Origin of the sequence: Streptomyces sp. ISL-96 (genome assembly GCF_018614035.1) — a bacterium.
In the GTDB taxonomy this organism is placed as follows: Bacteria; Actinomycetota; Actinomycetes; order Streptomycetales; family Streptomycetaceae; genus Streptomyces.
This window is the reverse complement of the sequence record NZ_JAGGPA010000077.1, coordinates 1-57,210: the sequence shown is the minus strand read 5'-3', so window position 1 is coordinate 57,210 and position 57,210 is coordinate 1. Positions and strand designations below refer to the sequence as shown.

Here is a 57,210-nt window from a genome sequence, read left to right as displayed (position 1 = left end):
CGGCCGTTTCGTGGCGGTCGTTCTGCTTGGTGCCCGAGCCGTGTGCGTTGATGTGGTCGATGTCTTCCGGATTGAGCCTGGCCCGCTCCAGGGCGACCTTGATGGCTTCGGCCATCTCGCGGCCATCAGGCTTGAGCCCGGTCATGTGAAAGGCGTTGGAGCGGCTGGCGAAGCCGACTACCTCGGCGTAGGCGGTGGCGCCCCGGCGGCGGGCCGATTCGGCCTCTTCGATCACCATGACAGCGGAGCCCTCGCCGAGTACGAAGCCGTCGCGGCGGCCGTCGAAGGGCCGGGAGGCGGTGCCGGGGACGTGGTCGGTGTTCGGTGTCGTGGCCTTGATGGCGTCGAAGCAGGCGGAGGTAATGGGCGACAGCGGGGCGTCAGTGGCGCCCGCGATGACGATATCGGCGGTGCCCTCCTCGATGAGCTGGACCCCGTGGGCGACCGCGTCGAGGCCGGAGGTGCAGCCGGTGGAGATCAGCGCGACGGGGCCCTCCGCCCTGGCCTGCCAGGCGACTTCGGCCGCCAGCGTGCTGGGGACCATGTAGCCGTACAGGTGCGGGACACCGTAGGTGTGGTCAACGAGCCAGTTCTTGCCGCCGTCCGACAGGACCGCGTACTCGTCCTCCAGACCGGTGGTGCACCCGACGGCACTGCCGATGCTCACACCGATCCGGCCGGGGTCACCGGATGCGATGTCTATGCCGCTGTCCTCGATCGCCTCCCGAGCCGCGATGACCGCGAACTGGGCGGCCCTGTCCATCCGGCGTACTTCCTGGGCGCTGAGGCCCGCGGCCATCGGGGCGAAGTCGCACTCGGCGGCGACCCGCGAGCGGAAGTTCGATGCGTCGAACAGGGTGATCTCTCGGGTGGCTGTGCGGCCGTTTGAGAGCAGGTCCCAGTAGGCGTCCCGGCCGATGCCGCCGGGTGCGACGGCGCCGACCCCGGTGATCACGGCGCGACGGCTCATCGGGTTCCTCCGACGTCCGGGTTGGCGCCGCCGTCGACGAGCGGAGCCTCGGTGTCGACGTGCCCGAGCTCCGGGCGTGGCGCCAGCGGGGAAAGGTGGAAGACCACCCGCGCCGGCTCCTGGCCGGAGTTGACCAGCCGGTGGCGGACGCCGATCGGGACGAGCAGGGAGTCACCCGGACCGATGCGCGCCTTCTCTCCGTCGAGGGAGATCTCCAGATCGCCGGCGACGACGTGGAGGAACTCCTCGGAGTAGGGGTGCAGGTGCTCGGTGACGTATTCGCCCGGTTCTAGGGTGAGGGTCCCGCCGAAGCCGGAGGTGCAGCCGGTGGTACGCGGGCTGAGTGTGATCCGGATGTCGCCGCCGCGCTTGCGGTTGGGGACCACTTCTTCCAGGTTGACCTTGGTGGGGGTCGCTGCAGTGGTCATCGGGTACCGCCCAGGTTCGCAGCGGACGGCCGGGTGATGACCGGGCCGCTGTCGGGGGTCCATGAGTAGAACGGGACGGCCATCGCGTCGCGCGGCTCACGCCAGTTCGGGTCGTAGGGGGAGATGAATTCCTGCAGCCGGGTGTTGATGTCGTTGTACAGCGGATGGCTGCGTGCCTTGTAGAGGTTCGGGCCGATGTCCTGCTCGGCCTCGACAAGGTGGAAGTACAGGTCGTGGAAGGCGAACAGGGTTCGCCGGGAGACGCCCACCATGTGCGGCAGGTCGGTGCTGTCCGAGTCCGCGAAGACCTGGCCGACGCCTTCGGCGTCGGCGAGGTTCATCCTCGCCACGATCAGTGTGCGGTGCACGTTGCCCTCCTGGCTCCTTCGGTCATTGCTCCACCCTCGTGGGTGGTTCTCGAAGCTCTCTTGAAGCGGTCTGGACCGGCGGCTTGTGACGTCACAACTGGAGGTCGATCCGGTACTCGGTCAGCCAGGTCTCGAGCTGCAGCACCATCTCCATGCTGGCTCGCTCGACCCAGGCGAAGGCGCCCTGCGGCGAGTCGGCGGACAGTGCCCTGGAGGTGGCCGAGGCGTCGAGCAGATCCGCGACAGCGGCTTTGCGGTCGCTGGCGAGCTCGGCGAACCGGCGGCGTACGAAGTCTCCGTAGGACGCTTCCTGGGTAGTGGGGTACGCGCTCTTCTTCCGGTGCAGCACGGCCTCGGGGAGCAGGTCGGCGACTGCGGAACGCAGCAGGCTCTTCTCTACTCCGTCCACACGCTTCATGGCGGCCGGCACGTTGTAGACGTACTCGACGAGCGCCCGGTCGCAGAACGGCGGCCGCAGCTGCACACCGTGGGCCATACTCATTCGGTCGGCGCGGTCGAGGTGAGTTGGCGCCCAGCGGGTGAGAGCGAGGTAAGTGACCTCGCGGGCCCGGCGCTCGGCAGGTGTGTCGCCGTCGATGTGCGGAACCTCGGTGAGGGCGTCGTGGTAGTGCTGGTCGGCGTAGCCGAGGAAGTCGAGATCCTTGCGCAGCTGCCGGTCGACCATGGAGGTGCCCAGCCCGCCTGCGGCGGCGTCGTGGCCACGCTCGAAGGAGACCCAGGGGAAGGTCTGCGAGTTGCTGTGCTTCGGGTCGTACGCCCAGAAGTAGCCGTTGAAGACCTCGTCGGCGGTCTCGCCGGAGAGCACGGCGGCAAAGCCCGCCTCGCGAAGCCGGGCGAAGAACTGGATGAGGGAGACGTCCATGTCGCCGAGCGGGGACGGGGCGTCCTGGCCGCGCAGCGCGGCGGCGTGCACCTCAGGGTCTGTGAGAGCGGCGGTGTCGAGGAGGATTTCGGTGTGCTGCGAGCCGATGTGCTGCGAGGCGAGCGCCGCGAACGGTGCGTCGGGCGTGGAGCGCATCGTAGGGTGCGGCTCGAAGTTCTCGGTGTAGCCGGTGAAGTTCACCGAGAAGCTGCGCAGCGGACCGGCACCGCCGGCGGTCAGTGTCCGATGGGCGAGGGCGGTCAGGGCGCTGGAGTCGATGCCGCCGGAGAGCATGGCGCCCACGGGCACATCGGCGCGCAGGTGGGAGGTGACGGCGTCGGCCAGCAGGCCCCGGACGGTGGTGATGGTGTCCTCGAGGCTGTCGGTGTGCTGCCGGGCGGGCAGCGACCAGTAGCGCTGTTCTTGGCTTCCGGTACGGCGCACGACCAGGACGTGGCCGGGAATGATCTCACGCATGCCGCGGAAGACGGCCGTGCCGGGCTTGCGGCTGTGCGCGAACAGCTCCCGCAGTCCGTCTGCATCGACGACCGGGGCGACGTCCGGGTGGGCCAGGAGTGCCTTGGGCTCGGAGCCGAAGAGCACGCCGGTGGCGGTGGGGTAGTAGCTGAGCGGCTTGACGCCGAGGCGGTCACGGGCCAGCAGCAGCTCTTGGCTGCGTACGTCCCACAGCGCGATCGCGAAGAGGCCCTCGAGTCGGGTGAGGAAGTCGGTGCCCCATTCCAGGTAGGCGTGCAGGGCCGTCTCGCCGTCCCCACCGCTGGTGAATCGGTGGCCCTTGGCGGCCAGTTCGTTGCGCAGCTCCACATGGTTGGTGATCGCCCCGTCGAGGGTGAGCACCGCGACGGTGGTGCCGCCGTCGGTGGTGAACGCAACAGGCTGCCTGCCGGTGTCTGTCACGTCGAGGAGAGCCAGGCGCCGGTGCGCGAGCGCGGCGTGTCCCTCGATCCAGGTGCCCTGACCGTCCGGGCCGCGGTGGGCGAGGGCGGCCGCCATGGCCTCGACGGTGTCGACTTGCGGGGACAGGTCCCGTTCGAAGTCGACCCAGCCGGCGATTGCGCTCATCGGGAGGTCCTCTCATTCATGGCGAGTTCGGTGATGCCGCCGGTGTCGGCCGTGACGGCGACGAGGGCGAGCGGGATGCCGGTGACGGCGGCGCGGAAGTCGTCCAGAGTGGGAGCCGGCCCGTCCTCGTCGACGACGATGCCGAGGCGGCGCTGGGCGGCCTCGGGGCCGTATCGCTCGTAGAGCTCCTGGTATCCGCGGGCGGTTAGCTCGGTGTCGGTGACCAGTTCGAAGCGGGCCCGGGTGCGCTGGCCGCGCCAGGTGAACTCACCGTCGGCACCCGCGGCGAAGTTGTGGCGCCAGGAGCTGCCGCTGGCGATGTACAGAGCGCCGCCGATGCGGTGGACGCCCGCGGGCACGGTGAAGGCGCGGCCACTGCGCCGGCCCGTGAAGTGCAGCAGGGCGAGATGCGCTGCGACCGGGCCTGGGTCAGGCCGTGCGAGGATCGCGATCATACGGGCGTTGGCGGCGGCCTGGTCCTCGGCGTCGGGCAAAGCCCGGGCGATGCGCAGGCTCGTCGTGGGGGTGCGCTCGGCCGGGGCGGTCATGACAGCACCACGGCTGCGGCGGTCAGGGTGCAGCCGGCGATGGCGAAGCAGGTACGCAGCAGGTGCCAGTCGCGCCACTTGATCCGCGGGTCGTCCCAGTCAGGGCCGAGGTCCTCGGGTTGCGTCTTCTTGACCCGGTTGTTGATGGGCACGTTCCGGGTCTGAGAGACGACGGCGACGCCGGTCATGGCGAGCGCGGCAGCGATGAACAGCAGCCGCAGTCCGGTCTCCCCGGCGCGCACGGCGAAGGCCGCGTCGACGACGATGGAACCGCTCACGATGAACGGCATAATCCGGTCGTACCGCTTGCCGAGCAACTTGTGGGTGTCGACGTAGCGGTCGGGCGTCATCGCGATCAGGGCGGGCATGACGCTGACCGCCACGGCGAACAGCACTCCCGCCACCAGGCCGGTGCCTAGCAGCACCAGCACACTCAGGGTTTCCACCACGTCCCTAGTCCTCCCGTCCAGCAGGGATCAACAGCGCTACGAAGGTTTCAGCCGTGCCTCGCGTGCGGCTCGATGCGGTCTGGACGAACGGACGTCCAAGGGCCGCGGGCATGGCGCGTTCGCAGCCCAAGCGGCTCTCTAGCCGACCGGTGTTCGCTGGCCGGGAGTGTCCGGAACCGCATCGAGACAAGGGAGCACATCCGGTGGCGGAGCAAACCGACGTACTGATCGTGGGCGGCAGCATGGTGGGCCTGGCCCAGGCGCTGTTTCTCGCCCAGCAGGGCATCCGGCCGATCCTCGTCGAGCGGCACGCGCACATCTCGGCGCATCCGCGGGCGCAGGCGGCCAGCCCCCGCACGATGGAGCTGATACGTGCGCTGGGCCTGGAGCAGAAGGTGCGCGCGCAGGAGAACCCGCATGCGCAGTACGGCGACATCCTGCAGGTGGAGTCGCTCACGGGTGCCGAACTGGGCCGCTTCGACGGGCCGTTCCGCCACGACCCGAACGAGGTCAGCACGACCGGGTGGACCCTGATCGGCCAGGACCGGTTCGAGCCGGTGCTACGGACGAAGGCCGAGGAGCTGGGAGCGGACATACGCTTCGCCACCGAGATGGCCGAGTACGAGCAGGACGATGACGGTATTACCGCAGTGCTGAGGGACCTGCGGCATGGCACCGAGACCACTGTCCGCGCCAAGTACCTGGTCGCGGCGGACGGGTTCCGCAGCCAGATTCGCGAGGATCTGGGCATCGGCACGCACGGTCAGGGTGTCTTCGGCCGCCAGATGAACGTCATCTTCCATGCCGCGCTCGACGAGTACGTCGCGGACCGCCAGTTCTTCCTTTGTTTCGTCAGCAACGACAAGGTCAAGGGCGTGCTCGGCCGGCTCGACAACGCGGACCGCTGGGTGCTGGCGCCCAGCCTGCCTCCTGAGGAGACCCACGCCGAGTACTCCGAGGAGGACTGCATCGAGATGGTGCGGGCCGCGGTCGGCGTGCCGGATCTGGACGTGGCGGTGGAGTCGAGCACCAGTTGGGAGGTCGCCGCGCGGATCGCGGACCGGTTCCGCTCCGGGCGGGTGCTGCTGGCCGGTGATGCGGCCCACGTGATGCCGCCCACCGGCGGTTTCGGCGGCAACATGGGTGTGCAGGACGCGCACAACCTGGCATGGAAACTGGCGCTGGTGCTGCGCGGGCAAGCCGGCCCCGAGCTGCTGGGCACCTACGAGGAGGAGCGCGTCCCGGTCGCGGAGTTCACCGTCGAGCAGGGCGTGATCCGCTATCTGCAGCGCAGCGGTCTGGATCAGGAGGTCGCGGCCCGGCACCGGCCGGAGACCACTGTGCTGTTCGGCCACGTCTACCGTTCGGGCGCGGTGTTGCAGGAGCCGGGGACAAACGACGGCGCGCCGGTGGAGGACCCGACCCAGCCCTCTGGACGGCCGGGAACTCGGGCGCCGCACGTAGAGCTGCGCACCGACGGCTCGGAGACGCCGCTGCACGATCTGCTGACGGGTGGCTGGTGGTTGCTGGCCGGCCCGGACAGCGGGCTGTGGGAGCGGGCGGCCGACGGCGTGTCCAGGCTCACCGGCATCGACATCGCCTTCCATCGGGTGGGCGGCGAGGAGCCTGCCGCGGTGGTCGAGGAGTTCCTGAAGAAGTACGGGATCACCGCCTCCGGTGCCGCGCTGGTGCGTCCGGACGGGTTCCTGGCCTGGCGTGCGGCCGAGCAGCCAGTGGACCCGGCGGTCGAACTGTCGGCGGTTGTTCACCGGTTGCTGTCGCGGGCGGTCTGAGACCGACGAAAAGCGGCTCGGCGCGCCTCCCGAAGCCGGGAGGCGCGCCGAGCCGTTTACCGTCGGTGCCGTCAGTCCAGGAAGAGGATCCGGCGCAGCAGGTCGGACACGATCTGCGCGACGTCCCCGTCAGGGCCGCCGTTGGAGCGCCAGGCGACGAAGCCGTCGGGGCGGACGAGGACAGCGCCGCCGTCGGAGATGCCGTACCGCTGTTTGAAGGTGTCCTCGGTGTCGGCGTACTCGCCGCCCTCACCGATGCCGCGGACGTTCAGGAGCAGGCCGAGATCACGGCCGACCGCTGAGGCTGCGGCCCACGGGGCGGCGGGGCCGGCGGTGAGCAGTGTGAAGCCGACGGGGAACAGGTCGACGGTGGAGAACGGGCCGTGCTCACCGGCGACGACGACGTGCGGGGCGCGCGAGCCGGGGCGGCCGCTGGGTTTGTCCGGGTCCTCGGTGACGGTCCACAGATTCGGGTCTTCACCGACGAACGCGCCTTCCGGGTAGGCGTAGCCGAAGGTCATCGTGGTCTCGTCGACCAGGTCCTTGGCGACCTCCTGGTACTGCTTGCCCTCGCGTACGGCGAAGCGCAGCATGGCTTGGCGCACCGTCTCGTCGGCGACCGGACGGCGCTCGGAGTCGTATGTGGCCAGCAGCTCCTGCCCGGCCTTGCCGCTCAGCACCAGGGCCAGCTTCCAGGCCAGGTTGTAGGCGTCTTGGATACCGGTGCTGGCTCCGAAGGCACCGGTGGGCGGCATCACGTGCGCCGCGTCGCCGGCGATGAGGAAGCGGCCGGTGGTGAAGGTGTCGGCGACGCGGGCCGAGATGTCCCACGCGGGCATGTTGACCGACTCGATCGTCAGTGGGAGGTCGGGGACGCCGACAGCGGCGCGGACCAGCTCGACACAGCGCTCTGGTGTGAAGTCCCTGGTACTTTGCCCCTTCTCCGGGAAGAAGGAGACGTTGATGACCCACTTGCGGTCGTTGTCGATCGGGATGATCGTGCCGCGCACCTCGGGATTGTTGACGTAGGCGGCGATGATCTTGCGACCGCGTAGCGCCTCCTCGAGGTTGGCATCGAAGAAGAAGCTGACGAGGTTGGTCAGGGTGCCGCGGCCGTGGGTGCCGACGCCGAGCAGTTCGCGCAGGGGGCTGCGGCTGCCGTCGGCGGCGACGACGTACTCGGCGCGCAGCTCGGAGGTCTCGCCGGTGCCGAGGTGTGTCAGGGTGGCGGTCACGCCGTCCGTATCCTCGGTGGCGGTGTCGAGGCGGGTGTGAAAGCGCAGGTCGACGCCGACCTCCTCGGCCCGCTTGCGCAAGATGGGCTCGAGCTGGTTCTGGTCAATCAGGGTCCACTGGGCGGGGCTGATCCGGCTGATGTCATCGATGGAGGCGTTGGGCATCCGGACCCGCTCGTCGCCGGCGAGGGTCTCGACGTGCACCAGGTCGGTGTTGCCTGAGATCGGCGAACGTCCGGCCGTCACGCGCTCCTCCATGCCGATCGCGCGGTAGAGCTCCATCGTGCGCGGGTTAATGGCACGGGCTTTGGGGTGGGTGGAGGTGGCGGGGTGGCGCTCCACCAGCGTGGCCTTCACGCCGTGGTGGGCGAGGAACACGGCGGCGGACAGGCCTGCGAGGCCGCCTCCGACGATGAGAACGGGCGCCTTCTCCTGGCTCATGGTGATTCCTTGGGTGGTCGGGGCGGACGGCTCCTTCTGGGCGGTCATCGGGTCGCGGTGACCAGCGTGTGCGTGCCGAGCAGCGGCTCCGCGGTGCTGCCGGTGAATCCGGCTTCGCTCAGCCAGGTATGGACGTCCTCGATGCGGTATTCGGAGCCGTCGGGGCTGACCAGGCGCATGTGGAGGCTGGACAGCAGGCGCTCGGTGTTGCGGCGCTCGTCGTCGATCATCCGGTCGTAGACGAGGATTTGGCCGCCGGGATTGACGGACGCGTAAACGCGGCGCAGCAGTTCCTGGCGCCGGTCGGTGTCGAAGCCGTGCAGGATGTGCCCGAGCACGATGACGTCGGCCTTCGGGATGCTGTCCGTGAAGAAGTCTCCGCCGGTGAACTCGATGCGGTCGGCAAGGCCCAGGCGGGTGGTGTGTTCGGTGAACAGCGGACGGGTCCGCTCCAGGTCGAACACGCCGGCCTTCAGGTGCGGGTGCTCCTTCACCAGGACGGACGCGAGGTTGCCGCGCGCGCCGCCGAGGTCGACGAAGGAGGAGTGGCGGCTCCAGTCGATGCGGCCGGCAAGCTCGGTGCCCATCCGGTCGCTGTAGGCGTCGAGTCCGGCGAAAAAGCGTTTCATCTTCTCCGGGTCGTTGTGCTTGTCCCCGACGAAGCCGCCCTTGTCGGGGTCGAGGTGCTGCGGGGTGCCGGTGGTCAGGGCTTCGGTGAGCCGGCCCCATGTGCTGTACAGGGTCTCGTTGGTCAGTTCGACGAAGCCGCCGAGGTACGTGGCGGTGCCGGGTACGAGGTATGCCTGGGCGAGCGGCGTGTTGCTGTACTGGTCCCCGGAGCGCTCGAGCAGGCCGAGGCCCGCCAGCGCGTCCAGGAAGTCGGCGGCCATGCGCCGGTGCAGCCCGGTCGTGGCGACGACATGGTCCGCACCGGCCGGTCCCTCGGCGAGGGCACCGAACACGCCGAGGGTCACCCCGCTGTGCAGCACCTTGGCCGCGCAGTCCGCGATGGTCAGCTTGATCAGCGGACCGGGGTCGACCGTCGCGGCCGTCGTACGGTCATCGGTCGTTGTCACGCGAGCCTCCTAGCAAGCCGTGGGGGACCGCTGCGGTCCTGATGCGACAATGACCGGTTCCCGTGGAGTCCCGCTCGAAGCGGCCTGCAGTGGTGGTGCGTGCTTCCTGCGTAGAACCGAAATGCCGCCCTCCCCGCGATTCGCGGGGAGGGCGGCACTGGGCCTGAATCACATGCGGGGGGGTGATGTGATCAGGCTGCTTCGGGGGGGCCGTCGGCCGAGGTCGGAGCTGGGTTCTTGGTGGCGGAGCCACCCTGCGGGCCGTCGTCGCCACCGTGGTGGCGGGAGCGGAGCGTGAGGTTCTTCATGAAAAGCGTGAGGACGAGGCCGACCGCGAGGACCGGCACCGCGGCGAGGAACACCGGGGTGACGGAGGCGGCGTAGGACTGCTCGATGGCGCTGCGCACCGGTGCGGCGAGCGAGTCAAGAACCGTGTCCGAGGAAAGGGAGTTGTGGTCGATGCCGTCGAGGGCTCCGGCCGGGACGCGGGAGGCGATCTCGTCGGTGAGACGGCTGTAGAAGATCGCGGCGAAGAGCGAGATGCCGATCGAGGTGCCGAAGGAGCGTCCGAAGGTCACGGTGGCGGAGACGGCCCCCATGTCCTGGGCGGGGGCGGTGTTCTGCGCGGCCTGTGTGAAGACCTGGGCGGAGAGGCCGGAGGCGAAGCCGAAGACCACCATGTAGAGGACGGCCAGGGCGCGCGGGGTGTCGGCGTCCATGGTGGACAGGAGGAGTGCGCCGACGATGCCGAGGGCCATGCTCAATATGGGGAAGATCTTGTACTTGCCGGTCTTTCCGATGATCTTGCTGGAGCCCATGGAGGAGAGCACCAGGCCGAGCATCATCGGGAGCAGGACGAAGCCGGAGGTGGTGGGGCTGGCACCGGTGACGACCTGCACGTACAGGGCCAGGAAGTTGACGGCGCCGACGAAGACGATGCCGCTGACTATGGTGCCGAGCAGCGAGATCGTGAAGGTGGAGTCCTTGAACAGGCGCAGCGGCACGATCGGCTCGGCAGCGACTGACTCAGCCTTGACGAACAGTGTGACGAGCAGCAGCGTGCCGAGGCCGAGGCCGATGATCTGGGGGGAGGTCCAGGAGTACTCAACGCCGCCCCATGCCGTGAGGAGGGTCAGGGCGATGATGGCGCCGGAGAGGGTGACGATGCCGGCATAGTCGAGCTTGGACGCGCGGGTTTTGCGCGGTAGGTGCAGGTACTTGACGAGCAGTACGACGATGGCGGCGCCGACGGGCAGGTTGATCAGGAAGACCCAGTGCCAGCTGAGGAGGTCGGTGAGCACGCCGCCGACGGCGGGGCCGGCAAGGGAGGCCCCGGCGAAGACCATGCCGAACATGCCGTAGTACTTGGAGCCTTCGCGCGGGGTGAAGAGCTCACCGATGATGGCGAGGACGGAGACGAAGAGGCCTCCGGCGCCCAGACCTTGCACGATGCGGAACACGATGAGCTGCTCCATGGAGCCGGCCGCGCCCGCGAGGGCGGAGCCGAGGAGAAACAGGGCCATCGCGGACAGGTAGATGACCTTGCGGCCGAAGAGGTCGCCGAGTTTTCCATAGATGGGCGTGGTCACGCTGCTGGCGATGACGTACGCGGTGGTCACCCACGCGAAGAGGTCGATGCCGCCGAGGTCGCCCGCGATGCGGGGCAGGGCAGTGGCGACGATCTGCATGTCGAGGATGGCCAAGAAGGCGGAGAGCATGCAGGCGACCATGACTGGGGTGGTCCTGGTGCCGGAGGGGTGCAGCCCTCCGTGCGCCTGAGCGGTGGGAGCGGACAAGGTGGTGCCGCCTTTCGAATCGTTGTGTGCTCCCCGTCGCACCGGCCGCTGAACGCGGTCGGCGTCACCTGGCTCTCGGGCCCGAAAAGGGCTTAGGGGAAGGTCCGGATCTTTTGGAGTGGTGGGCGGCTAGCCCGTCTCGGGGGCGGACGGGCCAGCCGCCTGCTCGTTGCGCCTCAGGGAACGAGGACGATCTTGCCGAGCTGAGCGCGCGCTTCCATCAGCTCGTGTGCCTTGACGGCATCCTCGAGCGGGATGCGCTCGTGCACGACCGGCTTGATCCGGCCGGAGCTGATGAGTTCGAGCAGGTGGCGCTGGCCTTCGGCCACGGCGTCCTGCTTGTTGTAGAGCATCGCGTAGAGGCTGAAGCCCGCGACATTCTTCATACGGGCCAGGGCCAGGGTGGGGATCGGCGGGATGTCGCCAGAGGCCGAGCCGTAGAAAACGAGCGTGCCGAACTGGGCGGTGATGTTGAGGGACTTCAGCAGGACGTCGCCGCCGACAGTCTCGAGGACCACGTCGGCGCCGCGGCCGTCGGTGGCAGCGAGAACCTGGTCGACCCAGTCCTCGTCGGTGTAGTTGACGGTGACGTCGGCACCCAGCTCGCGTGCGAAGTCCAGCTTGGCCTGGGTGCTGGCGGTGGCAATGACCTTGCCAGCGCCAAGGGCCTTGGCAATCTGGACGGCGAGGTGGCCGACGCCGCCGGAGGCAGCGTCGATCACGATCGTCTGGCCGGGCTGGAGGCGGCCGGCCTCCTTGATCGCGTGGTAAGCGGTCTGGGCCGGGCTGGGCAGCAGGGTGGCCGCAGCGGCGTCCAGGTCATTCGGGATTTTGATGAGCCAGTCGGTGCCGGCGACGACGTAGTCGGCGTAGGCACTGTGGTCGATGTCGCCGACGACGCGGTCGCCGACGGCGAAGTCGCTGACGCCCTCGCCGACGGCTTCGATTGTGCCGGCGACGTCGCCGCCAGGGGCGCCGGGGAGGCCGGCGTGGCCGCCGATCGGGATGCCCTGACGGCGCTGGACCTCGGCGAAGGTGACGCCGATGGCCTCGGCGCGGATCAGGACCTGACCCGGACCGGGCTGCGGCTTCTCCACCTCTTCGAGGCGCAACACAGATGGCGCGCCGTGCTCGTAGTGGCGGATGATTCGCATGTCTTCTCCAAACGGGGGTTCCGTCGAGCCGTCGCGCGGTGCTGCGGCCCTTTCCGGGAATACATATGCATGTTGACATGCATTTGACTGCCAGTCCACATGGACTGAGGAAGTGCGCGATTTCTTTGCCATTTACTTAAAGACCGCTCGGGTGGGGTCGGTGACCCCCGCCCAGGTCTCTAGGGCGGTGCGCAGACCTTCGGCGATCTCGGACGCCGAGGCGCTCCTGTCGGCGGCCCAGGCGATGTAGCCGTCGGGGCGCACGAGCACACCAGCCAGCTCCGGCTCCTCCTCGCACTCCGCGACGACGTGTCGTACGCGGCCGGCCCAGTTCAGCGGCGCCGCCCACTTCTCGTACTCCTCGGCCACCTCCGGCCGACCGGCAAGGTCGAGGAGGACGAAGTTGCCCCGGCGCAGGAACTTCGGGAGGGTCTCGGCGCCCTCTTCGCTCTTCAGCGTCAGGTCACGGGCGAAGTCGCCGAGCAGCCGGTGCTCGGGGCCTTCGAGGTCATAACGGACCCGGACGCCACTGAGCATCTCGGCGATGTGGCGGTTGGCCTCGTCCTTCTTCATCAGGTCCTGGAAGAGCTCACGCAGCTGAGTGACGTAGGGGTCGGGGTTCATCAGCGCGATCTGGGCGCGGGTGTTGGCCAGCACGCTGCGGGCCGGCTCCTGGCGCTCCTTGTCGTACGTGTCGAGCAGGCCTTCGGAACCCCAGCCGTTGATCGTGGCGGCGAGCTTCCAGCCGAGGTTGAGGGCGTCCTGCAGGCCGAGGTTGACGCCCTGGCCGCCGACGGGGAAGTGAGTGTGGGCGGCGTCGCCGGCCAAGAGGATGCGCCCCTCGCGGTAGCGCTCGGCCTGACAGGCAGAGTCGGTGAACCAGGACAGCCAGCGCGGCTCGCTCGCGCCGAGGTCATCACCCCAGATCTCGCGCAGGCTTTCGGTGAACTCCTGGAGCGTCAGCTCGGAGCCCGCCTCCTTGCCCTTCTCGAAGTCGAAGGTGGCTACGCGGTGGTACTTCTCGTCGAGGGGGACGCAGAAGATCAGGCCGCGCTCGGTGCGCTCCATGCCCATCGGCGCGTTCTCACGGTCGGCGAGGACGACATCGGCCAGGCGGGCGGTGACACGGCCGCCGGTGCCGGGGAAGCCGATGCCCGCGGACTTCCGGACCATGCTGCGGCCGCCGTCGGCCCCGACGACGTACTGGGCGCGCAGCGTGTACGAACCGTCGGGGCCGGTTACGTCAACCTCTGCGCCGCCCTCGTCCTGACGGACGGCAGTCACTTCGTGGCCGCGGCGGATCTGGCAGCCGAACTCCTCGGCTCGCTCCTCCAGCAGGCGCTCGGTCCGGGTCTGCTCGGAGAGCAGTGCGTAGTTGTGGGCGCTGTCGAGGAGCGAGAAATCGACCCAGACGTCGAGGCCGGCGAAGTGGCCGTTGTTCCAGCTACGGGCGCCGTCGATGAAGCGCTCGGCCAGGCCCCGGCGGTCGAGCGACTCCAGCGAACGGGCGTGCAGGCCGAAGGCCTTGGAGTGGGGCGTCCGCTCGGTGAGACGCTCCAGCACGACAGCCTTGGCGCGGGAGATTCGGAGTTCGCTCGCGAGCAGCAAGCCCACTGGGCCGCCGCCGACGATGACCACGTCGAAGTCGAAGTCCTGTGTGTCCGGCATTTGCGTGTCCTTCCAGTGAAGCGAGGGAAAATATATGCTTGCTTACATGCAATCGATTGATAGCATACACATGCTCGCAGAACTCAATCGTCACGCCTAGGATGTTTGCTATGGAGACTTCGACCACCAGGCAGAAGACCGCGCAGCTTCCGTCCACGCGCGGCCCACTGGCCGCCGCCGACCCTCTCGATGCAGTGGGTCCGGCCTTCTCGCGGCTTCGGCGTGCCTCTGCGCTGAACGTGGAGAGCCCGGTCTCCCGAAAGGACATGACGCGGACGCTGGTGCTCAACATCGTGGAAGAGGGAGCGGAGCACGACGGCCAGGAGATCACCGTCGGAGTCGTCGGCGAGCGGCTGGCCGTGGACCCCTCCGTGGCCAGCCGCATGGTCACCGACTGCATCTCAGCCGGATACCTGATTCGCGCCGCCTCCCAGCAGGATGGACGGCGGACGATCCTTCGCATGACGGACGAGGGACTGACGATGCTGGCGGCCTTTCGCCGCCACCAGCGGGCGGCCTTCGAGTTCATCACCCAGGACTGGCCCGATGACGAACGCCTGCAGTTCGCCCGCCTGCTGATCAAGTACGTCGACTCGGTGGCTCAGGTGCGCGGCACGTCCGCCGACGGCTGACCGCTCATCACTTACCGGGCCAGAATCCGGCGCAACGCCGCCTCGAGCGCCGCTCCCTGCTCCTCAGAAGAAACGGCGTCCGCGGCGCGCCAGGCGACGATCCCGTCCGGGCGAACCAGGACGGCACCCGTGGCGCCCACGCCGTAGGCGTCGGCCCACGCACCCACCGGGTCGGTCAGGCCCCCGCTCCGCGCTGTCGTTGCGATGCTGTGGAAGTCGACGGCCACACCGAGCGCGGAGCCGGCCGCCGAGGCCGCCCGGTCCCAGGAGGCGCCGTCCTCCCCGGCCAGCAGGACGAACCCGGAGCCGAACAGGTCCAGCGTTGCCACCGGGGTACCGGCCCGCTCCAGCGCCACGTAGGGGGCGCGGGTGCCCGGCTCGCCGCGCAGGGTGCGCGGGTCCGAGGCCAGCGGAAGCCGCTCGCCGGCCTCGGGGATGAAGGCACCCGAGCGGTAAACCTGGCCCATGGTCACGGTCATCGCATCGGCCGTTGCGGCCTGCTGCTCCTCGGTCGCAGTGCCCGAGCGCGCGGCCAGCTGGAGGGAACCCTGCTGCGCGGTGTACGTACCGATCGGCCAGCGTTCCTCCTGGTAGGTGTCGAGCAGGGCGCTGCCCGCGACTCCCTTGACCACCAGGGCCAGCTTCCAGGCCAGGTTGAAGGCGTCTGCGATACCGGTGTTCGCCCCGTACCCGCCGGTGGGCGGGATCTGGTGGGCGGCGTCGCCCGCGACCAGCACCCGTCCCTGGACGAAGTTGTCGGTAACGAGCTCGGCCATGTCCCATGGGAAGCGCGAGCGGATCGTCACCTCGACCGCGTCCGAGCCGATCGCGGCAGAGACCAGCTCGGCGCAGCGGGCGTCGGTGAAATCGTCGAGGGTCTCGCCCTTGTGCGGGTCGTAGCCGACGATGAGGGTGCCCTCGGTGAGAGTGTCATCGTGCACGAGGATGCCGGTGACCGTGTCGTTCTTGACGTGGACGACGCTGTACCGGCGGTCCCCGAGGACCGCCCCGAAGTCGGCGCCGAAGGCGATGCTGACATGCTGCGACAACACGCCCCGACCTTGGCGCTTGACGCCGAGGGACTCCCGTACCGTGCTGCGCGGTCCGTCGGCGGCCACCAGGTAGTCGGCGTGCAGGGTGCTCTCGGTGCCCTCGCCGTCCTTGACAACGGCGGTGACCCCGTCGTCGCCCTGTGTGAAGGAGACCAGCTCGGTGCTGAACCGCAGATCGGCTCCGAGCTTCTCGGCCCGGGCGCGCAGGATCGGCTCCAGCCTGTCCTGCGGCAACAGCAGCAGTTTGGAGGGGGTCAGGTCCGCGAGCTCATCGCCGCCCTCCAGTTCCTCTTTGCTGAAGAGGATCTCGCCGGCCAGCGAGACCACACCGGCGCGGGTCTTGTGCTTCTCGAACCCGGACGCGGCCTTCTTGGCGGCCTCCTCGACACCGACCGTGCGCAGCATTTCGGCGGTACGCGGGTAATAGCCGACCGCTCGGGGATGGATGGAGGTGCTGGGGTGGCGCTCGACCAAGGTGCAGGGCACGTTGTGATGGGCGAGAAATACGGCGGTGGACAGGCCGACGAGGCTGCCACCGACGATCAATACGCGTGTGTCGCTGTTACTCACAAAGGACCCCTCTCGCGGTTACCGGTCTGTGCGGATCGTGGCAGCGGCCGGTGGACCTGAGCTTGAGCTCCGCTGGGGGGCTTATCAGGCCTTGACGGAATACGTCGACCAGGAGCTGTCCGGGGCGAATCCGAGGCGGCGGTTGAGGGCGACCACGGCGTCGTTGCGCACGTCGTTCCAGGCCTGCACCAGGGCCAGGTGCTCGTTCTCGCGCGCGGCCCGGGCCAGCAATTGGGCCTTGAGCCAGGTGCCCAGACCGCGGCGTCGGCGGTCGGCAAGCACGAGGGTCTCCCCGGCGTCGGCCATCGGGCTGTCGCGGACGAAGAGGGTGGCGTACCCGGCGACCTGGCCCGTGCCAGCATCGATGGCGGCGGTCACGTACTGCCGGTGTCCCGCCCGCTCGGCCTCGGCCTCGCGCGCCCGCACGTCGTCGGCGGTGGGGGTACGTACCTCGGCCTGGCCGTTGACGGGCGCGTCCAGCGTGCCCCACGCACGGGCGTACGCATCGACGAGCTCGTCCGGGCAGCGGTCGATCCAGTGCACGAGGCGGTGGTCGGGCACCGCACGGGCAGCGAGCTCTTCGAGTCCGTTGCGGGCCGGGCCGCGCAGGAAGAGGCGGTTACGCAGATTGGTGCCTCGCAGTTCGGCGCCGCAGACGGCAGCGAAAGCCTCGGCGGCCGGGGTGTGGGGGGCGTCGACCATCAGGCGGCTGCGGCCACGGCTGCGTAGTTCCGCGCGGGCGGCGTCGACCAAGGCGGTGCCCGCGCCGAGGCGGCGGGAGGAGGGGAAGACCCACAGTGAGCCGTGTCCGGGTCCGACCGGATCGCCGAGGTCGAGCCCGAGCTTGGTGCAGCCGGCGGGCCGGTCGCGGTCGAAGGCGGCCAGGACGATCCGGTCGGCGCCGTGTCGGCGCTGCAGCAGCCGGGCCAGCAGGGCCTCGGAGACCGGCGGGTCGCCGGGAAGTTCAAGGCTCATCGTCTCCTGGAAGCCGGGCAGGAGGAGGTCGATCGTCGCGGGGTCGTCACCATCGAGGCTGCGAATGTCCATGACCCCATCGTTGCCGGGGACACTTGAGGTTCCGTCAAGAATGGCTCGGAGCACGGACGCCGCACCGTCCGTGCCCCGAGCCGCCGAACCCCGCCGAGCCGTCAAGACCGCCCGGCGAGGTCACGCCTCTTCCGTCTCCTCAAGCGTGATGGCCCGCACCGGGCAGGCCCTTACGGCCTCGCGCACCATCGGCTCGCCGCCGCCGTCCTCACGGCCTGGGATGACAGTGGAAAGGCCGTCGTCGTCCTGCTCGAACACAGAAGGCACGGCAATCGCGCACTGGGCGGAGCCGATGCACCGGTCGGTGTCGATTGAGATGTGCATGGTGCCTACCAGGTGACAGGGAGCTCGGACACTCCCTGCAGTACGAACGGTGCGTTGACCGGCACCTCATCCGCGGGGATCGCAAGCCGCAGCGTCGGCACGCGCCGGAAGAGGGTGGCGAGCGCGATCTCCATCTCGGCCCGGGCCAGGTTCTGGCCGATGCACTGGTGGATGCCGTAGCCGAAGGCGACGTGTCGGCCGGAGGGACGGAAGATGTTCAGGTCGTCGGCGTGCTCGAAGGACTCCGGGTCACGGTTCATCAGCATCGTCGAAAGGATCACCCCGTCGCCGGTCTTGATGAGGTGTCCGGCGATCTCGATGTCCTCCTTGGCCACGCGCATCAGCATGTCGCCGATGGAGGCGAAACGCATCAGCTCGTCCACCGCCTGGGGCACCAGGGACTCGTCGGTGCGCAACGCCTCCAGCTGCTCGGGGTGGGCCAGCAGCGCCATCGTGGACAGGGCGATCATGTTAGAGGTGGTCTCGTGTCCCGAGACGAGCAGGACGGTGGCGATCATCGCCAGCTCGTGGCGGTCGACCTTACCGTCCTCCAGCTGGCGGGTGATCAGTTCGTCCAGGAGGGTGTCACCGGGCTCGGCCTGCTTACGGGTGATCAGGTCGTCCAGGTAGGCGAGGATCTCGGTGAACGCCTGCTGGGCCTGTGCGGCCTGCTCCGGTCCGGAGGAGGACAGCACGTGCCGGGAGCGCTCGTCGAAGTAGTGGTGGTCCTCGTAAGGGACGCCCAGCAACTGGCAGATGACGGCGGACGGCATCGGCAACGCGTACTCGGTGAGCAGGTCGACCGTGGTGCCCGCGCCCTTGGCCAGCATCTTGTCGAGCAGCTCGTCGGCGTACTTCTGAATCACCGGCCGGAGCACGTTGACCTGACGGACGCCGAAGCTGGGCAGCACCATGCGGCGCTGGCGTGCATGTACCGGATCGTCGACGCCGACCAGCGGGGGCGCTGCGGCCTGCTGTCGCTGGGCTTCAATGCGGGGCGCGAGCAATGGGAACTTGGGGTCGAGGACGTCGGAAGAGAGCCGGGCGTCCGGGAACAGCTTGCGGCCGAGCTCGTTGCCGGTCACCAGCCAGGCGACCCGCCCGTTCCAGAGGGTGACCCTGGAGATGGGGCCCTCCTCACGGAGCTGCTCGTACCCGGGCGGCATCTGGTACGGGCACTTGCGCTGGATCGGATAGGCGGGAGCGCCCTCGGCCCCGTCCGCCAGCGTCTTCGGCGCGTCGAGTGTGTCGGTCATGGGTTCTCCTGGGTGTGCGGCCGGTGAGCCGTGCGGCGCTCCGGCTGGGGAGGGATGGGGGCGAGGTTCACAGGCCGCCGGTGACGCGCAGGGCCTCACCATGGACGTTCCCGTTGGCAGCGGAGCCGAGGAAGACGATGGTGCGCGCGACGTCCTCGGGAGTGTTCATCCGGCCGGAGGGCAGCGACTTGGCCTTGTTCTCCAGGAAAGCGGGCGAGGCGTGCGTGAGGACGTTCTCAGTGAGGGTCTGGCCGGGGACGACCATGTTCACCAGGATTCCGGCGGGGCCCAGCTCCCAGGCGAGGCTGCGGACCAGGCCGTACAGCGCGGATTTGGAGGCTCCGTACGCACCCGCGCCGATCATGCCGGTGTCCGCAAGGCCGGCGCCGATGAGCACGATCCGGCCCCAGTCGCGGTCGCGCATGAGGGGCAGGACAGCCTGGATGGTGTGGAAGACGGCGTCCACGGAAGTGCGCAGGACGCGCTGCCACTGGTCGGCCGGGACTTCCTCAAAGGCGGGCATGTGCAAGCCGGGACGCGGGATCGCGGCGCCCCACTCGACCGCGCTGGCGACGAGAACGTCGATGCCGCCCCACTCGGCGCCGACCGCGGCGACGGCGGCGCGTATGGAGTCCTGGTCGCCGAGGTCGTAGCGGACCACGTAGGGGGTACCGCCGGCGGCGGCGACCAGGTCGGCCGTCTCCTTCGCACCCGCCTCGTCGGAGTGGTAGGTGATCGCGACCCGGGCACCCTCCGCCGCGTAGGCGAGGGATGTGGCCCGGCCTATGCCGCGGGAAGCGCCGGTGACGAGCACCACCTTGTCCGTCAGATCCGTCTTCATCATCCTGCCTTCGTCGTCTGGTGAACGCGGTCCTGGCCGGAGTCGATGCTCTGGCCGTGCCGGAAGAAGCCGTCGGGGTCGTAGGCCTGCTTGATCTCGCGCAGTCGGGTGGCGTTCTCCGCGTAGTGGTCGCTCTCCCACTTCGCCTGCACCCGCGAACTGGGGAAGTTGATGTACGAGCCGGTGGCCAGCGGGGCGAGGGCCTCGCCGCACCGGTTGGCCCACGCGTCGAGCTCGGCCGGGCCCTGCGCCGCCGACGCCTCGTCGCGGGTGGCGATCTGGAAGCCCGTCAGGAACTGGGCGTCGCGGTGCACATAGGCGGTCTCGGTGCGCCCGATGCGGTTGGCGGCGCCACCAAGCGCGATGCACAGCAAGTAGCGCTCGGTGTCAAGGTCAGGGTTCCACGCATGCAGCAGAGCGTCGGCCTGGGCTCGTGTGACCGCCTTCCCGGTGAGGCGGTATGCCTGCCGGGTGTAAGGGTGCCGGTGGCCGATCGCGTCCGGGTGCGTGCCGGTTCGGTGGCACTGCTGGACAGTCTTGGAGCCGCACAGCGCCTCGTGCATGACGTCGGCGTACGCCCCGGGCGCCGAGACCTCGCGGTGCACGGGCTTGGTACCCGTGCGCTCGGTGAGCTCGTCGAGGGCGCGTTCGAGCTCTTCGGGTGCGCCGTGATGCACACCCCAGATCTTGACGACCGGCTTGCCGCCGGGTCCGAACATACCTGGCAGCACGACCAGGGAGGTGCCGAGGTCGTCAGAGCCCTCGACGGCCCAGGACTGCCAGGAAGCCAGCACGTCGGCGGCTTTCTCGTAGGACCACAGAGTCTCGAAGCCGGTCAACTGCGGGGCGTCGATGGGGCGAAGTTCGAACTCGGTGACGACGCCGAAGTTCCCGCCGCCGCCACCACGCAGTGCCCAGTACAGGTCCGGGTGCTCGTCCGCTGATGCGTGGACAGTCCGGCCGTCGGCGAGGACGACCTGGGCGGAGACGACCCGGTCACTGGCGACGCCGAACTTGCGGGTCTGCCAGCCCAGACCGCCGCCGGTCAGGAAGCCACCCTGGCTGACGGTGGGGAAGGTGCCGGTGATGATCTGGCGGCCGTGGGGTTGGAGAGTGTCCAGGGCGTCGAGCGACTGGATGCCGGCCCCGATGCGGACTGTGGGGCCGTCAACGGTGGCATGGTTCATCCTGGACAGGTCCATGACCAGGCCGGTACCGGTGGACCAACCGTTGAAGCTGTGGCCAGCGCCGCGGATGTGTGCCGGGATACCGGTCTGCTGCGTGTGGCGCACGCAGGCGAGGACGTCCTCGGCTGACTCGCAGTAGGCGATGGCGTACGGCGTCACCGAGTCGTACTCGGTGTTCTGCAGTTGCTTGGCGAGCTGGTACCCCGGATCGGAGGGGAGAACGAGTTCGCCCTTGAGTTCATCGCGCAGCATGGGAGTCTCTCCTCGGATTGGTTCCCGGTCCGGGGTACAGGGCCTGTCGGCTGAGGTCTACTTGTCGATGCCGAACTTGCGGGCAGTGACCTTGGAGCCTTCGTGGCCGCGCAGGAGGTCACCGGAGGGTGAGTAGAAGTTGGCGCCGCCGGTGCCCTCCCAGCGGTCGTCGGAGACGAACTCGCCGGTGACGAAGACGTGGGCCTCGCCGACGTGCTCGCCCTCCGGATTCACTGCGAGGATGTGGAAGTTGTAGTGGAAGGAGTCCTTTCCGGTGGACTCCCAGTTGCCCAGGCCGATGTTCTTGGCGTTGACCTGGTAGCAGGTGACGCCGCCGCCGCCCGTGAAGGACGCCAGTCCGAACACGGACTTGCCGTCGTCCTCCAGCTCCGTGGTCCAGGTTCCGACAAGCCTCGCGTCGGTCATGGTGATTCTCCTGACGTGGGTCTCAGTTTGCGTGGGTGTGCCATCGGGTACGGTTCCGCCTCTGGCTGGAGCGGCACTTGAACGGCCCTGCAGCCGAGTCTCGAAGTCACCTGCCGCGCCACATGCCGGCGGACGGGTGCGGGTTGCGGTGCGGCCGGTGCCAGCCGGCTTCGCCCGTCTTCGTCTCTGTGGCCGACGCCTGAACGGCGGTGGCCCGCTGGGTCAGGACGGCCGTGAGAACCGCGGTGAGGGCGGCGGTCTCCTCCGCGGAGGGGGTGCCTCTGGTGATCTGCCAGGTGGTCATGGTCTGTGCCTCCCGGCCCGTCATACCGGCGGGTTGCCGTGCTTGCGTGAGGGGATGTCCGCGTACTTGGACCGCAGCATGGCGAGCGCGCCGATGAGTACGGAGCGGGTCTCGGCGGGGTCGATGACGTCGTCCACCAACCCGCGCTCGGCGGCGTAGTAAGGGTGCATCAGCTCGGTCTGGTACTCTTTGATCTTTTGGGCCCGTACGGCGTCCGGGTCGTCGGCTGCGGCGATCTGCCGGCGGAAGATCACGTTGGCTGCCCCCTCGGCGCCCATGACCGCGATCTCGTTGGTCGGCCACGCCAGCGAGAGATCCGCGCCAATGGAACGTGAATCCATGACGATGTACGCGCCGCCGTACGCCTTGCGCATGATCAGCTGTACCCGCGGGACGGTCGCGTTGCAGTACGCGTACAGCAACTTGGCACCGTGCCGGATGATGCCGCCGTGCTCCTGGCCCACACCCGGCAGGAAACCCGGGACGTCGACCAGGGTTACCAGAGGGATGGAGAAGGCGTCGCAGAACTGCACGAAACGAGCGGCCTTCTCGCTGGCATGGATGTCCAGCACGCCGGCGAAGGCTGCGGGCTGGTTGGCTACGATGCCCGTGACATGGCCGTCGAGGCGGGTCAGGGCGCACACGACGTTGGTCGCCCAGTCCGGCTGGATTTCGAAGTACTCGCCGTCGTCGACGATCTCCTCGATGACCGCGCGTACGTCGTACGCCTGGTTGGCGTTGCCCGGGACAATGTCGTGCAGCGCCTCGTTGAGCCGGTCGGCCGGGTCGTCCGAGGGCTGACGGAGGGCCGTTTCACGGTTGTTGGAAGGCAGCAGGGAGAGCAGGAACCGTACGTCCTCCAGGCATGCGGCCTCTTCGTCGTAGGCGAAGGCCGCGACGCCAGACACGGCCGCATGGATGTCGGCTCCGCCGAGCCCGTTCTGGGTGATCTCCTCACCGGTGACGGCCCTGACGACGTCCGGTCCGGTGATGAACATCTGCGAGGTCTCGCGAACCATGAACACGAAGTCGGTGAGGGCGGGCGAGTAGGCGGCGCCGCCCGCACACGGGCCGAGCATCACGGAGATCTGCGGGATCACGCCGGAGGCGCGGGTGTTTCGCTGGAAGATGCCGCCGTAGCCAGCGAGTGCGGTGACGCCCTCCTGGATACGGGCGCCGGCGCCGTCGTTGAGGGACACCAGTGGCGCACCAGCAGCGAGGGCCATGTCCATGATTTTGTGAATCTTGGTGGCGTGCGCTTCGCCGAGTGCACCACCGAAGATCCGGAAGTCATGGGCGTAGACGAAGACGGTACGCCCATGGACGGTGCCCCATCCGGTGATCACACCGTCGGTGTAGGGGCGTTTGCTCTCCAGTCCGAAGCCGGTTGCACGATGCCTGCGCAGGGCCTCGATCTCATGGAACGACCCTTCGTCCAGCAGGAGGTCGATGCGCTCGCGGGCGGTGAGTTTTCCCTTCGCGTGCTGCCGGGCCGTCGCCTGCTCGTCGGGGCCGTTGGCCGCCTGTTCCTTGAGCTGGGCGAGTTCGGCCAATCGGTCAGGTGTCGAGGCTGCGGTGTCGGTGATCACGCGGTCTCCTTCGGGTTCGACAGCCGACGCGCCAGGTCCCGTTCTTCCGCGGTGAGCGGGAGGTCGGAGCGAAGCTGCTCGGGGTGGCCCGGCGGGGGCTGGGACAGCATCCACTCCTCGGCCGGATCCTGGGGCGGGGGAACGTAAACCCAGATGGCGCCGGCCGCGACCAGCGACTGACCGACCCACCGCAGGAAAGCGGCCATTTTGGGCCAGGAATCCACGTGCCCCTCCGTTACCGAGGACCTGGTCGTCTGTGCGGGCATGGATGGTCCTCCTCGACTTCCGATACGCGATGTCGGACGGCCCACGGTCACACGAGGGGCTCAAGACCCCTTGGAGATGCGCTCAAGAGCGGACCGGGGGCCGCTTGGGCGTGCCGGCTCGGGGCGAGGCAGGCCGAGATGGTCGCGCAGGGTCGGCCCTTCGTAGCGGGTGCGGACCAGGCCACGTCGTTGCAGCTCGGGGACGACGAGGTCGACAATGTCGGTGAGTCCGTGCGGCAGATGACTGGGCATGAACATAAACCCGTCGGCGGCCCCCTGCGTGAACCACTCCTCCAGTTCGTCGGCGATGCTCCGGGGAGTGCCGATAAGGAACAAGGGGCCGCGGCCGCCGGCCGGCGTTTCGCGGCGGATATCGGGGTCGAGGAGGTTCTCGAGTGCCCCGTAGGCGTCCTCGGCCTCGGACTGTGTGCGGCCGGTGACCAGGGACACGGTCGACATGATCCTCACCTCGTCCGGGTTGCGTCCGCAGCCCGTGATCAGCTCGCGCAGGGCGCGGTAGGCGCCCTGCGCTTGCTTCAGAGTTCGGCGCCCGGTCAGGACTACGTCAGCCCACCCCGCGGCGAGGTCGTCCCCGTCGGAAGAGGTTCCTGCCGAGTGCACAAGGACGGGGCGGCCTTGTGGGGGGCGGGCGATGTTGAGCGGGCCGCGCACCTGGAAGTGCTCGCCCCGATGGTCGGGTACGTGGAGTTTGTCGGGGTCGAAGTAGCGGCCGGCGGCCTGGTCGTAGACGAAGGCGTCGTCCTCCCAGCCGTCCCATAGCCGAGTGGTGACCGCCAGGAACTCATGCGCCCGGTGGTAACCCATGGCCTCTCCGGGGCGCTGTTCCATGCCGAAGTTCCGGGCCTCGGCGTCGGTGACGGGGACGGTGATGTGCCAGCCGCAGCGGCCGCCGCTGATGAAGTCGAGCGAGGCGAGCGTCCGGGCGACCGGAAACGGCTCGTGGCAGGTGGTCGTCACGGTGGCCGCGAGACCGATGTGCCGGGTGTGCACGGCCAGCGCGGAAAGGAGTGTCAGCGGTTCCAGATACGCCATGTGACTCTGGCGGCGGAGTTCGTCCGTCTTCCCGTCGTGGGCGGGCTCCCCCACCGCCTCCGTGAGGAGGACCATGTCGAATCTGCCCCGCTCGGCGGCATGCGCAAGATCACGGTAATGGTCGAAGCTGAGACTGTGTTCGGGCCGGACGTCCGGGTGGCGCCAGGCGGCGGGGTGGTAGCCGAGTGCGGGAGCGGACAGGAGCGCCCCCAACCTCATGCAGGTGTGGTCGGTTTTCATGGCTAGCCCTCCAGCTGTCGGCTCGGATGCGGCCGGGATTCACGCTGGGAGTGCAGCAGGTACGGCTCGAGGAACGCTCATGCGGGGGCCGGGGTTGCGGCTCGGCGCCACGGTACCCGCTGTCAAGGAGGCTTGGATGCGGCGGTGAATGTCCAGAGTGGCGGTGGAGCGGTTGAGGGTGATGTAGTGTAGGCTGGGGGCGCCCTCGGCATTGTTGCGTGCCGCCTCCAGGTGACGCGCCAGGTCGTCGGGGAAGGCAGCGCCGCTGAGTTCGACGAAGCGGCGGATCTGGCGCACGTCCGTCGCCGGCATGATCTCCGGGATGATCGGGGTGTCGCAGCCCGCCGCCACAACTCGGTCGCGCAGCCGCAAGTACTCCTCGACATGGAAGAACATCTGGGTGATCGCGTAGTCGGCGCCCGCGCGGCACTTTGCGACGAAGTGGCGGATGTCGGCGTCCCCAGTCCGTTGAGCGCGGATGCATTTCAGGGAAGGCAGCCACCCCGATACTGAAGTCGCCGAGTGACCGTACGAGTTCGACAAGTTCGCAGGCGTAAGTGACGCCCTGGGGGTGGGGGCGCCACACGCCGCGCGGGTCACCTGGAGGATCGCCGCGCAGGGCGAGTACGTCACGCACGCCGGCGTCCGTGTACTGGCCTATGACATGGCGCAGTTCAGCGATCGAGTGGTCGACAGCCGTCAGATGGGCACCGGTCGCAGCGTTGTGCGCGCCACGATCTGCTTCGCAGTATTCTCATCGACTCCCTCCGAGATCTGGTGCGTGGTCCGTAGGGTGACGACCGCCGTGGTCCGGTCGGGGCGCCGCCTCGTCCTGCCCCCTGACCGGTCGGGTGAGGGTGCGGGCCAGGCCGGCGGCATCTGCTGGCCCTGCGCCGTGTGTCACCACGAGCGGACAGGCCCGGTCGTCACCGGTGACGCGCCGGGCGATCTCATGCGCGAGATGACCACTGCCCGACCAGCCGGCCAGTACCAGGCGGCTGTCTGGGGCGAGTACGGTGCGCAAGGCGTGAGCCACCTGATCGGGCGCGTCGGTGGCGGAGCGCACGGCTAGCAGCTGTTCGGGTCCTGTGTGCTTCGGTAGAAGAGCGCTGTAGCAGGCGTGCGTGGCACCCGGCGGTGGGACAAGACACACGGTCCCGGCGTTGGGCCCCTCGCCCTCGCGCAGCTCGGTCAGCGCACCGTGGTCGGGCCTCGGTGCGGCCGCCATCTCCGGCACGTCGGCGTCGAGCAGCGTGTGCAGCACCTCGGTGATGGGCCTGGTCGTGTCGGCTCGATTGACGAACGCCTGGAGCAGTTGCCTGCTCTGCGCGAGGATCTTCGACGCCTCGGCGTCAGTAAGGCGGGTGCGGTCGTGGACCGCTTCCATCACCAGGCTGCCGAGGTGGTCGTAGCGAATGACCAGTGTGATCGGCAACGGGCTGGTGGCGCTGACACTTTGTGGCCACCCGATGCGAACGCCGTGGGCGGCGAGTTCTGCCCCGGAGTCGTCCGATGGGCGCTTGCGGAGATCGAAGACGAGTGCGCTACCGAAGAGCTCTTCGATAGACGCGCAATCATTCCATTGGCGTACCTGCTCTGCGGCGATCCACTCGTACGCGGCCATGTCGAACGCTTTGTCACGCAATGCGGCCAGTAGGTGGGGCACGGTGGATGCCGGATCAACGTCGACAGTCATCGGCAGGACGCTGCGCAGCGGCCCGGGCAAGCGCTCGACGCCTTCCAGGTGGATGCCGCGGCCGCTGACGGAGATCCCGAAGCTCACCGTTGTCGGACCGGTGGCGCCGGTGGCGCGGTGCAACAGCAGCGCCCAGGCGGCCTGCAGCGCTGTGCTCTCGGTTGCGCCATGGGACGCTGCCCAGTGAACGAGCCGTTCGGCGTCGGTCTGTGACAGCCGTCTCGATGTGCGTCCGAAACCGGTGAGCCGCGTGGGTGCCCCAGCGCGGGCCGGGTGCACTGCCGAACCAGGCCCAGGCGCCGCACGTCTCCAGAAATCGCGGGCCGGGAAAAGATCCTGTCCGGCGAGCCAGCGGGCGTAGTCGCGCAGGTCGGGACGGCGCTCGCCGCCGCCGAGGTAACCGTAGTGGAGGTAAGCGCGGTAGAAGTTGCGCAGTAGTCCGTAGATGCTCCAGTTGTCGACGAGCGCGTGATGGTAGGTAAGCAGGACCCGCGTCGTCGCCTCCGCGTCGCCGTCGCCCGGAGGCCCCCCGAGCAGGGTGACCCGCAGTGCTCCCGGCCGGTACAGGTCGATGCCACGGCGGCGGTCGTCTTCCAGCAGCCGGTTCCAGCTGACGTCGCTGTTCGCCAGTCGTACGACCTGGGGGGTGGCCCGGTCGTGCAGCACGATCCGGGACCGGTCACGGTGGTGGAAGGCGGCGCGCAGCAGTGTTTCACTGTCGAACACGGCTTGCCACGCAGCGGTGAACCGCTCAATGTTCAGCGGTCCGTGCCAGGTCCAGTGGAGTTGCTCAATGTGGTGCCCCGCACCGGGGCGAGCGAGGGACTGCGCAAGCATCTCCCGCTGGCCGGGGGTGGCAGCGAGGGCCGGCCCGGCGGAGGGTGCGGGTGTTTCCTCCGTCCCTGCGTCTGCCAACCACTCCAGCACGGAGCGCAGGTGGCCGCACAGGGCATCGACGGATGTTTCGTCAACACCGTCGTGGGGGTACCACGTAGCCCGGATGTGAAGCCTGCCGTGCTCGACGTGGCTGCGAACCTCGACCCCGTACACGGAAGCGCCGTCGGCTGGCTCGGGCAACCGAACGGGTTCGGGGCCGACAAGAGTGAAGCGGGTGGAACACGGAAGCAGTTCCGCCGGTGGGTGGTGGGTGAAGCAGACCGACGCTGCGGGCAGCCCGCCGGGCCGCGCCGGGACTGTGGCGGATGGCCATGCGGAGACGGCGCCGAACGGGCCGTCGTCAGGGGTGAGCGCGGGCACGACAGCGGCGAGATAGCGGTCGGGCGCCAGGCGCCGATTACTGTCGAGGCGTATCGGGCGTACGCAGGTGTACCCGCCCACAGCGCGAGCGTATCCCGGCAGGTCGGCGCGCCCGTCGGTGCGCACGTGGAAGGCCACGTCGTGGGTGTCGCGCCAGCGGGCAAGGGCCTGGCCGAACGCTCCTGCGAGTAGTTCGGCGGCGGCGAGCCCGTAGCGGGCCGGGAGGACTCCGGTGAGCGTCGTGGTCTTCTCCGCCGGCAGTACGAATTCGGTACGGCGTACCTCAGGGCCGTCGGCCCGAGGCGCGGACAGCGGAGCAGCGGCGGCCGGTCCGCCGGCATCGCCGCCTGCATGGGTGGCTTCGTCATCCTTGATGGTCATCGCGCGCAGCCGCTCGGTCCACTCCTCGAACCGGCCTGCGTCGCTCTCCAATTGGGGCGGTGTTCCGCCAGTGAGCGAGTCCAGCGCTGTGTCCAGGTCCTCCAACAGGACGCGCCAGGACACAGTGTCGGCGGCGAGGTCGTGGACGGCAAGGAACAGCAGGTCGCCGGCCGGGAGTGTGTCATCGTCGCACCGGGCGTGCAGGGCGCGCAGCACCCCGGTGTGCGGGTCGAGGCTGCGGCGGGTCGCGGCTACGGCCCGGTCGAACGCGGCGTGGTCCGTGAACGCCACTGTCCGCAGCGGGTCGTCCTCCCCGGTTCCGCGATCCTTTTCGGCAGTGAGCAGCATCGGGCCATCGGGCGTCGCGGTGAGGCGGGTGGACAGCATCGGGTGGGCGGCGACGACGGTGCGGAGTGCGAGGCGCAGGACGTTCTCATCGACGGGGTGTGGGAGCCGGAGTAGAACGCCGTGGTGCGCACGGGCCAGCGCGTCATGTGCGGCACGCAAGATGTCGTGCTGGCCGGGGCTGAGTGGCGAAGGGCCGGTCGGCCTGGTCAGAAGATCGGCGAGGAGCCCTGCGTGCAGGCCCTGTTCCGCGGGTCGCTCGTCGTGGTGGCTGGTGAGGCGCAGGGTGTGGTGCTCGGGGCCGTGTCGCTCCATGTGGACCCGCAGCACACCGTCGTCGTCGAGGTGGCCGGCGCCGATGGTGTCGATGTGCCAGCTGTGCAGGTCCCGATGGCGTGCGACGACGCGGGCGAGGGCCGTCTCCAGCGCGCCGACGTCGGGGGTGCCGTGGAGTTCCAGGACCGGGCCTGCAGCGACGACGGTCATTGACGCATGTGTGGAGCGGCTGCTGGCCATGGGCGCCCCCTTCTGTGTTGATGTGCGCGAGGTAAGCCGGACGTACCTCGTCGTGCTCCCGTTGTTGCAGACGTGCGCATCGGGCACGTTAGCCCTGTGTCCGCGCGAGTGCCCGTGCCTCCAGACATCCTGGAGCGGCCGGAGAGCGGGGCTGATGCGGTCCTACGGCGGTCGGGGCTCCTCGGACAGCAACTGCGACACCAGACTCATGGCTTTCTCGTCGCACATGTCGCGGTCGGCGGTCCCGGGTGCCGGGCCGGGGCTGGCGTTGTGGCAGGCCACGCTGATCAGATACCGGTCCAGGGCCTGGTACGTGCCGAACGCCCACGCACCGTCGGCGGCTGGGGTGCCGTCGGGCGCGAGCAGGCCCCTGTCATGGCCCGTCGGTATCTCTCCTTCGACGTCGGTGGGGAAGCCGAACTCGGTGAACTGCAAGCGGAGTCCCTGTCCCAGTGCCTTGGTGTAGGCCTCTTTCAGGGTCCACAGGCGCAGCATGGCGGCCGTCTGATGGGAGCCGTCAATGCCTTTCAGTGCGGCCTGTTCTCCGGGCGTACAGGCCCGGGCGCACATCACATCGAAGGACAGGATGCGCGACAGTGGTTCGGTGTCGACGCCGATCCTACCGGTGCGACTGATGCCTACCGCGATGAGTTCGCCTGTGTGCGTGAGACTCACATCGATCTGACGCAGGCCGCGCAGATGCGGACGCCCGCCGATCTTGTAGGCGAGATCCAGTTCTGCGGCCTCGGTGTCCAGTGCAGCCGCCGCCGTGTACTTGAGGGCGAGCCGCGCGGCGGCGAACCGGTAGCGCACCAGGGGATCGGTGGTGCGCCGGTAGCGCTCCCAGTCACGGCCCAGCATGAGGCGCAGCCGGGGTTCGGTGACGACTGCGGTCAGCCACTCCCCCCAGGTGGTGAACACGACCGCATTGCCGCGCTCTTCGAGGGCCTGGCGGACTTCGCGCCAGGGGCCGGCCGGTCCGCCCACGTGGACGGGCGACGTGATGCGCCGCGCTTGTGTCATCCGGGGGGCGTTTTCCTGGTGTGTCACAGCGCCAGCTCTATGCCGTCGAGGTCGAGGCCGCGCCCTGCCCGGTGGCGCCGCAGCAGTTCGTCGAGTACGTCGGTAACGCAGTCCTCCGGCACGTCCGGCACCGCGATGCCCAAGCGGCGGCCGAGCCGGGACAGGGCGAGCACGGCCCAGCCCGGGTCGGCAAGGAACGGCTGTTCGCCTTCCTGCCCCTCCCAGGTGCCCAGGACGGCCGCCGCTGTGACGACGAGCCCGTAACGATCGCTCAGCGCACCCGCCGCCGGGCCGGTCATGGCGGCGCTGAACCGCTCGGGCAGAACGCTGCACTGTTCGCGCAGCTCGTGAAGTTCGCTGAGGAATTCTTCGACAAGCCGCCCGAGCAGGCCGATCCGGCCGCCGGCGGACCGGGCACGTGCGAGCCGCTCGGCGGAGCCGGCCAGGTATGCGGCCAGGAAATCCGCGCCTCCCGCGAAGGCCAGCAGCTGGTGGTTCAGCGGAGGCAGGCAGGCATGGTCTCGGAACAGTCCGGGCGGTGGTTCCTCCTCCGAGAACCATGCGCGGGTCGCCAGAGTGCGTAGCTGGGGGACGATCACCGCCTGGCAGGCGGCGGCTCCGGCCCGCCCGAGACCGGCGGCCGGCAGGTCGCGCACCAGCTTGGCGAGCATGCCGTGGAGGAGATCGCCGCCCCGTCGGCCAGCTGATCCGAGGACGGCGGACAGCTCCTCCAGAGCGTCCTCAAGCAGGATCGGTATCACGTACGCGGCTGCCACGGTCGGGACGTGGGCCCGGTCAGGCAGCAGGCTCGCTGCTCGCAGGCACGCTGTCGCCATGGCATCGCAGGTGAGCAGGTCGGTGAAGACGCCGGCGAGTGGCCGGTGCCAACGGCGGGCCGGTGGGGCGGCGCGTCCGTCGGTAGCGTCGCGCACCGCGGAACGCAGCACCGGGTCGACGGCCGCTGTCACGGCCCCCGCGACCAGGCACCGGTTGACTTGGTTCGTGCGCAGGGCCAGGGTCGCACCTTCCCCGGGGTGGCCCACGAGCGCATCGTCGGGCACTGGGCATTCGGTGAATCGCAGTCCGGAGAAGACAGCGGCGCGCATCCCCGTGGACGGTGTCCGGGGCAGCCGGTGCATCCGGTCGGTGGGCAGCCGGGCGGGGTCGAGGAGCAGCACGGAGTGGTCGCGGGGCCCGGGGGCGGTGGCGGTGGCGGTGGCGGCGTGGACGACATAGGCATCCGCCCGTTCGGCGTCGATGATCAGGTCCTTGCGGCCGCTGAGGATCAGGCTTCCGGCGGCCGAACGACGCACGGTGAACTCGTCGCGCAGCACTCCGCCGGCCAGCGCAAGTCCGGGGTGTACGACGGTGGCCCGCCCTCCGCCCAGCAACAGTGCGGCGGTGGAGCGCCGCTGTGTATCGGTACCGGCCGCCCATACCGCGGAGGCGGCGAACGATGACGTGACGCCGCATCCGAAGCCGAGGGCCACGTCACGCCGGAACACGGGACGCAGCACCCGCAACAGCAGGTCGGCGCGGGTCAGCGCGCCGCCGTACCGGGCGGGGACGAACTCGGTGCCCAGCCCTGCCTCGACGAGCAGTTGTTCGGTGTCCGCCGGTGGACGTCGGTTTCTGTCGGCGGCGACAAACGCGGCGAAGCCGTGCTCGTTGAGCGGGTCGTGCGGATCACCGAGCAGCCCGTCGAGGAGGGCGGCACGCTTGAGTGCGGCAGTTCGGGCGCCCGAGCCGGCGGGCCGGGGTTGGTCGGCGTGCCGTCGACGGACGGCCTGGGTTCCTGGAAGGGTGTCCGCAGTGATCGTCATGGCTGCTCCGGTCAGGGCCTCGGGGTGAGCATACGGACGGCGCTTTCGGCATGCCGCTTGGCCAGCTGGAGGATCGTGGTGCTGTCGTGGCCGAGCGACTGGCGCACGTACTGGCGAGCGGCGGCCAGATCGGTACCGTTGCCCAGCACCTTTGCGACTTCCTGCTCGCGCAGCACGACTTGGTGGTGCGCGGTGACCTTCACACCGTTCTCGTCGGGCTCGACGGACCATTCTCCGGCGTGCGCGACTATCAGCGCGGGGGTTTCGGTCAGCTTGTAGACGATCCGGCCTCCGTGGGGGAAGCAGACGCGTACGGACCTGGTCGTGTGCTCGGAGCCGTCGCTCGTGACCGTGTCCATGCTGATCATCTGGACCCCGGGCACATCCTCCACGAGGTGCAGCCGTGTCAGGTTCGGAAGTCGTTCGGGCCAGTCCTCCGCCCTGTACAGGAAGTCGTAGACGAGTTCGGCCGGCCCGTTGATGCGTATGGCGTCCTCAATGGTGAGAACGAGTTCGTCGAGAACGGTCCAGCGTTCGGCCAGGTGTTTTACGTTCGCCAGCTGAACGCGAACGTTGGTGCCGCAGGCTCGCTCCACCGAGGTGACGTCGTCGGTATGGTCGTCGTCCACCGAGAAGTGGTGCAGCAGGGTAAGGCGTGAGATTCCTCCGGGGAGCTGGACAATGCTCCAGGTGCCGAACATGCTCTTCACTGGCGGTGCGGTCGTCTCCTGGCGGAATTCGATCCGTCGCGCGCCAGGGTCAAGTCGGCGTCGCGTCACCCACGACTTGACCTCGCCGTTGGCGAGCGCCCACATGCGCAGGCGCTGCTCGGCCCCCTCCAGGTCCAGCGGCTCCACGTGCACGGTCGGGGCAAAGAACAGCGGCCAGCGCACCGCATCCGCGATGAGTCCGTAGACGACTCCAGCGGGTGCGGCTACTTCGACCTGATGTGATGTGCGGTGCAAGGCCGTGTCGGGCATCGGTGTTCCCCCTTTCTCTGGCACGCGTGATGACCGTGGGGCGTGTTGCTTGCGAGGCGGTGGATTGACGGTCGAACCCAGGTCGCCGCCGATCCGAGGAGCGGGGAGCGATCGGCAATGCCCCGCGGGGGGGTCCTGCTGCTGGTGATGGCTGCGCGCAGCGGCCCCAGGTGCGGTTCGGCAATGAGCCTCGAGGGGTCTTTGAGTACTTGACGACCCGTTGCCGACCCTTTGTCAGGGCGGGCCCGAGGACTCGGGAGACGCGGAGACGGACCAGCGGAGGCCCCATGGCGAGGCTGTCCCGGTGATCGGGTCTGGCAGCCGTGGCGGCATCCAGGGTTGGAGGCTGGTCGAGCTTGCCTCCACCGGATCTCGGCTCGTGTGCCGTCGAATCGTCACCGCGTCCTTTCCCCCGGACGTCGGGTCGATCCCCTTCTCGGCGGCATGGACATCCACCGCACAATTTCTGCCAAATTGGTCCAACCGGAGGAATTCGTCATGAGGTTTCTGTTCACCTCGGAGTCCGTGACCGAGGGCCACCCCGACAAGATCGCTGACCAGATCAGCGACACGATCCTCGACGCGCTCCTGCGGGAGGACCCGGCTTCCCGGGTCGCCGTGGAGACCTTGATCACCACCGGCCTGGTGCACGTCGCCGGCGAGGTGACGACGCAGGCCTACGCCGACATCCCCACCCTCGTACGCAACAAGATCCTCGAGATCGGGTACGACTCCTCGAAGAAGGGCTTCGACGGCGCGTCCTGCGGCGTCTCGGTCTCGATCGGCGCCCAGTCGCCGGACATCGCGCAGGGCGTCGACACGGCGTACGAGAAGCGTGTCGAGGGCGACGAGGACGAGCTCGACAAGCAGGGCGCGGGCGACCAGGGCCTGATGTTCGGATACGCCTGCGACGAGACGCCCGAGCTCATGCCGCTGCCGATCCACCTGGCGCACCGGCTCTCGCGCCGCCTGTCCGAGGTCCGCAAGAACGGGACCATCCCGTACCTGCGCCCCGACGGCAAGACCCAGGTCACCATCGAGTACGACGGCGACAAGGCCGTCCGCCTCGACACGGTCGTCGTCTCCTCGCAGCACGCCTCGGACATCGACCTCGACTCGCTGCTCGCTCCCGACATCCGCGAGTTCGTCGTCGAGCACGTCCTGAGCGGTCTGCTCGAGGACGGCATCAAGCTGGACACCGAGGGCTACCGCCTGCTGGTCAACCCGACCGGGCGCTTCGAGATCGGCGGCCCGATGGGCGACGCCGGCCTCACCGGCCGCAAGATCATCATCGACACGTACGGCGGCATGGCCCGCCACGGCGGCGGCGCCTTCTCCGGCAAGGACCCGTCCAAGGTCGACCGCTCGGCCGCGTACGCGATGCGCTGGGTCGCCAAGAACGTCGTCGCCGCGGGCCTCGCCGCGCGCTGCGAGGTCCAGGTCGCCTACGCGATCGGCAAGGCCGAGCCGGTGGGCCTGTTCGTCGAGACCTTCGGCACCGCCACGGTCGCCACCGAGAAGATCGAGAACGCCATCGCCGAGGTCTTCGACCTCCGCCCGGCCGCGATCATCCGCGACCTCGACCTGCTGCGCCCGATCTACGCCCAGACCGCGGCGTACGGCCACTTCGGCCGCGAGCTCCCCGACTTCACCTGGGAGCGCACCGACCGCGTGGACGCGCTGCGCAAGGCCGCGGGGGTGTGAGATGCGGATCGCAGTCACCGGCTCCATCGCCACCGATCATCTGACCGCGTTTCCCGGCCGCTTCAGCGAGCAGCTTCTGCCGGACCGGCTCGACAGCGTCTCGTTGTCCTTCCTGACGGACGATCTCCAGGTGCGCCGGGGCGGGGTCGGGGCGATAGCTGTCCGAGGAGTTCCAGCTCCACCCGGAGCAGTCCACGGACGCGATCCTCATTCACCACCCCGAGGCGAAGTATTTCAACACACGCTGACACGTCAGGAGCCGCATCATGCCCGTCTCGTCCCCCACTGAGTTCAAGGTCGCCGACCTCTCGCTCGCCGCCTTCGGCCGCAAGGAGATCACTCTCGCCGAGCACGAGATGCCCGGCCTGATGTCGATCCGCAAGGAGTACGCCGCCGCCCAGCCCCTGGCCGGCGCCCGCATCACCGGCTCCCTGCACATGACCGTGCAGACGGCCGTCCTCATCGAGACGCTGGTCGCCCTGGGCGCCGACGTCCGCTGGGCGTCCTGCAACATCTTCTCCACCCAGGACCACGCCGCGGCGGCCATCGCGGTCGGCCCGAACGGCACCCCCGACGCCCCCGCCGGCGTCCCGGTCTTCGCCTGGAAGGGCGAGACCCTGGAGGAGTACTGGTGGTGCACGGAGCAGGCCCTCACCTGGCCGAACACGCCCACCGGCGGCCCGAACATGATCCTCGACGACGGTGGTGACGCCACCCTCCTCGTCCACAAGGGCGTCGAGTTCGAGAAGGCCGGCGCAGCCCCGGACCCGTCCACCGCGGACAGCGAGGAGTACGCCCACATCCTCACGCTCCTGGGCCGCACCCTCGGTGAGAGCCCGCAGAAGTGGACGCAGCTCGCCTCCGAGATCCGCGGCGTCACCGAGGAGACCACCACCGGCGTCCACCGCCTGTACGAGATGCACCGCGACGGCACCCTCCTCTTCCCGGCGATCAACGTGAACGACGCCGTCACCAAGTCGAAGTTCGACAACAAGTACGGCTGCCGCCACTCCCTGATCGACGGCATCAACCGCGCCACCGACGTCCTGATCGGCGGCAAGGGCTGCGCCGAGTCCCTGCGCGGCCAGGGCGCCCGCGTGATCATCACGGAGATCGACCCGATCTGCGCACTGCAGGCGGCGATGGACGGCTACCAGGTGGCAACGCTCGACGACGTCGTATCCACGGCCGACATCTTCATCACCACGACCGGCAACAAGGACATCATCATGGCCGCGGACATGGCCAAGATGAAGCACCAGGCGATCGTCGGCAACATCGGTCACTTCGACAACGAGATCGACATGGCCGGCCTCGCCGCCCTCCCCGGCATCGTCAAGGACGAGGTCAAGCCGCAGGTCCACACCTGGAAGTTCCCCGACGGCAAGGTCATCATCGTCCTGTCCGAGGGCCGCCTGCTGAACCTGGGCAACGCCACCGGCCACCCCTCGTTCGTGATGTCCAACTCCTTCGCGGACCAGACCCTGGCCCAGATCGAGCTGTTCACCAAGCCCGAGGAGTACCCGACCGACGTCTACGTGCTGCCCAAGCACCTCGACGAGAAGGTCGCCCGCCTCCACCTCGACGCCCTCGGCGTCAAGCTCACGACCCTGCGCCCCGAGCAGGCCGCCTACATCGGCGTCCAGGTCGAGGGCCCGTACAAGTCCGACCACTACCGCTACTGAGCCTGCTGGAGGAACCATGTTCAACGACGGGCAGGAGACCGACCGCCACGCACTCGACACCACCATCACGCCGCCACTCCCCGGCCTCGCCGGGGAGGACGACGATCCCAGCGAATCCCATATCGTGCGCGGCATCGACTAGTGCTGGATTCCTCAAAGGATGTACAGATACCGGCGGCGTAAGCGCCTGGTGGGTGGTGCAGGTCTGCCCCATATCCAGGGCCGGGCCCGGGCGTTGAGCTGGGATGTTGCCAGGCGGGTGGCTTGTTCGATCTCGGGTGGCCCGGCGAATGACTGTCCTGCGAGGGCGGCCTTGCGGAAGATGCGCCACCAGCCTTCCTGGAGGTTGAGCCAGCAGGCGCCGACGGGGATGATGACGTGCCGGATCCTAGGGTGATCCTCCAGCCAGGTGCGGGTGGACAGGCTGTTGTGCGAGGACAGGTTGTCGGTGACGACGTAGATGTCCCCAGTGGGATTGGCCGCCTCGATCTTCTGAAGAAACTGCTGGTAGAAGGCACTGTTGCGGGAGGATGCGGTCATGGTGACCTGCTGTCCGTCCCGCACGCGTAAGGCGCCGTAGACCCAGGTCTTCTCCGGCCCGCGACCGTAGTCGACCTCGGACTTGATGCGGTGACCGTCCGGCGACCAGCCCGGCGCCGGCGGGAACGTGCGTGGGATCACCGGTCCGAGCTCGTCGGCGCAGACCACCGTCGCGCCATCGGGCGGGCAGGTGTAGAGCTCGATGATCCTCGTCCTTTTCCCTCGAAGTCCGCGTCCTTCGAGCGGGTCCAGGACCGGGTGCGGCGCCGGCGCACTCCCTCGGCCAGCAGGATCCGGCGGACCTGACTGCGACCGATCTCGATACCCAGCCGCCTGGCCTCGGCGGCCAGTGCGTCGAGGGTCCACTCCGGCGGCCCGGAGTCATCCGCCGCGGCCAGCTCCCCGTCGGCCTGCACAGTCAGCCGACCTGGAGGCGACTGTTTGACCAGGCCGATGATCCTTGAGCGTTCCGCCTCGGTGATCCGCCGCTTGCGGCCCTGTCCGCCCAGGTCCTCCAGCCCGTCCAGGCCCACACGGTTGAAGCGGTGCAGCCAGCGGCGGACCGTCTTGGCGCTGCACCTCAACTCATCCGCGATGGCCGGGACACGCTGTCCGGACCAGCTCAAGTCGACCATCCGTGCCCGCAACACCAGATCACGCGGCGCCTTGCGCGCTCGCGACAGTCGACGCACGATCCGTTCCTCATTCTCGTCACGGCTCAGCCGTGCCCGTAACACCACCGCCCAGCACCCGCCCCCGAGCACCCGAATCACCCCGCCACCAGGACATATACCCAGAGAAAGAGGAATCCAGCACTAGACCAACACCCCGCAATCATCCACGGCCTCCCTGCATAACCAAACACTCCTGCCGGGATAGCACGCTTTTTAGTTGCGCCTGCTCAACGTGCCAGGGCGGGCCCGACGGGCCCGCCCCTAAGATGCAGATATCCCTGACGGATACCAGAAATCAGGCCGCGGCACGCGAGGCCAGCACCCGGTTGACGGTCTTGAGGTACTGCCTCGGGGTCTGGGCCTCGTCCAGCGCCTCCTCGTCGAGCGCAACGCCAGAATCGCGCTCGATGGTCCCGGTGACCTGAAGGAGCGCCAGGGAGTCGTAGCCGAGCTCGGCGAACGCAATGTCAAGCACGTCACCGTCCAGGTTGTGGGTTTCACTGTCGCCCGCGCTGCTACGCAGGAGGGCGATCAGAGTGGTGATGTCGAGCTGCTGCATGATGATGCCTCTCTTTTCTCGTGCTGAGCACGTTCGGGGTGAATCGGTCGGTTGAGGGATCGACAGGGGAAGCCCCGCAAAGCGTTTGCGGGCCGTGCCGACATCCCGCCGACCCGGTCGGCGCGCCTCAACGTTGCGCTCCTGAAGTCAGGACCGATTCGCGCGTGGTCCTGGCCCCCAGCCGCTGTATGACGCGACAGGCGCGGCCCATGAGGCGGGGCAATGCGCTGCCCCGTACGAAGAAGTGGTCGCCGGTTACGGTGCGGGTCACTACCGGCCCGGCGCTCCACCGACGCCAGCCGCCAATAACCGCGGGCGACACCAGCGGGTCGCGGTCCCCGGAGACCGCGAGCAGTGGCACCGCCAGTGGTCCATGTGCGGCCGCCGCACTGCGGGCGGCCATGCGCAGCGCGCTTGCCAGGCGCAGATCGTCGCGGAGCACGGGCATCGCCGCTCGGCGCCAGTACCTCTCGGTCTCTGCACCAGCGGGCACTGCACCCAGGGCGCGGAGCAGCTCCACCAGGTCCTCGTCGAAGCTCTCGCAGGCGTCGGAGAGCTCGCTGGCCTCGTCAGGTGGCGGGCAGGCGCCTACGGCGATGAGCGCGGGAAGCGGCAGTCCCTCTTCCTGAAGGGCCCGGGCGAGGGTGTGGACCACCATCGCGCCAAGGCTGTGCCCGTACATAACGTACGGCTGCCCCGGCTCGACGCGAAGGCGGTCCAGCAGTTCCGCGACCAGTGCATCGCGGTCCGTGAGGCGCGGCTCGCGGCGCCGGCCCTCGCGGCCTGGAAGAAGCACGGGCACTGGTTCGACGCCCGGACCGGTGCTGCGCGCCCAGCCCTGGAAGGCGGAGACTCCTGCCCCCGCGTGGGCGAAGCAGTACAGCCGCACCGGTGGTTCTGTGTCCGACATCTCTGCCCCTCCTTGGCCCCTTGGCGATGCGCGGGCCCCATCAGGCTCGCCGACGGTCCTAGAGGCGGGCTCGAAGCCCTCAACAGGCCGACGAGTCAGGCGGCGTAGAGGTCGAAGGTCGAGCCGCGTCGGGGCGCGGCGGACACGTCGAGGGCGGGATCCACAGCGAGCATCGCCTGATGCAGGCGTTGCAGCTGCGGCGATGGTTCGACGCCCAACTCCTCGATCAGCCTCATTCGCAGTCTCCGGTAGACATCGAGAGCCGCTGCCTGCCGCCCTGACCGGTACAGCGCCACCATGGCCTGCGAGTGCAGACCTTCGTGCTGCGGGTGGCGTGCTGTCAGATCCCTGAGTTCAGCGAGGAGCTCGGTATGCCGCCGTAAGCGGAGATCTGCGTCGATGCGTCGCTCCACAGTGACAAGCTTGCTCTCCTCGAGGCGGAGCACCTCGATGGCCAGCACGGGTCCCACGCGTACGTCGACCAGGGCGGGGCCCTGCCACAATTCCAGCGCCTGGCGCAGTGTGTGCGCGGCGCGCTCATCGTCGCCGGCTTCGTAGGCTGCACGGCCCGCTGACACCCGCCGCTCGTACTCGTGCACGTCCGCGCTGTCCGTCGGGATCTGCAACACGTAACCGCCGTGCCGGGTGGCGAGCACCTCCTTGGCGGTGTACGGGGAATCGGGCCCCATGGCGGTGCCGAGCCTGCGCCGCAGCTGCAGTATGTAGGTCTGCAGCGTCGTAAGCGCGCTGACCGGCGGGTCGGCGCCCCAGATCTCCTCCATCAGCGTCGGAACGGGCATCACCCGCCCCGGGTGCAGCGCGAGAAGTGACAAGATCTGACGTGGCTTTCCCGCTGTCGGGACAACGGAGACACCATTGATGTCAGCGTTCAATGGGCCCAGAACCTGGATCCTCATGACTGTTCCCCCAAGACTCGTCGAGAGCTTCTGATTCCTTCTCCGAAGCGGTGTGTACGAACTCCCTTGTCCGTAGACATACGTACGACTTCAGGAACCGTAGCTGGCTGGAAACGGGTGCCTCGGATTTCTTGAGCCTTTGTCAAGCGCGTCTCCGCTCTTCCGCTTGCCGTTGTATTGCGGACTTCCCCCCTCCGGTACGCACCGGCCTGACGGCAGTGCGGAAAGGCCGGCCGGGAAGTGTGGGAGTAGGGATAACGCAGCAGTTCATGGGGGTACTCGAGAGGGAGCGATCAGGATGCGTGTAGGCGCCTCAGCGCTGGCTCAGCAGGTGTTTGTGGACTGGCAGCGCGTAAGAGATCGTCGGCGGGTCGTGACGTGGCTCGAATCGGCGATGTGGTGAGGCCGTGGGCAGGAAAAGATCAACTCAGAGAGTGGGATGAAGAAGACATACCTGCGTTAGTTGCAATGTACGACGCTCCAGAGATCACCCGCTGGACCCCTGCGCCCTCGGCGTTTGACGTGGGCGCTGCTCGTGAGTACCTCAAGAGCTCGCGAAGCTCGGGCTGAAGGCCGTCGGACTGGCCATCACGACTGACGGTGTGGAGCCGCAGGTCGAGGTGCTGCTTTTCCAGGACGAACTGGCACGCGCAACGTGCACGACTATGGCAGGGCGCGTGTGTCCGGAGAGACGTCGGCAGGCGACTCGAGTGGCAGCGGTCTGCTGGCACGCCGCACCTGGGTGATGCGCCGGCCTACGCCGGTCTACCCCTGGGCGGCCTGGAGGGTGGGCCGACGGTACTGCCGGGAGTATGCGTTTTCGACGCCGACGAGGCGGACAGCCGCCCCGCCCACCACAAGGCCGGCACAAGATCCGCGCAGGCTGACAAGAGAAGCCAAGGGGCCAGCACACTGAGCTTGGTCCGCTTTGACGGACACCATTTGGTGTGGTGGTCAGGCTGCGAGTGCGGTCTCGTAGTCGGCGGGACTGCGGTAGCCGAGGCTGCTGTGCAGGCGATGCAAGTTGTACCAGCTCTCGAGGAAGTCGAAGATCGCGGTGCGGGTGGCGGCCCGGCTGGGCCAGGCGGAGGTGCCGAGCAACTCCCGCTTGATGGTGGCGAAGAACGACTCGGCGAGCGCATTGTCCCAGCACTGCCTGGTGCAACCGACCGATAGCCGAACCCCGAACTCATCGGCCAGGGAGGCGAATCGCTGACCGGTGTACTGGCAGCCGCGATCCGAATGGAAGATCACCGGACAGGAGGGCCGGCGCTGCCGACAGGCGGCTTTGAGGGCGCCGGCGACCAGCTCGGTTCGAGGTGGTCGGCAGTCGCCCAGCCGATCACGCGGCGGGAGGCGATGTCGATGACGGTGGCCGGGTAGAGCCATCCCTTTCGGTCAGGACGTAGGTGACGTCGCCGCACCAGCGGGTGTTGCTCGCCGCGGGATCGGGATCGAAATCCCGCTGGACAAGGTCGGGTCGGGCGGCGGCCCGCGGGTCGACGAGTGTGGTCAGATGGCGTCGCCTGCGATGCCGGCCCTGAATACCGGCTGTCCGCATTAGCCTGACAGCCCTGCGGCGACCGCAGTGGGCACTGAGCGCATGCGAGTTGCGGAGACAGTGAAGCTCACCACCGTGCAAGCCCTGATTACGGTGGCTCTCCTCCTCTTCTCACCCGTGCGGCTGATAGCGGGGCACCGATCCGCCGTCGGTACCTCCGCTACATCTACCGGGACGGGGCACCTTTGATCGTGGACAAGAAGAGCGGCCAGGTCTGTGCTCACTACTTCGTGACCACCAGCAGCCTTCTTAAGCTGCTCTGCTGGCCCCACAGAATCACTCGCCAGTCGCTTGCCGCACAGAGATTACAGCCAAGCTCAGGTTCCCTGGGCAAGGCGGGAGGCAGGCTCGGTAGCTCTCGAGGCCTTCTCTGTGTCGGACAGCAGGATCGAGCGCTGCAGCTGGCGCAGAGCCGCCGAGGGTTCCAGTCCCAACTCGCGTACGAGCGTGCCACGCAGCTTCCGATAGACATCCAAAGCTTCGCTTCGGCGGCCCGAGCGCTGCAGGGCGATCATGAACTGTCCGCACAGGTTCTCGTGGGTGCGGTACCGGCTGACCAGGACAGTGAGCTCTGCAAGCAGTTCCCGATGCCGCCCCAGCCGCAGATCCGCCTCGATGCGCTGGTCGAGGGCGCAGAGCCGGCTCTCTTCCAGACGCTTGGCCTCCATCTCCAACTGCGCACCTCCCCGCACGTCGGCGAAGGGCGCCCCGCTCCACAGAGCAAGGGCCTCACGCAACAGCCGCGCCCCGCCCGAGTGGTCGCCGTCGTCCATGGCCCGGTAAGCGAGACCCGCGAGTCGCTCGAACTCCCGCACGTCACTGGTGCCGCCCCTGGTGTTCAGGAGGTAGCCGCCCGGGCAGGTCACGAGGATGTCCTTGGCGGACACGGGCTCTTCGTCAGGTGTCTGTGCCGGCAGCGCGGCCGTGATGAGCTCGCGGAGCTGGAGCACGTACGTTTGAAGAGTGGTGCGGGCACTGCGCGGCGGCCGATCGGCCCAGAGTTCCTCTATCAGCGCGGAGACGGGCACAACCTGGTCGGCGTGAACCGCCAGCAAGGCGAGTACCTGTCGTGGCTTCGGCGCGGTGGGCGTGATGGAGACTCCGTTCTCCCTCACGGCCAGCGCCCCCAGTGCTTGGATGTCCACGCCGTTTCCCCCTGTTTGTTTTCGTCAGCCTGTCGGACCCGCCACGGGGACGGGTTTGCTGATCTGAACGATGGAAAGACCGTGCCGCCGAGGTGTGCCCGTCACGCGGCGGCGATGAGACGTTCTCCTGTCATGGCGGTGTGCGGACCGAACCGGCTGTAGGAGTAGGCGGCGGGCACCAGCGTCATGTGATGACGCCAGCCCGGGTACGAGCGGCCCTCGAAGTCGAGCAGGCCGAATCCTTCCTTCATCTCGCGCACTGTCTCCCCCGCGCGCGGCAGCAGCTGAACCAGTGCGAGTACCGACTCCATCCGTGTGTGCGTGAGGCTGGTCAGCCAGGTCCGGGCCAGGCCCCCGCCGTCGGGCAGAGTCGCGAAGAGTCGGTAGGCGCGGTGGATCTGAGCATCGGCAGACCCGTGCTCCGACAGCCCCACGACACTGGACATGACTGTCATGAGACGACGGCCGACGCCGCCCCGCGGGGCCACCGTCTCCATCTGGGGCAGCGTCCCCGAGGTTGACTCGAAGAGGCTGCGTGCCGTCATGGATTGGCCGTTTCTGGTGCTGGACTGGGGACGAGCAGACCGCAGGTGCCGACTGGCCGTGATCTGGAGATCTTCGGGAACGGACACGACGAAGTCCCGTCCGCGCTGGGCCAGTCCGCGCACCAGGGCACCGGCGCTGTGCCTGATGGCCGACCCCAGGTGGCAGACGACCGGCAGCGCCGCCGTACGGGGGCTGCCGGCCGAGGAGTCGACCAGGTCGAGTATGTGCTGGTCCACCGAGCGGGAGCCGACTCCGGCGGGGATACGGGTGCGCTGCCGACGCCGGGGGGCCGTCGCCCACGCACCAGGCAGCAGCAGGCGCCAGCCGACCGGCACGGCTGACGCGCACGAGGTGAGGAAGGCGCCGATCCCTAGCTGACAAGTGACCGACCGTCCGGTGGAAGAAAGGAATCGGCGGTGCACTCCGCACGAGTGCTCGCCCCGCTTGCGCAGGATCGCCTGATCGATCACCACCGCCTGCGGAGTCCCCTGCTGTTCGCCCCATCTGCTCAGCTCGTCACGGACCGGGTGCCAGTCCCAGGGACTAGCGTTGACGAACTGGTGCAGGGACTGGGATGCCGCGGGCGAGTCCGAGACCGTCGCGGCGAGGCGGCGGACCGACTTCTTACCCGGTGTGGTGAGCAGACCCTGCACGTACGCATGGGCCCAGCGCCGCTGATCGGCCCCGGGCAGGCACGCGAAGACCCTCTCCGCGAAGGCCGACACCGACGTACCTGAGTGCGTCAAGGACTGTCCGCCCATGGCACGCTGCCTCCCCCTGGTCAGCTTGTGGCTCCCTGCCACGTCAAAAGAATAGCGAATGTCCTCTTTTTTTGTCACTCCCGGGAGTCGACGTGTGCACTTCGCCAAGTCGTCTTTCGCTGTCCTGCGCTGCCAGGCGGCGCCACCGGTTCCTGGGATGCTCGCGAGCTGGCCTGGATGGCGCCGCTTGTGGGTCACTTGTGCTGATGGAGGAGCTTCAACTTCTTCGGCAAGTCCGGCTTGCCGGGGACAGGAAGGGGCACTCATCCTGGACTGCTGACTGGTTGTCAACGCGTTGCGGGTCAACCGACCGTGCACCCCACGGTCGGGGTGTCTAGGGCCTTCTCGTACGCCCCCGGTGGCCGAGAGCCCACTCAGGAGACCTGTGGTGAAGCAGGAGAGGGCCATGCGTACGCGCGACGCCCTGGTCAAAGCGGCTGCCTTAGAGTTCGACCGCGCCGGTTATGACGGCACGTCACTGGGCCGCATCAGCAAGGCTGCCGGCGTGTCCACAGGTGATCCCTTCCACCGCTGCGCATGGTCGTCGACCTCACCCTTGAGCTCGCCCGGCTGATGGAGCAGGAGCCGTCGGTCCGCTCCGCCACCCGCCTGAGCCGGGAACGGCCCGGCACGGACTCCTGGGCGCAGGTGTGGATGCCGACCGTTCGCACGGCTTGATCAGGCATATGAAGGCGGCCAACTTCGACGTGGCGCCCTGCCCGCGGATGTCATGACGCTGGTCGAGCATCTGACCAGCGGCGCGGAGGCATACCTGCGCAGCCGGATTGGCTCAGAGACAGATTTCGAGAACGCCGTCGCCCAGCTCAGCCGGGCATGGCGGCTGGCGCTCGCAGGAGTGTCGGCCGACAGTCACGCCGAAAAGGCGCTGGGAGTCTCATGTTCGTGAGCCTGAAAAGACCTGACGGGATGACTGCTCCGTCAGGCCTCCGGCCGGGCCGCGAGTATGGAGCGGTACCAGGGGGCGGCTTCAGCCAGGCGTACCAGCGGGCCGGGCCCCGGCGAGCATTTCGCGATGCGCCAGACCTCGCGGCTTTCGTACCAGTGATCACGCACAAGGAGGGCGAACTGGCGTTCACTTACCCTCGTGTGCGCCGAGCGCAGTAGGGTCAGGCACTGGTCCCAGGGCAGTGGACTGGGCAAGCGCGGCAGGACCCGGTGTTGGGCCAGCGTGCGCAGCAGCTCGCCGGTGCTCACCGGTACAGGGTGGCTCGCGTGGTGGACTCCCCCGGGCAGCGGGGAGACCAGTGCGAGACATGCAACGAGGCGCGCTAGGTCGTCTACCGCGACGACGGAGAGCTGTCCCTTCCCACCGTCCCACAGCGCGGGCACAGCTTCGAGGAGTTCGGCCAGGGCTGGCACGACCCAGCGGTCCCCCCGGCCCAGGACGAGACCTGGTCGCAGGACGACGGCCCCGGCCGCCAGGGCGTGCGCCTCGCCGGCGAGCCGGCTGCGGCTCGCGGCGGAGACCGGAGAGGGGGCCACCTCGTTGACCGCGATCCCCCGGTGCGGGCCCGGCCCGTAGACCGCTGCAGTCGACAGGTGCACGATCCGGCTGACGCCCGCGCGGGCGGCCTCGTTCATCAGGGCGGCGGTCCCGCGGACGTTGACCGCCTCGCACTGCGACGCATCAGAGCTGACCAGCGCTGCCATGTGCAGCAACACGTCCGCGTCTTCGCAGACGCCGCGCAGAGCGTCCGGCTGCGTCAGGTCAGCCTGGACCCACTGGTCCGCCTGAGCCGCGGCGCTGTCCGGCGGCCGCCGACCCAGCACCCGCAAGCACAGGTCGTTTCCCTGGCTCTCGCCCCGGTCGTTACGGTACCGGGTGAGTTCACCGAGTACTGCCGATCCGATGAATCCGGTGGCGCCGGTCATCACCACCCGCGTGGGCTTCACGCGGCGGCCAGCCCCCGCGCATGCTCGGGCATGCGTAGGTGGGCCCTGGCCTGCGGGGTGGCGATGCCCGGAAGCAGGTAACGCCACATCGAGAGTAGTCGATCCTGCAGGTCTTCTCGTCCGCTCGCGACGTTGGAGAAGAGCTGGGTTCCGCTGTAGGCGGCGACGAGCACATTGGCGAACTCGCGTTCGTTGACGTCGGGCAGGAGCTCGCCGCGCTCGCGTGCCACGCACAGGTGGGCGTAGAACTGGTCCACCCACTCCTGATAGGCTGTGTCGTCCCGCCCCGCGAACTCGCCCTGCTCGACGGCAAGTCTGACGCTCGCCCGGAACAGCACATTGTTCTGCAGCTCCTGGGCGAGGAAGAAGTTGAGGTCGATCAGCCACTGCAGGCCGGCGGTGCCGTCGGGCAAGCGTACGAAGTCCTGTTGGTGCGCCAGGACTGCCTGTGCCAGCCCCTTCTTCGACTTGAAGTGGAAGTACATGCCGCCCTGCGTGACGTTGGCCCGCGTCATGATTTTGCTGATGCTGGCCCCGCTGTAACCGCACTCGTCGAAGATCTCCGCAGCCGCATGAAGGATGGCTTTCCTCGTCTTCACCGCCCGTTCTTGCTTAGGCTCATGCATCAGGTCGCCTCGATCCCGCTCGACAAAAATACGTAACAACCCTTATTTTACGGGTCGACCCCTCCACCCGGTAGGGGTCGGGGGATCCACAACGCACGCCCAGGGGGAAGTGGCATGCTCATATCGACGGACCGGCCTGCTGGAACCAAACTGGACCTGACCAGGACCGTCGCAAAGGAGTACGTACATCGGGCGGCACTCTCAGAGGTGTTCCTGACCGGCTGGACAAAGGTGGGAGCCGATACCTTCACCGTCAGCGCCCAGTGGCCACGCAGCCACAGCTTCTACGGCTCCGAGCACGGGATGCACGACCCGTTGTTGCTCTGTGAGACAGTGCGGCAGACGTTCCCTCTGCTCGCGCACGTCGCGTACGACGTACCCTTCGGTCACCAGCTCAGCTGGTCCCATTTCCAATACGCAGTAAACCCGGACGCCCTGCGCACCGAGAGCACTCCGGCCGAGATCGAACTACACGTGACCTGCTCGGACATCAAGTACGTCCGGTCCTTGCCCACGATGATGTCCATGCACATCGAGGCCGTCCGCAACGGCTCGCTGCTCGCCACGGTCAGTACACGCTTCGGATGCCACTCCCCTGCCGTGTACCAGCGCCTGCGCGCTGGGCGGGCCAACGTCGCCGAGACTTTCCCAAGCGTGCCGCGGCCACCGGCCCCTGTCCCACCAAGCGTCGTCGGCCGCTACCGGCAGGAGGACATCGTCCTTACGCCCACTCAAGAACGCGGGCGTTGGCAGCTGCGCATCGATACTGCACACCCGGTGCTCTTCGACCACCCCGTGGACCACGTTCCAGGCATGGTCCTCCTGGAATCGGTACGACAGGCCGGCCACGCCCTGCAGCCGTCGTCAGCGGCCGTGATGCCCACATCCATGAGCGTCTCGTTCAACCGCTACGTCGAGTTCGACTCGCCGTGCTGGATCATCGCCGAGGAGATCGCCGACACCTCCACGGCATCCGGTGCGCGACAGGCAATCCGCGTCAGCGCTACGCAGGGCGAGGGTTGCGCCTTTACCGCAACTGCGGAGCTGACGGACCCAACCTCGCTCTGAGCCCGGCGTTTATTGCGGCAAAGTCGCTTCTGACAACCCTAGGCGCCACTTCAACACAACTCACGGAGGGTGAGCACGTGCTGTAACAGCAGAAGGCGGAAATCCCCTGCGTCCAGGGACCTTGCCGCCGACCGAAACCAGTGTGCCACCACTGGATTTCTGGTCACTTTCACACCGCCCGTCGAGCTGCCAGCTCGGCGGGCGTAGGCCCGTTCCGGATGCCACCCCCATCAACGTGCGTTCCTCAGGTCTGCCCGGACCACGAAGGCAAACAGCCAGCTTCGCCACGCCTCCCGCACCGGATACGTTCCCCCATCATGAAGCAAAGTTCTGCAAAAATCCAGCCCCTGCGTGACACTCCTGGGCTGCCGGATCTTCTTAACCAACTGTCCTTTCCCGGCAATTCATCGGACCAGACACAGCGTCAGTCGAGCCCTCCCGCCTCCGCCATGCTCCGCTCACGACAGCGGGTGAAGGTACCGATGCGGATCGTAGAATCCCCCATTACGCGGACGCCGCGCTGAGCGTCTACATCAAGGCCAAGGCACTCGGCCAGCGGCCGGAAGCCTGCACGGCAGGGGTCGCGACCCTCGCCTCTTACTTGCACCTCTGCGAATCAACTCTGCAGCGCGGGCTGGCACAGCTTCGGGCGGCGCTCGCGTGGGCAGCGGATGCCAGGTACGGGCTTTGAGGCTGCCGGAGTCACTGATCGAGCCGCCCTGGGAGTTTTAGCTCCAGCCCGGGCCCGGTTTCACCAAGTGGTGCTCCAACTCTCGGTGACAGAGAACTCGCTGCTGGTGGCCCGAATACGTGTCAGGACAGACGACTGAGAGCTGGTGTGGCCTCTACCCGATCACAGGCTGTGAGGCGCGATTTGAAGCCGAGTTGGAAGGCGATAGGCCCCGTTGGACGCGAGAAGTACCCAACCGGCTGGGCGGTGCCCACCAGTCGTCGTCTTCGGCGCCGTCGTGGTCGGCGGGTTCCGGTGGGGCTGCCCGGAAGACCGGTTGCAGGTCGATTCCGAGAGCGGTGAGGGCATTGATCTGTGGAGTTGTCATCTGGGCGGTGTCGCTCCGGCTCTTCTTGATCCACTGTCCGAGTAGGACTTCGTTTCCTCGGACGTTCTCGCGGTGCCGCAAGGGGACGTCGAAGTGTCCTTCGCGCTGATGGAACTGGCGGGCTGCGGTCAGGGCGCGGCAGAACGCTTGCGCTCGCTGTGCCGGGTTGTGCATGAGGAGCATGGCGTGGGGGTGGAGATTGGGGTACCTGTGGGCAAGTTGGGTGAGCAGGCGTGCTTGCTTCGGGTGGAGGTCTCGGACCGCGGTGATCTGGCGGTCGAGCCAGGTGGCGGAGTCCTCGTCTGCGGCGGGCGTGGGTGTGTGCAGAGTGCGTCCGTCGGCCAGTCGGCGGTCTACGTGGGCGTAGGTGTGCTGCCAGTCGACTTCCCATGGAGGGTTCCACCAGGGGTCGACGGCGTTGAGGCTTGCTATCCGCTCTCTGTCGAGGCGGCCGGAGTCGGCGAGGTCGCGCTGACGGCGCAGCCAGCGGACCAGTGGCCGGTCGGCGGGGTCAGGGGCGGTGATCAGTGCGAGGGTCCCGCTCTTGCCGGCGCAGGTGATCGCTTGGTCGAGGTAATGCTCGAAGCTGCCGGGCGGGTGGGGCCAGGAGATGTTGAGGGTGGTGAGGGCAAAGGCGCGGTCGGCGGCGAGGCTGCCGTTGGCGTAGAGGGACCGTTGTTGTGCCAGCCAGCGGCCGAGAGCGTATCCGGTCTTGTCGGTGTGTTCGCCGGGGACATTGAGGTGCTGGTGGCGTTCGAAGTAGTGGATGGCTGCGTTCCATCCCGCGGCCCACAGGTCGTGATCGAGTTCGTGGGCACGTACGCCGGTGACGCGGACGATCTCGTCGGCGCGTTCAGGTGACGGCGGCAGAGGTGCTGCGTCTCTTTCCAGGAGGTGCTTGCCCCCGCCGAGGCGTCGCCAGATGTGGGTGTCGTGTTCGCGCAGACCGTTCAGGACTTCCCACAGGACGGCGAACTCTGAGGACTTCATGGCCCCTTCGGTGGTCTGTCGTTTACCGACATACACCGGGATGATCAAGGTGGCGACCTTTCCTGCACCGGGTGGCTGGCGCAGGGCGCGTCCGAGGGCCTGAACGATGTCGGAGGAGCTGCGTTTGGGGTCGGCGAACAAAACGGCGTCGGCGTCGGGTACGTCGACTCCTTCGCCGAGGACGCGGACGTTGGAGAGCACCGCCCCGTCGAGGGCGGCGCGGTGGCCGGTGCGTCGCAGGAGTGGGACGCCTTCGAATTCGGCCAGGTGCCAGGCACGGTTGCGGGCGCTTTGGCCGCTGTGGATGGCGTGCACCCACAGGCGGCGTATGCCGGTGCTGCGCTGGGTGTCGGCGACGGTGTCGGGCAGGCTTCGACTGAACCGTTGGGCGTAGGCGATGCGGCTGTGGAAGCTGACGACGCGGCGCAGTTTGTGGATGGCCATGGCGCGCAACAGGCCGACTTGCAGGGCGGCCAGGCGCAGTCCGTTGAGGTGTTCGGTGAGGTCTTTGGTCTGCAGGACGTCGCGCAGTTCGTCGTCGTCGATGACCGGGACGACGATGCGGTAGTCGGCCAGGATGCCGCGGTCGATGGCGTCGGCGAGACCGAGCTGGTACACGACGGGGCCGTAGACGGTCGGGTCGTCCATGGAGGCCAACGGTTCGGGTGGCCCTTGGACTGCGGAGGGCTTCTTGCGTTTCTTGGGGTCGGGCTCCGCCCATGTCCGGGGGGTGGCGGTCATGTAAAGGCGGCGCTGGGCGGGGATGGCTGTGTCCTTGTGAATGGTGGCCCATTGCTTGTTGCTGCTGCCGCTGCTGCGGTGTGCCTCGTCGATGATCACAAGAGACCAGGGCGGTAGTCCATGGCGGCGGTGCGCCAGGGCGATGGCGGGCAGCGATGAATATGTTGCGAAGACAACGAACGGTTCTGTGCGCGCTTTCATGGTTTTCGCCAGGACGGGCGCGTCCGTGGTCAGAGTGATTCGCTTCTTGGAGAGGCCGACTTGGGAATGCCGGAGGGAGCAGACGCCGATCATGTTCCGGATGGTGCTGTCGGTGTCCCAGTGCGCGGCGGTCTGGCTGATCAGGCTGAGGGATGGGACGACCACGAGAACGGAGCCGGATGGCGCGAAGTGTTCAGCGGTGCGCATGGCAATGAGCGTCTTACCGGCTCCGGTGGCGCAGATCACTGTGGCACGGGGCAGGCGCTTCAGCGCCCTGGTGGCAGCCTTGAACGCTTCGCGCTGGTGAGGTCGCAGCTCTTTGACGCGGATGGTTGCCATGCGTGCTGCGATCTCCGTTTCGAGGGCCTGTGACAGTGCTGACGCCCGGTGCTTTCCGGCCTGTCGCGGTGCTGGTTCGACTTTGCCCGTTCGTCCGGGCTGGTCCAAATTGAGCCCGGACCACGTTGCCGGATTCGCGTTGCATAGTGTGGAGAGGAGCCGTGACGACCGGCGATCAGGGTGCATTGCCGGGAAGGAAACAATCCGTGCGGGATCGGGCATTGCCGTTGCAGGTGCGCTTTGTGCCTGGAGAGTCAACGGGCTCATATGTGACCCGGCTCGCCGCGCGAAACGGCCTGGCTGTCGGCCGGCTGCTGGACAGCATCGGCAAGGGGAAGTCCAAGGCAGTGGACCCGCGCTACACCGAGCTGTACATGAATCGTGCAGGCCGGGACCGACTGGCCACTTTGACGGGTTTGCCCCTTGAGCGTCTAACGACAGCGCTGATCAGCACACGCGATGAGCAGCTGCTGCCGGAGGGGCGCGGCGGCCCGGTGTGGGTGTGGCCGTGGCAGCCGCGCGGCGGCTACCTGGTACGGGGCTGCGCCTTGTGTGCTGCCAGTCGCGGCGTGGGTGGGCCGGTGTGGCTGATGCAGCCCGATCAGTGGCGCATATGTGTACGGCATGGTCGTTTCAGTGACAATTCGCGTGACGATGCTGTGCCGTTCGTTGATCTCTCGCCGGGTCCTCATGTCGTTGAGGCGGAGCGGCGGCGGCTGGCCCTGGTGCGCCGTCTGGGCGCGGTAGGGCGGGCTCTTGTGGCCGATGCCTTTGGAGTGCTCGCGCATGAGGCGGTCGGGATGCCGCGGCTGGGCAGCCAGCGCACTGTGCCGCTGCGGTTGCTGCCGACAGTGGTGGAGGTGGCGTACGCGATGGCGCGGCTCGAAAAACGCCGCTTGGAGCGGCGCGTCACGCCGGACGACTACGACGCGTGGGAGATCGAAGTCGGCAAGGGCATGAACTGGTCGGTCAGCAGAGTGCTGACTCTGTGGAGCCGTCTCCACGGGCCGTTGTCCGCGCAGGCGGCATCACCGCGATCTCCCGGGGTTCGCCTTGCGCCGGAGGCGCCGCACGCGGTGGTTGGGGAGATGGCTTCGGTTGATGAGGTCACGTGCGTGCCCTGGCAGGTCCTGGCTGTGGGCGAGCGTCCCTACGGCTGACGGCTACCGTCGTACCCGGGCCGGCACAGTGGCCTGGCTTCGGATCACTGTCTGCGCTCCCGCCGGTGGCAGGAGCGGAAGTTTCGCCCGACCGGCATCGTGCCCCCCTGCCGGCCATGAACAGCGAAAGCCTACGAGGAGAAGGTGCGTCCTGCTGATGGACATACAGGTGCTCTACCGCAGCGCGGCAGGGCGTAGTTGTCTTCACGATCCTGAGCGGCTGCGCGGCGTGCCGCTGGAGGAGCGACCTGCGTTGTCCGAGCCCCGGGCGTATAAGGGACGGCGTTCCATTTTGACCAAATGGTCCTCCTCCACCACCGGGCTGAGTGTGTGGTGTGCCAGCAACGTGCAGATGGATGCGGCGATGCTGCTCGACTTCGACCGCGACATCGAGTGCTTCCAGTCGGGCGTGGCGCAGGTGCGGTGGCAGAAGGGCAATGAGCACGGCGCGGTGCAGCCCGCGTTCTTCGCTCGTACCCGAGACGGCCGGCGGCTGGCTATCGTCCATCAGCGCCCGCGGGCCCGCGGTGAGGAGGCGGCGATGCAGCAGGCCGCGGAGGCAGCGGGGTGGGAGGTGCGGCAGATGGAGGTGCCGCAGGGGGTGCTGCGTCCCTCGCTGGCGCGTCTCGCGCATTTCCGCGCCGCCGAGTACGCAGACCCTCACGCCCGCGAAGTGCTGCTGAAGGCGTTCGCCGAGCCTCAGCCTCTGGCCATGGGCGTGGCCGCCTGCGGCCTCGGCAGGGAGGCGACCAGCCGGGCCTGGCATCTGCTGTGGACCGGTGAGCTGACCACCGACTGGAGCGCCCCGTTGCTGCCGACCTCGGTGGTGTGGGCGCGCGGGAAGGAACGGACATGACGTTGGCTGTGGCGGAAGCCGACGCCGCGCAGCAGGCCCGCCTGCCTCTGGGGGCCCGGGTGCGCTGGCAGGGGAGCTCTTACCAGGTACTGGTTGTCCAGGGCAGCGAGGTACAGCTGGGCTGCCTGGAAGAAGCGGGACAGGACGCGCGCGCTCTGGTCTCCGCCGTTGTCGGCGCCGACGACTTCGCCGTCTTGGACGAGGCCGGCGAGGCCCTGCCCGCGGTTCAGGTACCGGATATGAGCGCGTTGGATGTGCTGACGGAAAGCCAGTTGAAGTCGGTGCGGGACTGGGAACGGCACATCCGCGAGATCAACGAGGGGATACCCCCGGGCGCGCAGGCCGATGCGGTGCCGCGGCCAGGCTACGACCCGGACCGCTTCACACTGCGCCAGCGCTATGCCGCCAAGGCCGCGGAACTGCGGGCACTGGGCTGGAAGAAAGCCTCGGCCGCCACCATCGAACGCCGCCGCCGCGCCTATCAGGCGCGTGGCATCAACGGCCTCATCCGCGAGATGCTGCCGGGCTCACCGTGGGGGCGTACCGATGAGCGGGTGGTCCACCTGCTGCTGAAGGAAGTGAAGGAGGGCTTGGCGGAGTCGGACGGCCATGGCAGCCGTCTGTATGAACGCCTTGAGGCCGCGATCCGCCGCGAGTACCCGAACGAGTACGACAGCCTTTCCATATCGCCGGCCACGTTCTACCGGCTGCTGGAGCGGCTGGGCATCCCGGTCGACTCCCTGCGGTGGCCGACCCAGCGGCGCATGGACACCGCCAACGGCGCCACTCCCCCGTACACGCCCACGACAGCGTTGATGCTGGGCGAGCAGGTGCAGATCGATACGACCGGTCTGGATGTCCTCGCTGTGGGCGATGACGGACGGCCGGTGCAGGTGGAGCTGACCGCTGCCATCGATGTCGCATCGCGCACCATCGTCGGCGCAATGATCGTTCCCAGGAGTCCCGGGCGCGGTCCGCGCGGCAGGCGCCTGGGCGGGCGGGCCACCCGGTCCTTCGACGCCGTGCTCATGCTGGCGCAGGCCCTGGCCCCGATGCCGGGCCGGCCCGGCTGGTCGCCCCGGGCGCTGGCGGAGAACTCCGAGATGCCGTACGCGGACCTGGTGGCCTGCGACCCCCGGGTGGCGGGCGCGGCGGCCCGGCCGGTCATCCGACCGCGGATGGTCGTGGTCGACCACGGCAAGATCTTCAACAGTGAGCACTTCGAGGATGTGTGCCGGATGCTCGGCATCAACGTCCGGCCGGCCCGTGAGCGTACCGCCACAGACAAAGCCATCGTCGAGAGCACCTTCAATGCGATCAAGAAGCGGTTCTCGCAGCACGTCGCCGGATACACCGGATCCGACCTCGCCCGCCGCGGCAAGCACGTCACCGACAGCCCGCTGTGGAGCCTGAACGAACTGCAGGACCTGCTCGATGAGTGGATCGCCCTGGACTGGCAGCAAAAACCGCATGACGGGCTGCGCAGTCCGTTCCTGCCCGGCCTGAAGATCAGCCCGAACCGGATGTACGCCACGCTGGTGGCCGCCGAGGGGCATGTGCCGCTGCCGCTGAGCCCGCACAACAACCGCAAGCTGCTGCCGTTCAAGCGGCTGATGGTGACCGACAAGGGCGTGCGTATCGACAACCGCACCTACAACAGCGACGACCTGCAGGAGTACGCCAATCGGCACTCCGGCATCCCCGGGCAGGGCAAGAAGTGGCAGATCCGCTACAGCCCCTACGCCCCGTCCTTGGTGTGGCTCTACGACCACACCAAGGACGACTGGGTCGAAGCGGAGTTCATCCATCAGCGCCTGATCCGTGACGCCTGGACCCAGTACACATGGGAGCAGGCCACCCTCAGCGTGCTCGAGGCGGGCGGCAGCAAGGAAGACGAGCGGCAGATCGCCCGCGCCGTGTCCGAACTGCGGGAGCGAGCCCGGCGCGGGCCCGCGCCGCAGAAGCAGCCACAGGTGCCGCAGTTGTTCACCGGCCCCGCCCTGGACCTGGACATCCCCCAGGCGGACCCCTACGAGGGTGTCCCGGACCCCGACCCGGCCACCGTGGTGCGGGCGCCGTCCCTCAACATGGACGCCAAGTCCATCCTGTACGCGGGCCATTCCCTCCCTCTCGCCACCTCCGCCCCGCCGCAGCCGGACCCGGACGATGACTGGGACGACGAGACGGACGGCTACTACCCGGGCCTGCTCCCGGGGCAGGGCGGTCATGAAAACGGGCTGGGCAGCCTGCGCGGCAGCGCGGCCGAAGTGTTCGGCCGCGTACACCCCACGGCCACCGGACCTGCCAGCAAACCTGGCTACGAACCGGGTGACAGCGAAGACGAAGAACCGGACGACGGAGGCGCTCTGTGAGCCGCAATGAACTGATCCGCCCGCTCAGCCCTACCGTCGCGGGCGCGGTGACCCAGCCCATCGTCCCGCCGCTACTGACGACCAAGGAAGGCTGGAACGCCTCGGCCACACGCCGGCTGACCCCACCCGACCTGCAGGACTGCGCCCCCAAGGGCACCGCCGTCGGTCCCCTGGACCCACGGATGATGTACCACGGCGAGATGCTGCCCGTGATCACCCCCGCACTGCGCCGCGGCCTGCTGGACGCCCGGCGCCTGCTGCGCACCAGCCGGTTCCGCAGCGTCGGCCGCACCATGAACATGCTCATCGACGGCGACCGGGGCACCGGCAAGAGCACCCTGCTGGTCCAGATCGGCCGCGGCTACCAGGGCCTGATCGAAGCGGACTTCGGCCCCGATCCCGACCGCATCCCCGTCATCTACATCAACGTCCCGCCCGAGCGGGACAACAACCTGCACTGGTCCCTGCCCTTCGCCGAGTTCCTCGGCCTGGACCACACCCTGCACCGCAAAGACCGGACCCGGCGCCCCACCGACATGACCGAAGCCATCACCCACGTGATGAACGAGGCGAGCACCCAGCTGGTCCTGATCGACGGCATCGACCGCATCAAGGACAGCGAAATCACAGCTGCCTTCGACTACTTCGAAGCCCTGCAGGACCGCACCCGGATCACGTTCATCTTCTGCGGCACCGGCGCCCGAGAAGTCGTACACCGCGCCCGCTACGACGACAAGCGCAAGAACCTGCCCGACGCCGTCAAAGGCAAGACCTACTTCAGCGACCTGCCCGTGCTGTGGGCCGAAGCCATCCCCTACAGCGACGACTGGCACCGCGTCGTCCAAGCCTTCGAAGACGACCTACGCCTGTACGACCACAAGCCCAGCACCCTGCTCAAACTGTCCCGCTGCCTGCACCGGCGCACCGGCGGCTACATCGAAACCCTCAGCTACCTCATCTGCCAAGCCGCCCAGGAAGCCATCGAAACCGGCACAGAGGCCATCACCAAGGAACTCTTGGACGACATACGCATCGGCCGCGGCGACAGCAGGTGACCCCCTTGGGTCCTACTCTCCTCGTCTGGCAGCGCCGACATGGGCGGCCCAAGCCCCGGATCCAGAGCGAGCAGCCCAGCTGTCGTGGGACACCTGCCCCTTGCACGTGAGTTGACGAGCTATTCGTCGATCCGCTGAAGATCGACAGCGCGGCTGTCGCCGGCTGCGGCTAGCGCATCGATGATGCGGCGCCACTGGCTCAACGTGGAGGCGCCAGGAGCCGCTGTTTCGCGGAGTTCCGTCAGCCAGTGGGTGACGAACCAGCAACGGTTGGCAAAAGCGTCGTAGCGGCCGTTGATGATGCGTTCCAGCCATGTGAGGCCCGTGGCGCACTGCCACGAGTAGGGGGCAGTGCGCGCGAACTGCGCCAGCGCATCAGCGGCCTTTGGCTTCTCGCTTGCAAGAGCGATCCATCGTTCGGCCAACTCGTCCAAGGCGTCGGGCGCGAGCCAGTCGCTGCGTGCACGGTTGAGAGTGTCATCTGGGCTGGGATCGGCGGCGCGCAGCTGTGGGGTCGGCCACAGTGCGGCAAGGGCGTAGTCGGACCAGTGACCGTCTCCGTGCAGGTCGGCGCCTGCGTCAATGGCGTCGAGCGTGGTTTTGAGGGCTAGTGGCCAAATGGTCGGGAGCAGGGTGCGGAGCTGAAGGTCGTAGGTGAAGAGGACGGCGAAGTCGTGTAGCAGCTGATGCAGGGCCTTGCCGTTGGCGGCGAACGTCTGCAGATGCCCGGTGAGCGGTCCCGGCTCGCCATGGGCAGTGAGGTTAATGAGGACGCGGGCTACGAGTTCGCGCTGGGAGTCTTGATATCCGTCGTAGCCCTTGGCCATCCAGTGGTCGGTGCCGATGCGGTGCGCATCTAGGGCCTGTTGCGAAAGT

The 57,210-nt window shown here is 68.3% G+C and carries 50 protein-coding genes and 2 pseudogenes (1 of these 52 only partly in view); 13 read left to right on the top strand and 39 right to left on the bottom strand.

Going from position 1 to position 57,210, the window contains the following annotated elements:
- The 6 genes from J7E96_RS34250 to J7E96_RS34225 form a co-directional block, all read right to left on the bottom strand.
- Positions 1 to 970: the 5' portion of a beta-ketoacyl synthase gene (locus J7E96_RS34250; RefSeq protein ID WP_215137370.1), read on the bottom strand. It extends 308 nt beyond the left edge of the window; the window shows 970 of its 1,278 coding nt (coding positions 1-970); its start codon is at positions 968 to 970; its stop codon lies off the left edge, out of view.
- Positions 967 to 1,398, bottom strand: a complete 432-nt coding sequence (locus tag J7E96_RS34245; protein ID WP_215137368.1) for a cupin domain-containing protein — start codon at positions 1,396 to 1,398, stop codon at positions 967 to 969. The genes J7E96_RS34250 and J7E96_RS34245 overlap by 4 nt, the downstream gene beginning before the upstream one ends.
- Entirely contained in the window at positions 1,395 to 1,766 is a 372-nt protein-coding gene (locus J7E96_RS34240) for a TcmI family type II polyketide cyclase (protein ID WP_215137367.1), read from the bottom strand. Before J7E96_RS34240 ends, J7E96_RS34245 begins: the two co-directional genes overlap by 4 nt.
- Positions 1,767 to 1,857: 91 nt before the next feature.
- On the bottom strand, positions 1,858 to 3,732 hold the full coding sequence (gene asnB, locus J7E96_RS34235; protein ID WP_215137365.1) for an asparagine synthase (glutamine-hydrolyzing): 1,875 nt from the start codon (positions 3,730 to 3,732) through the stop codon (positions 1,858 to 1,860).
- Entirely contained in the window at positions 3,729 to 4,280 is a 552-nt protein-coding gene (locus J7E96_RS34230; RefSeq protein ID WP_215137363.1) for a hypothetical protein, read from the bottom strand. Before J7E96_RS34230 ends, asnB begins: the two co-directional genes overlap by 4 nt.
- Complete coding sequence (locus J7E96_RS34225; RefSeq protein ID WP_215137361.1) at positions 4,277 to 4,729, bottom strand: DUF1772 domain-containing protein; 453 nt, start codon at positions 4,727 to 4,729, stop codon at positions 4,277 to 4,279. The genes J7E96_RS34230 and J7E96_RS34225 overlap by 4 nt, the downstream gene beginning before the upstream one ends.
- Positions 4,730 to 4,932: 203 nt before the next feature.
- On the opposite strand from J7E96_RS34225, the gene J7E96_RS34220 reads away from it, so the two are divergent.
- Entirely contained in the window at positions 4,933 to 6,522 is a 1,590-nt protein-coding gene (locus J7E96_RS34220) for an FAD-dependent monooxygenase (protein WP_215137359.1), read from the top strand.
- A gap of 71 nt (positions 6,523 to 6,593) precedes the next feature.
- On the opposite strand, the gene J7E96_RS34215 is transcribed toward J7E96_RS34220, so the two are convergent.
- From J7E96_RS34215 to J7E96_RS34195, 5 genes are all read right to left on the bottom strand, one after another.
- Complete coding sequence (locus J7E96_RS34215) at positions 6,594 to 8,198, bottom strand: FAD-dependent oxidoreductase (RefSeq protein ID WP_215137357.1); 1,605 nt, start codon at positions 8,196 to 8,198, stop codon at positions 6,594 to 6,596.
- Between the two features lie 44 nt (positions 8,199 to 8,242).
- The gene (locus J7E96_RS34210) at positions 8,243 to 9,274 is read right to left on the bottom strand and encodes a methyltransferase (protein WP_215137354.1); all 1,032 of its coding nucleotides are present in this window, start codon (positions 9,272 to 9,274) and stop codon (positions 8,243 to 8,245) included.
- Between the two features lie 191 nt (positions 9,275 to 9,465).
- Positions 9,466 to 11,070, bottom strand: a complete 1,605-nt coding sequence (locus tag J7E96_RS34205) for an MDR family MFS transporter (protein ID WP_251070836.1) — start codon at positions 11,068 to 11,070, stop codon at positions 9,466 to 9,468.
- Between the two features lie 176 nt (positions 11,071 to 11,246).
- Positions 11,247 to 12,224, bottom strand: a complete 978-nt coding sequence (locus J7E96_RS34200; protein ID WP_215137352.1) for a zinc-binding dehydrogenase — start codon at positions 12,222 to 12,224, stop codon at positions 11,247 to 11,249.
- A gap of 132 nt (positions 12,225 to 12,356) precedes the next feature.
- Positions 12,357 to 13,892 carry an FAD-dependent monooxygenase gene (locus J7E96_RS34195; protein WP_215137350.1) on the bottom strand — a complete coding sequence of 512 codons (1,536 nt, stop codon included), beginning with the start codon at positions 13,890 to 13,892 and terminating at the stop codon, positions 12,357 to 12,359.
- Positions 13,893 to 14,002: 110 nt separating this feature from the next.
- Between J7E96_RS34195 and J7E96_RS34190 the strand changes: the two genes are divergently transcribed.
- Positions 14,003 to 14,524, top strand: a complete 522-nt coding sequence (locus tag J7E96_RS34190; RefSeq protein ID WP_215137348.1) for a MarR family winged helix-turn-helix transcriptional regulator — start codon at positions 14,003 to 14,005, stop codon at positions 14,522 to 14,524.
- An 11-nt stretch (positions 14,525 to 14,535) separates the two neighbouring features.
- On the opposite strand, the gene J7E96_RS34185 is transcribed toward J7E96_RS34190, so the two are convergent.
- The 16 genes and pseudogenes from J7E96_RS34185 to J7E96_RS34110 all read right to left on the bottom strand — a co-directional run bounded on the left by J7E96_RS34185 (position 14,536) and on the right by J7E96_RS34110 (position 32,952).
- Positions 14,536 to 16,146, bottom strand: coding sequence for an FAD-dependent oxidoreductase (locus tag J7E96_RS34185; RefSeq protein ID WP_215137346.1), 1,611 nt, complete (start codon positions 16,144 to 16,146; stop codon positions 14,536 to 14,538).
- Between the two features lie 84 nt (positions 16,147 to 16,230).
- Positions 16,231 to 17,193, bottom strand: a complete 963-nt coding sequence (locus tag J7E96_RS34180; RefSeq protein WP_215137344.1) for a GNAT family N-acetyltransferase — start codon at positions 17,191 to 17,193, stop codon at positions 16,231 to 16,233.
- Between the two features lie 120 nt (positions 17,194 to 17,313).
- Positions 17,314 to 17,517 carry a ferredoxin gene (locus J7E96_RS34175; protein WP_215137342.1) on the bottom strand — a complete coding sequence of 68 codons (204 nt, stop codon included), beginning with the start codon at positions 17,515 to 17,517 and terminating at the stop codon, positions 17,314 to 17,316.
- A gap of 5 nt (positions 17,518 to 17,522) precedes the next feature.
- A complete protein-coding gene (locus tag J7E96_RS34170) occupies positions 17,523 to 18,773 on the bottom strand; it encodes a cytochrome P450 (protein ID WP_215137340.1) in 1,251 nt (416 codons plus the stop codon).
- Between the two features lie 67 nt (positions 18,774 to 18,840).
- Positions 18,841 to 19,617 carry an SDR family NAD(P)-dependent oxidoreductase gene (locus tag J7E96_RS34165; RefSeq protein WP_215137338.1) on the bottom strand — a complete coding sequence of 259 codons (777 nt, stop codon included), beginning with the start codon at positions 19,615 to 19,617 and terminating at the stop codon, positions 18,841 to 18,843.
- The gene (locus J7E96_RS34160) at positions 19,614 to 21,053 is read right to left on the bottom strand and encodes an FAD-binding oxidoreductase (RefSeq protein ID WP_215137336.1); all 1,440 of its coding nucleotides are present in this window, start codon (positions 21,051 to 21,053) and stop codon (positions 19,614 to 19,616) included. The genes J7E96_RS34165 and J7E96_RS34160 overlap by 4 nt, the downstream gene beginning before the upstream one ends.
- 57 nt (positions 21,054 to 21,110) lie before the next feature.
- Positions 21,111 to 21,479 carry a hypothetical protein gene (locus J7E96_RS34155; protein WP_215137334.1) on the bottom strand — a complete coding sequence of 123 codons (369 nt, stop codon included), beginning with the start codon at positions 21,477 to 21,479 and terminating at the stop codon, positions 21,111 to 21,113.
- A gap of 106 nt (positions 21,480 to 21,585) precedes the next feature.
- On the bottom strand, positions 21,586 to 21,783 hold the full coding sequence (locus J7E96_RS34150) for an acyl-CoA carboxylase subunit epsilon (RefSeq protein WP_215137332.1): 198 nt from the start codon (positions 21,781 to 21,783) through the stop codon (positions 21,586 to 21,588).
- A 20-nt stretch (positions 21,784 to 21,803) separates the two neighbouring features.
- Positions 21,804 to 23,372, bottom strand: coding sequence for an acyl-CoA carboxylase subunit beta (locus J7E96_RS34145; protein WP_215137330.1), 1,569 nt, complete (start codon positions 23,370 to 23,372; stop codon positions 21,804 to 21,806).
- Positions 23,369 to 23,638 carry a DUF6059 family protein gene (locus J7E96_RS34140; protein WP_215137328.1) on the bottom strand — a complete coding sequence of 90 codons (270 nt, stop codon included), beginning with the start codon at positions 23,636 to 23,638 and terminating at the stop codon, positions 23,369 to 23,371. Before J7E96_RS34140 ends, J7E96_RS34145 begins: the two co-directional genes overlap by 4 nt.
- A 60-nt stretch (positions 23,639 to 23,698) precedes the next feature.
- Entirely contained in the window at positions 23,699 to 24,931 is a 1,233-nt protein-coding gene (locus J7E96_RS34135) for an NtaA/DmoA family FMN-dependent monooxygenase (RefSeq protein WP_251070835.1), read from the bottom strand.
- A 39-nt stretch (positions 24,932 to 24,970) separates the two neighbouring features.
- Positions 24,971 to 25,675 (bottom strand): annotated as a pseudogene (locus J7E96_RS34130) (methylenetetrahydrofolate reductase); the annotation flags it as partial.
- A 10-nt stretch (positions 25,676 to 25,685) separates the two neighbouring features.
- A complete protein-coding gene (locus J7E96_RS34125; RefSeq protein WP_215137326.1) occupies positions 25,686 to 29,096 on the bottom strand; it encodes a condensation domain-containing protein in 3,411 nt (1,136 codons plus the stop codon).
- A 192-nt stretch (positions 29,097 to 29,288) separates the two neighbouring features.
- Complete coding sequence (locus tag J7E96_RS34120) at positions 29,289 to 30,149, bottom strand: 4'-phosphopantetheinyl transferase superfamily protein (protein ID WP_215137324.1); 861 nt, start codon at positions 30,147 to 30,149, stop codon at positions 29,289 to 29,291.
- A gap of 23 nt (positions 30,150 to 30,172) precedes the next feature.
- Positions 30,173 to 31,972, bottom strand: coding sequence for an acyl-CoA dehydrogenase (locus tag J7E96_RS34115; RefSeq protein ID WP_215137322.1), 1,800 nt, complete (start codon positions 31,970 to 31,972; stop codon positions 30,173 to 30,175).
- A gap of 11 nt (positions 31,973 to 31,983) precedes the next feature.
- On the bottom strand, positions 31,984 to 32,952 hold the full coding sequence (locus J7E96_RS34110; protein ID WP_215137320.1) for an aromatase/cyclase: 969 nt from the start codon (positions 32,950 to 32,952) through the stop codon (positions 31,984 to 31,986).
- Between the two features lie 498 nt (positions 32,953 to 33,450).
- On the opposite strand from J7E96_RS34110, the gene metK reads away from it, so the two are divergent.
- From metK to J7E96_RS38340, 4 genes and pseudogenes are all read left to right on the top strand, one after another.
- A complete protein-coding gene (metK, locus tag J7E96_RS34105) occupies positions 33,451 to 34,656 on the top strand; it encodes a methionine adenosyltransferase (protein ID WP_285439557.1) in 1,206 nt (401 codons plus the stop codon).
- A 1-nt stretch (position 34,657) separates the two neighbouring features.
- A pseudogene (locus J7E96_RS37960) lies at positions 34,658 to 34,810 on the top strand (carbohydrate kinase family protein); the annotation flags it as partial.
- Positions 34,811 to 34,922: 112 nt separating this feature from the next.
- Positions 34,923 to 36,341 carry an adenosylhomocysteinase gene (ahcY, locus tag J7E96_RS34100; protein WP_215137316.1) on the top strand — a complete coding sequence of 473 codons (1,419 nt, stop codon included), beginning with the start codon at positions 34,923 to 34,925 and terminating at the stop codon, positions 36,339 to 36,341.
- A 16-nt stretch (positions 36,342 to 36,357) separates the two neighbouring features.
- Entirely contained in the window at positions 36,358 to 36,483 is a 126-nt protein-coding gene (locus tag J7E96_RS38340) for a hypothetical protein (protein ID WP_285439556.1), read from the top strand.
- An 11-nt stretch (positions 36,484 to 36,494) separates the two neighbouring features.
- Here J7E96_RS38340 and J7E96_RS34095 read toward each other — a convergent pair whose 3' ends face one another.
- The 8 genes from J7E96_RS34095 to J7E96_RS34060 all read right to left on the bottom strand — a co-directional run bounded on the left by J7E96_RS34095 (position 36,495) and on the right by J7E96_RS34060 (position 43,954).
- Entirely contained in the window at positions 36,495 to 37,049 is a 555-nt protein-coding gene (locus J7E96_RS34095) for a transposase (protein WP_308296268.1), read from the bottom strand.
- The gene (locus J7E96_RS34090) at positions 37,019 to 37,573 is read right to left on the bottom strand and encodes a helix-turn-helix domain-containing protein (protein ID WP_308296267.1); all 555 of its coding nucleotides are present in this window, start codon (positions 37,571 to 37,573) and stop codon (positions 37,019 to 37,021) included. Before J7E96_RS34090 ends, J7E96_RS34095 begins: the two co-directional genes overlap by 31 nt.
- Before the next feature lie 277 nt (positions 37,574 to 37,850).
- Positions 37,851 to 38,114, bottom strand: coding sequence for an acyl carrier protein (locus J7E96_RS34085; RefSeq protein ID WP_215137312.1), 264 nt, complete (start codon positions 38,112 to 38,114; stop codon positions 37,851 to 37,853).
- Positions 38,115 to 38,241: 127 nt separating this feature from the next.
- The gene (locus J7E96_RS34080; RefSeq protein WP_215137310.1) at positions 38,242 to 39,024 is read right to left on the bottom strand and encodes a thioesterase II family protein; all 783 of its coding nucleotides are present in this window, start codon (positions 39,022 to 39,024) and stop codon (positions 38,242 to 38,244) included.
- A gap of 95 nt (positions 39,025 to 39,119) precedes the next feature.
- A complete protein-coding gene (locus tag J7E96_RS34075; RefSeq protein ID WP_215137308.1) occupies positions 39,120 to 39,941 on the bottom strand; it encodes an AfsR/SARP family transcriptional regulator in 822 nt (273 codons plus the stop codon).
- Positions 39,942 to 40,895: 954 nt separating this feature from the next.
- A complete protein-coding gene (locus J7E96_RS34070; protein ID WP_215137306.1) occupies positions 40,896 to 41,330 on the bottom strand; it encodes an integrase core domain-containing protein in 435 nt (144 codons plus the stop codon).
- A 489-nt stretch (positions 41,331 to 41,819) separates the two neighbouring features.
- Complete coding sequence (locus J7E96_RS34065) at positions 41,820 to 42,647, bottom strand: AfsR/SARP family transcriptional regulator (protein ID WP_215137304.1); 828 nt, start codon at positions 42,645 to 42,647, stop codon at positions 41,820 to 41,822.
- 101 nt (positions 42,648 to 42,748) lie between these two features.
- Positions 42,749 to 43,954 carry a transposase gene (locus tag J7E96_RS34060; protein WP_215137302.1) on the bottom strand — a complete coding sequence of 402 codons (1,206 nt, stop codon included), beginning with the start codon at positions 43,952 to 43,954 and terminating at the stop codon, positions 42,749 to 42,751.
- 537 nt (positions 43,955 to 44,491) lie between these two features.
- Here J7E96_RS34060 and J7E96_RS38620 point away from each other — a divergent pair.
- Both J7E96_RS38620 and J7E96_RS38615 read left to right on the top strand, forming a co-directional pair.
- Positions 44,492 to 44,632 (top strand): hypothetical protein, encoded by a 141-nt coding sequence (locus J7E96_RS38620; protein WP_308296266.1) that lies wholly within the window; start codon positions 44,492 to 44,494, stop codon positions 44,630 to 44,632.
- Positions 44,633 to 44,684: 52 nt separating this feature from the next.
- Positions 44,685 to 44,861, top strand: coding sequence for a hypothetical protein (locus J7E96_RS38615; protein ID WP_308296265.1), 177 nt, complete (start codon positions 44,685 to 44,687; stop codon positions 44,859 to 44,861).
- Positions 44,862 to 44,893: 32 nt separating this feature from the next.
- On the opposite strand, the gene J7E96_RS34050 is transcribed toward J7E96_RS38615, so the two are convergent.
- Together J7E96_RS34050 and J7E96_RS34045 are read right to left on the bottom strand one after the other, a co-directional pair.
- A complete protein-coding gene (locus J7E96_RS34050) occupies positions 44,894 to 45,868 on the bottom strand; it encodes an NAD(P)-dependent oxidoreductase (RefSeq protein WP_215137300.1) in 975 nt (324 codons plus the stop codon).
- On the bottom strand, positions 45,865 to 46,494 hold the full coding sequence (locus J7E96_RS34045; protein WP_215137298.1) for a ScbR family autoregulator-binding transcription factor: 630 nt from the start codon (positions 46,492 to 46,494) through the stop codon (positions 45,865 to 45,867). Before J7E96_RS34045 ends, J7E96_RS34050 begins: the two co-directional genes overlap by 4 nt.
- A 114-nt stretch (positions 46,495 to 46,608) precedes the next feature.
- Between J7E96_RS34045 and J7E96_RS34040 the strand changes: the two genes are divergently transcribed.
- Positions 46,609 to 47,562 carry a ScbA/BarX family gamma-butyrolactone biosynthesis protein gene (locus J7E96_RS34040; protein WP_215137296.1) on the top strand — a complete coding sequence of 318 codons (954 nt, stop codon included), beginning with the start codon at positions 46,609 to 46,611 and terminating at the stop codon, positions 47,560 to 47,562.
- 845 nt (positions 47,563 to 48,407) lie between these two features.
- On the opposite strand, the gene J7E96_RS34035 is transcribed toward J7E96_RS34040, so the two are convergent.
- Entirely contained in the window at positions 48,408 to 50,891 is a 2,484-nt protein-coding gene (locus tag J7E96_RS34035) for a DEAD/DEAH box helicase (RefSeq protein WP_215137294.1), read from the bottom strand.
- Between the two features lie 161 nt (positions 50,892 to 51,052).
- Here J7E96_RS34035 and J7E96_RS34030 point away from each other — a divergent pair, with 161 nt between their 5' ends.
- From J7E96_RS34030 to J7E96_RS34015, 4 genes are all read left to right on the top strand, one after another.
- A complete protein-coding gene (locus J7E96_RS34030; RefSeq protein ID WP_308296264.1) occupies positions 51,053 to 52,051 on the top strand; it encodes a TniQ family protein in 999 nt (332 codons plus the stop codon).
- Between the two features lie 157 nt (positions 52,052 to 52,208).
- The gene (locus tag J7E96_RS34025; RefSeq protein ID WP_215137292.1) at positions 52,209 to 52,907 is read left to right on the top strand and encodes a hypothetical protein; all 699 of its coding nucleotides are present in this window, start codon (positions 52,209 to 52,211) and stop codon (positions 52,905 to 52,907) included.
- Positions 52,904 to 55,279, top strand: a complete 2,376-nt coding sequence (locus tag J7E96_RS34020) for a Mu transposase C-terminal domain-containing protein (protein ID WP_251070834.1) — start codon at positions 52,904 to 52,906, stop codon at positions 55,277 to 55,279. Before J7E96_RS34025 ends, J7E96_RS34020 begins: the two co-directional genes overlap by 4 nt.
- Positions 55,276 to 56,334 carry an ATP-binding protein gene (locus J7E96_RS34015; protein WP_215137289.1) on the top strand — a complete coding sequence of 353 codons (1,059 nt, stop codon included), beginning with the start codon at positions 55,276 to 55,278 and terminating at the stop codon, positions 56,332 to 56,334. Before J7E96_RS34020 ends, J7E96_RS34015 begins: the two co-directional genes overlap by 4 nt.
- A gap of 119 nt (positions 56,335 to 56,453) precedes the next feature.
- Here J7E96_RS34015 and J7E96_RS34010 read toward each other — a convergent pair.
- Positions 56,454 to 57,210: hypothetical protein (locus J7E96_RS34010; RefSeq protein WP_215137287.1), on the bottom strand; the 757-nt coding region annotated here is incomplete at its 5' end.

Coding starts and splice junctions, on each gene's coding strand:
- J7E96_RS34060 (WP_215137302.1), bottom strand. CDS start 43,954: ATGGGCGGACAGTCCTTGACGCACTCAGGTACGTCGGTGTCGGCCTTC.
- J7E96_RS38340 (WP_285439556.1), top strand. CDS start 36,358: ATGTTCAACGACGGGCAGGAGACCGACCGCCACGCACTCGACACCACC.
- asnB (WP_215137365.1), bottom strand. CDS start 3,732: ATGAGCGCAATCGCCGGCTGGGTCGACTTCGAACGGGACCTGTCCCCG.
- J7E96_RS34160 (WP_215137336.1), bottom strand. CDS start 21,053: ATGCTGCGCGATGAACTCAAGGGCGAACTCGTTCTCCCCTCCGATCCG.
- J7E96_RS34165 (WP_215137338.1), bottom strand. CDS start 19,617: ATGATGAAGACGGATCTGACGGACAAGGTGGTGCTCGTCACCGGCGCT.
- J7E96_RS34170 (WP_215137340.1), bottom strand. CDS start 18,773: ATGACCGACACACTCGACGCGCCGAAGACGCTGGCGGACGGGGCCGAG.
- J7E96_RS34215 (WP_215137357.1), bottom strand. CDS start 8,198: ATGAGCCAGGAGAAGGCGCCCGTTCTCATCGTCGGAGGCGGCCTCGCA.
- J7E96_RS34025 (WP_215137292.1), top strand. CDS start 52,209: ATGGACATACAGGTGCTCTACCGCAGCGCGGCAGGGCGTAGTTGTCTT.
- J7E96_RS34190 (WP_215137348.1), top strand. CDS start 14,003: ATGGAGACTTCGACCACCAGGCAGAAGACCGCGCAGCTTCCGTCCACG.
- J7E96_RS34230 (WP_215137363.1), bottom strand. CDS start 4,280: ATGACCGCCCCGGCCGAGCGCACCCCCACGACGAGCCTGCGCATCGCC.
- J7E96_RS34040 (WP_215137296.1), top strand. CDS start 46,609: ATGCTCATATCGACGGACCGGCCTGCTGGAACCAAACTGGACCTGACC.
- J7E96_RS34200 (WP_215137352.1), bottom strand. CDS start 12,224: ATGCGAATCATCCGCCACTACGAGCACGGCGCGCCATCTGTGTTGCGC.
- metK (WP_285439557.1), top strand. CDS start 33,451: ATGAGGTTTCTGTTCACCTCGGAGTCCGTGACCGAGGGCCACCCCGAC.
- J7E96_RS34035 (WP_215137294.1), bottom strand. CDS start 50,891: ATGGCAACCATCCGCGTCAAAGAGCTGCGACCTCACCAGCGCGAAGCG.
- J7E96_RS38620 (WP_308296266.1), top strand. CDS start 44,492: ATGGTCGTCGACCTCACCCTTGAGCTCGCCCGGCTGATGGAGCAGGAG.
- J7E96_RS34045 (WP_215137298.1), bottom strand. CDS start 46,494: ATGCATGAGCCTAAGCAAGAACGGGCGGTGAAGACGAGGAAAGCCATC.
- J7E96_RS34070 (WP_215137306.1), bottom strand. CDS start 41,330: ATGGCTCTACCCGGCCACCGTCATCGACATCGCCTCCCGCCGCGTGAT.
- J7E96_RS34115 (WP_215137322.1), bottom strand. CDS start 31,972: ATGACGATCACTGCGGACACCCTTCCAGGAACCCAGGCCGTCCGTCGA.
- J7E96_RS34195 (WP_215137350.1), bottom strand. CDS start 13,892: ATGCCGGACACACAGGACTTCGACTTCGACGTGGTCATCGTCGGCGGC.
- J7E96_RS34080 (WP_215137310.1), bottom strand. CDS start 39,024: ATGTCGGACACAGAACCACCGGTGCGGCTGTACTGCTTCGCCCACGCG.
- J7E96_RS38615 (WP_308296265.1), top strand. CDS start 44,685: ATGACGCTGGTCGAGCATCTGACCAGCGGCGCGGAGGCATACCTGCGC.
- J7E96_RS34075 (WP_215137308.1), bottom strand. CDS start 39,941: ATGAGGATCCAGGTTCTGGGCCCATTGAACGCTGACATCAATGGTGTC.
- J7E96_RS34140 (WP_215137328.1), bottom strand. CDS start 23,638: ATGCCCGCACAGACGACCAGGTCCTCGGTAACGGAGGGGCACGTGGAT.
- J7E96_RS34085 (WP_215137312.1), bottom strand. CDS start 38,114: ATGCAGCAGCTCGACATCACCACTCTGATCGCCCTCCTGCGTAGCAGC.
- J7E96_RS34125 (WP_215137326.1), bottom strand. CDS start 29,096: ATGACCGTCGTCGCTGCAGGCCCGGTCCTGGAACTCCACGGCACCCCC.
- J7E96_RS34175 (WP_215137342.1), bottom strand. CDS start 17,517: ATGCACATCTCAATCGACACCGACCGGTGCATCGGCTCCGCCCAGTGC.
- J7E96_RS34180 (WP_215137344.1), bottom strand. CDS start 17,193: ATGGACATTCGCAGCCTCGATGGTGACGACCCCGCGACGATCGACCTC.
- J7E96_RS34245 (WP_215137368.1), bottom strand. CDS start 1,398: ATGACCACTGCAGCGACCCCCACCAAGGTCAACCTGGAAGAAGTGGTC.
- J7E96_RS34150 (WP_215137332.1), bottom strand. CDS start 21,783: ATGACCACCTGGCAGATCACCAGAGGCACCCCCTCCGCGGAGGAGACC.
- J7E96_RS34020 (WP_251070834.1), top strand. CDS start 52,904: ATGACGTTGGCTGTGGCGGAAGCCGACGCCGCGCAGCAGGCCCGCCTG.
- J7E96_RS34110 (WP_215137320.1), bottom strand. CDS start 32,952: ATGCCCGACACGGCCTTGCACCGCACATCACATCAGGTCGAAGTAGCC.
- ahcY (WP_215137316.1), top strand. CDS start 34,923: ATGCCCGTCTCGTCCCCCACTGAGTTCAAGGTCGCCGACCTCTCGCTC.
- J7E96_RS34155 (WP_215137334.1), bottom strand. CDS start 21,479: ATGACCGACGCGAGGCTTGTCGGAACCTGGACCACGGAGCTGGAGGAC.
- J7E96_RS34120 (WP_215137324.1), bottom strand. CDS start 30,149: ATGACACAAGCGCGGCGCATCACGTCGCCCGTCCACGTGGGCGGACCG.
- J7E96_RS34135 (WP_251070835.1), bottom strand. CDS start 24,931: ATGAAAACCGACCACACCTGCATGAGGTTGGGGGCGCTCCTGTCCGCT.